Origin of the sequence: Hymenobacter frigidus, assembly GCF_014640435.1 — a bacterium.
Taxonomy (GTDB): Bacteria; Bacteroidota; Bacteroidia; order Cytophagales; family Hymenobacteraceae; genus Hymenobacter; species Hymenobacter frigidus.
In genome coordinates this window covers 1-57,671 of record NZ_BMGY01000022.1, presented here as the reverse complement: position 1 = coordinate 57,671, position 57,671 = coordinate 1, and the positions used below count along the sequence as shown (strand labels likewise).

Annotated in this window: 42 protein-coding genes, 2 tRNA genes and 1 pseudogene (1 of these 45 running past the window's edge); 23 read left to right on the top strand and 22 right to left on the bottom strand. The window is 61.0% G+C overall.

From position 1 onward, the window contains the following. Positions 1-149, bottom strand: partial view of a Pycsar system effector family protein gene (locus IEW17_RS12600; RefSeq protein ID WP_229748981.1) — the 5' end (the start) only. 1,177 nt of this gene lie to the left of the window's left edge; only the first 149 of its 1,326 coding nucleotides appear in the window; its start codon is at positions 147-149; the stop codon falls past the left edge of the window. A 252-nt stretch (positions 150-401) separates the two neighbouring features. Between IEW17_RS12600 and IEW17_RS12595 the strand changes: the two genes are divergently transcribed. From IEW17_RS12595 to ppk1, 5 genes are all read left to right on the top strand, one after another. Continuing rightward, positions 402-4,325 carry a metallophosphoesterase gene (locus tag IEW17_RS12595; RefSeq protein WP_229748980.1) on the top strand — a complete coding sequence of 1,308 codons (3,924 nt, stop codon included), beginning with the start codon at positions 402-404 and terminating at the stop codon, positions 4,323-4,325. 283 nt (positions 4,326-4,608) lie between these two features. Next, on the top strand, positions 4,609-5,901 hold the full coding sequence (locus IEW17_RS12590; RefSeq protein ID WP_188562400.1) for a M43 family zinc metalloprotease: 1,293 nt from the start codon (positions 4,609-4,611) through the stop codon (positions 5,899-5,901). A 452-nt stretch (positions 5,902-6,353) separates the two neighbouring features. Continuing rightward, positions 6,354-8,114, top strand: coding sequence for a GEVED domain-containing protein (locus IEW17_RS12585; protein WP_188562399.1), 1,761 nt, complete (start codon positions 6,354-6,356; stop codon positions 8,112-8,114). A gap of 245 nt (positions 8,115-8,359) precedes the next feature. Continuing rightward, a complete protein-coding gene (locus tag IEW17_RS12580) occupies positions 8,360-8,854 on the top strand; it encodes a SixA phosphatase family protein (RefSeq protein ID WP_188562398.1) in 495 nt (164 codons plus the stop codon). A gap of 66 nt (positions 8,855-8,920) precedes the next feature. Further along, positions 8,921-10,975, top strand: a complete 2,055-nt coding sequence (gene ppk1 / locus IEW17_RS12575; protein ID WP_229748979.1) for a polyphosphate kinase 1 — start codon at positions 8,921-8,923, stop codon at positions 10,973-10,975. Positions 10,976-11,078: 103 nt separating this feature from the next. Here the strand turns inward: ppk1 and IEW17_RS12570 are convergent, their stop codons facing one another. Then, the gene (locus IEW17_RS12570; protein WP_188562397.1) at positions 11,079-11,513 is read right to left on the bottom strand and encodes a CHRD domain-containing protein; all 435 of its coding nucleotides are present in this window, start codon (positions 11,511-11,513) and stop codon (positions 11,079-11,081) included. A 333-nt stretch (positions 11,514-11,846) separates the two neighbouring features. Between IEW17_RS12570 and IEW17_RS12565 the strand changes: the two genes are divergently transcribed. Next, on the top strand, positions 11,847-14,723 hold the full coding sequence (locus IEW17_RS12565; RefSeq protein ID WP_188562396.1) for a TonB-dependent receptor: 2,877 nt from the start codon (positions 11,847-11,849) through the stop codon (positions 14,721-14,723). A 101-nt stretch (positions 14,724-14,824) separates the two neighbouring features. On the opposite strand, the gene IEW17_RS12560 is transcribed toward IEW17_RS12565, so the two are convergent. From IEW17_RS12560 to IEW17_RS12550, 3 genes are all read right to left on the bottom strand, one after another. Beyond that, positions 14,825-15,961 (bottom strand): DUF6268 family outer membrane beta-barrel protein, encoded by a 1,137-nt coding sequence (locus tag IEW17_RS12560; RefSeq protein WP_188562395.1) that lies wholly within the window; start codon positions 15,959-15,961, stop codon positions 14,825-14,827. A gap of 172 nt (positions 15,962-16,133) precedes the next feature. Then, entirely contained in the window at positions 16,134-17,462 is a 1,329-nt protein-coding gene (gene hflX, locus IEW17_RS12555; protein WP_188562394.1) for a GTPase HflX, read from the bottom strand. A 64-nt stretch (positions 17,463-17,526) separates the two neighbouring features. Further along, positions 17,527-17,823 (bottom strand): c-type cytochrome, encoded by a 297-nt coding sequence (locus IEW17_RS12550; protein ID WP_188562393.1) that lies wholly within the window; start codon positions 17,821-17,823, stop codon positions 17,527-17,529. A gap of 163 nt (positions 17,824-17,986) precedes the next feature. On the opposite strand from IEW17_RS12550, the gene IEW17_RS12545 reads away from it, so the two are divergent. Both IEW17_RS12545 and rfbC read left to right on the top strand, forming a co-directional pair. Continuing rightward, the gene (locus IEW17_RS12545) at positions 17,987-19,096 is read left to right on the top strand and encodes a glycosyltransferase family 4 protein (protein ID WP_188562392.1); all 1,110 of its coding nucleotides are present in this window, start codon (positions 17,987-17,989) and stop codon (positions 19,094-19,096) included. A 197-nt stretch (positions 19,097-19,293) separates the two neighbouring features. Beyond that, positions 19,294-19,839 carry a dTDP-4-dehydrorhamnose 3,5-epimerase gene (gene rfbC, locus IEW17_RS12540; RefSeq protein WP_188562391.1) on the top strand — a complete coding sequence of 182 codons (546 nt, stop codon included), beginning with the start codon at positions 19,294-19,296 and terminating at the stop codon, positions 19,837-19,839. Between the two features lie 76 nt (positions 19,840-19,915). Here rfbC and IEW17_RS12535 read toward each other — a convergent pair whose 3' ends face one another. After that, complete coding sequence (locus tag IEW17_RS12535; protein WP_188562390.1) at positions 19,916-21,220, bottom strand: UDP-N-acetylmuramoyl-tripeptide--D-alanyl-D-alanine ligase; 1,305 nt, start codon at positions 21,218-21,220, stop codon at positions 19,916-19,918. 102 nt (positions 21,221-21,322) lie between these two features. Between IEW17_RS12535 and IEW17_RS12530 the strand changes: the two genes are divergently transcribed. Beyond that, complete coding sequence (locus IEW17_RS12530) at positions 21,323-23,617, top strand: T9SS type A sorting domain-containing protein (RefSeq protein WP_188562389.1); 2,295 nt, start codon at positions 21,323-21,325, stop codon at positions 23,615-23,617. Positions 23,618-23,663: 46 nt separating this feature from the next. Here IEW17_RS12530 and IEW17_RS12525 read toward each other — a convergent pair whose 3' ends face one another. The 4 genes from IEW17_RS12525 to msrA form a co-directional block, all read right to left on the bottom strand. Continuing rightward, a complete protein-coding gene (locus tag IEW17_RS12525; protein ID WP_188562388.1) occupies positions 23,664-24,446 on the bottom strand; it encodes an amidohydrolase in 783 nt (260 codons plus the stop codon). Between the two features lie 194 nt (positions 24,447-24,640). After that, the gene (locus tag IEW17_RS12520; protein WP_188562387.1) at positions 24,641-25,792 is read right to left on the bottom strand and encodes a methionine aminotransferase; all 1,152 of its coding nucleotides are present in this window, start codon (positions 25,790-25,792) and stop codon (positions 24,641-24,643) included. A gap of 162 nt (positions 25,793-25,954) precedes the next feature. Continuing rightward, positions 25,955-29,005, bottom strand: a complete 3,051-nt coding sequence (locus tag IEW17_RS12515) for a PAS domain S-box protein (RefSeq protein ID WP_188562386.1) — start codon at positions 29,003-29,005, stop codon at positions 25,955-25,957. A 173-nt stretch (positions 29,006-29,178) separates the two neighbouring features. Beyond that, on the bottom strand, positions 29,179-29,853 hold the full coding sequence (gene msrA / locus IEW17_RS12510) for a peptide-methionine (S)-S-oxide reductase MsrA (protein ID WP_188562385.1): 675 nt from the start codon (positions 29,851-29,853) through the stop codon (positions 29,179-29,181). A 372-nt stretch (positions 29,854-30,225) separates the two neighbouring features. On the opposite strand from msrA, the gene IEW17_RS12505 reads away from it, so the two are divergent. The 4 genes from IEW17_RS12505 (at position 30,226) to IEW17_RS12490 (ending at position 35,613) form a co-directional block, all read left to right on the top strand. Beyond that, positions 30,226-30,624, top strand: a complete 399-nt coding sequence (locus IEW17_RS12505; RefSeq protein WP_188562384.1) for a hypothetical protein — start codon at positions 30,226-30,228, stop codon at positions 30,622-30,624. Positions 30,625-30,717: 93 nt separating this feature from the next. Beyond that, positions 30,718-31,722 (top strand): fatty acid desaturase, encoded by a 1,005-nt coding sequence (locus IEW17_RS12500; RefSeq protein ID WP_188562383.1) that lies wholly within the window; start codon positions 30,718-30,720, stop codon positions 31,720-31,722. Positions 31,723-31,992: 270 nt separating this feature from the next. Beyond that, positions 31,993-34,875, top strand: coding sequence for a TolB-like translocation protein (locus IEW17_RS12495; RefSeq protein ID WP_188562382.1), 2,883 nt, complete (start codon positions 31,993-31,995; stop codon positions 34,873-34,875). Positions 34,876-35,208: 333 nt separating this feature from the next. Then, positions 35,209-35,613, top strand: coding sequence for a DUF4276 family protein (locus IEW17_RS12490; protein WP_188562381.1), 405 nt, complete (start codon positions 35,209-35,211; stop codon positions 35,611-35,613). A gap of 90 nt (positions 35,614-35,703) precedes the next feature. Here the strand turns inward: IEW17_RS12490 and IEW17_RS12485 are convergent, their stop codons facing one another. Further along, complete coding sequence (locus tag IEW17_RS12485) at positions 35,704-36,150, bottom strand: META domain-containing protein (RefSeq protein WP_188562380.1); 447 nt, start codon at positions 36,148-36,150, stop codon at positions 35,704-35,706. Positions 36,151-36,373: 223 nt separating this feature from the next. Here IEW17_RS12485 and IEW17_RS12480 point away from each other — a divergent pair, with 223 nt between their 5' ends. After that, a complete protein-coding gene (locus IEW17_RS12480; protein WP_188562379.1) occupies positions 36,374-36,823 on the top strand; it encodes a DUF2141 domain-containing protein in 450 nt (149 codons plus the stop codon). 140 nt (positions 36,824-36,963) lie between these two features. Here IEW17_RS12480 and IEW17_RS12475 read toward each other — a convergent pair whose 3' ends face one another. Together IEW17_RS12475 and IEW17_RS12470 are read right to left on the bottom strand one after the other, a co-directional pair. Further along, positions 36,964-37,452: a YdeI/OmpD-associated family protein gene (locus IEW17_RS12475; protein WP_188562378.1), complete on the bottom strand. Its 489-nt coding sequence runs from the start codon at positions 37,450-37,452 to the stop codon at positions 36,964-36,966. Between the two features lie 47 nt (positions 37,453-37,499). Next, a complete protein-coding gene (locus IEW17_RS12470) occupies positions 37,500-38,498 on the bottom strand; it encodes an aldo/keto reductase (protein ID WP_188562377.1) in 999 nt (332 codons plus the stop codon). Between the two features lie 189 nt (positions 38,499-38,687). Here IEW17_RS12470 and IEW17_RS12465 point away from each other — a divergent pair, with 189 nt between their 5' ends. Then, positions 38,688-39,389: a DsbA family oxidoreductase gene (locus IEW17_RS12465; protein WP_188562376.1), complete on the top strand. Its 702-nt coding sequence runs from the start codon at positions 38,688-38,690 to the stop codon at positions 39,387-39,389. A 77-nt stretch (positions 39,390-39,466) separates the two neighbouring features. Here the strand turns inward: IEW17_RS12465 and IEW17_RS12460 are convergent, their stop codons facing one another. From IEW17_RS12460 to mfd, 3 genes are read right to left on the bottom strand one after another with little or no spacing between them, the layout of a single operon-like run. Continuing rightward, the gene (locus tag IEW17_RS12460; protein WP_188562375.1) at positions 39,467-39,916 is read right to left on the bottom strand and encodes a GNAT family N-acetyltransferase; all 450 of its coding nucleotides are present in this window, start codon (positions 39,914-39,916) and stop codon (positions 39,467-39,469) included. A gap of 6 nt (positions 39,917-39,922) precedes the next feature. Further along, entirely contained in the window at positions 39,923-40,612 is a 690-nt protein-coding gene (locus IEW17_RS12455) for a DUF6624 domain-containing protein (RefSeq protein ID WP_188562374.1), read from the bottom strand. A gap of 9 nt (positions 40,613-40,621) precedes the next feature. Further along, the gene (mfd, locus tag IEW17_RS12450) at positions 40,622-44,038 is read right to left on the bottom strand and encodes a transcription-repair coupling factor (RefSeq protein WP_188562373.1); all 3,417 of its coding nucleotides are present in this window, start codon (positions 44,036-44,038) and stop codon (positions 40,622-40,624) included. A gap of 280 nt (positions 44,039-44,318) precedes the next feature. On the opposite strand from mfd, the gene IEW17_RS12445 reads away from it, so the two are divergent. Beyond that, the gene (locus tag IEW17_RS12445; RefSeq protein ID WP_188562372.1) at positions 44,319-45,056 is read left to right on the top strand and encodes a metal-dependent hydrolase; all 738 of its coding nucleotides are present in this window, start codon (positions 44,319-44,321) and stop codon (positions 45,054-45,056) included. 384 nt (positions 45,057-45,440) lie between these two features. After that, a complete protein-coding gene (locus IEW17_RS12440) occupies positions 45,441-46,460 on the top strand; it encodes an NYN domain-containing protein (protein ID WP_308420620.1) in 1,020 nt (339 codons plus the stop codon). 83 nt (positions 46,461-46,543) lie between these two features. On the opposite strand, the gene IEW17_RS12435 is transcribed toward IEW17_RS12440, so the two are convergent. Then, positions 46,544-47,038: a PaaI family thioesterase gene (locus IEW17_RS12435; RefSeq protein WP_188562370.1), complete on the bottom strand. Its 495-nt coding sequence runs from the start codon at positions 47,036-47,038 to the stop codon at positions 46,544-46,546. Between IEW17_RS12435 and IEW17_RS21475 the strand changes: the two are divergent. Then, positions 46,983-47,425 (top strand): annotated as a pseudogene (locus IEW17_RS21475) (Mpo1-like protein). The gene IEW17_RS12435 and the pseudogene IEW17_RS21475 overlap by 56 nt on opposite strands. Positions 47,426-47,488: 63 nt before the next feature. Here IEW17_RS21475 and IEW17_RS12425 read toward each other — a convergent pair. After that, positions 47,489-47,947 (bottom strand): GNAT family N-acetyltransferase, encoded by a 459-nt coding sequence (locus IEW17_RS12425; RefSeq protein ID WP_188562369.1) that lies wholly within the window; start codon positions 47,945-47,947, stop codon positions 47,489-47,491. 108 nt (positions 47,948-48,055) lie between these two features. On the opposite strand from IEW17_RS12425, the gene IEW17_RS12420 reads away from it, so the two are divergent. Beyond that, entirely contained in the window at positions 48,056-48,547 is a 492-nt protein-coding gene (locus IEW17_RS12420; protein ID WP_188562368.1) for a YajQ family cyclic di-GMP-binding protein, read from the top strand. 106 nt (positions 48,548-48,653) lie between these two features. Further along, positions 48,654-49,427, top strand: coding sequence for a TerC family protein (locus IEW17_RS12415; RefSeq protein ID WP_188562367.1), 774 nt, complete (start codon positions 48,654-48,656; stop codon positions 49,425-49,427). A gap of 353 nt (positions 49,428-49,780) precedes the next feature. Here IEW17_RS12415 and IEW17_RS12410 read toward each other — a convergent pair whose 3' ends face one another. The 3 genes from IEW17_RS12410 to IEW17_RS12400 form a co-directional block, all read right to left on the bottom strand. Continuing rightward, positions 49,781-50,203, bottom strand: coding sequence for a hypothetical protein (locus tag IEW17_RS12410; RefSeq protein WP_188562366.1), 423 nt, complete (start codon positions 50,201-50,203; stop codon positions 49,781-49,783). Between the two features lie 137 nt (positions 50,204-50,340). Continuing rightward, positions 50,341-53,163 carry a M36 family metallopeptidase gene (locus tag IEW17_RS12405; protein WP_188562365.1) on the bottom strand — a complete coding sequence of 941 codons (2,823 nt, stop codon included), beginning with the start codon at positions 53,161-53,163 and terminating at the stop codon, positions 50,341-50,343. Between the two features lie 152 nt (positions 53,164-53,315). Continuing rightward, positions 53,316-53,849 (bottom strand): RNA methyltransferase, encoded by a 534-nt coding sequence (locus IEW17_RS12400; RefSeq protein WP_188562364.1) that lies wholly within the window; start codon positions 53,847-53,849, stop codon positions 53,316-53,318. 249 nt (positions 53,850-54,098) lie between these two features. Here IEW17_RS12400 and mutS point away from each other — a divergent pair, with 249 nt between their 5' ends. From mutS to IEW17_RS12385, 3 genes are all read left to right on the top strand, one after another. Then, positions 54,099-56,789 (top strand): DNA mismatch repair protein MutS, encoded by a 2,691-nt coding sequence (mutS, locus tag IEW17_RS12395; protein ID WP_188562413.1) that lies wholly within the window; start codon positions 54,099-54,101, stop codon positions 56,787-56,789. 140 nt (positions 56,790-56,929) lie between these two features. Next, a tRNA-Gly gene (locus IEW17_RS12390) sits at positions 56,930-57,005 on the top strand. Between the two features lie 86 nt (positions 57,006-57,091). Then, positions 57,092-57,174 (top strand) — tRNA-Leu (locus IEW17_RS12385). Between the two features lie 278 nt (positions 57,175-57,452). Here the strand turns inward: IEW17_RS12385 and IEW17_RS12380 are convergent. Further along, positions 57,453-57,623, bottom strand: coding sequence for a hypothetical protein (locus tag IEW17_RS12380; RefSeq protein WP_188562363.1), 171 nt, complete (start codon positions 57,621-57,623; stop codon positions 57,453-57,455). Positions 57,624-57,671: the final 48 nt, after the last annotated feature.

The window sequence follows — 57,671 nt, the reverse complement described above, 5'->3', positions numbered from 1 at the left end:
TCCTTCACCAACGCCGACGCTTTGGCTTTGGCGGGCTTTTCGGCGCCGGCCGGGGCGGCGTCCGAGGGGGTTGGCGTAGTAGGAACCGGGGCGGGGGCTGGCGTGGGTGCAGCCGCTGCCGCGGCAGTTTCGGGGGTATTTTCTTCCATGACTTGCGAAGCTACGGCCGGTTCATCCGGCGCGCGCGCCGGCATTCAACGCGAAGCACCGGGCGGAAGTTAAAAAGGATTGACTAACCGCACTGCCGCGCTTTGCGTAACGGGCCTAACTTGGCTGGCCTTTCGCGGTTGTAAATTTGCTCCAGGTACCCTGCGGCGGGACTTTCAGGGTCTTATCCATTTTTATCGTATATGTCTCTACTTTTTAGATTTCGACCTGCGCTGTGGTTGCTCGGTGCGGTTTTGTTGTTTCCTTTCAGCAGCTTTGCTCAGAGCGAGTCTTCCCAAAATCCGCGCTTATCGCGGCCTAACTACCGCCGGGGCGGCCTCGGTTGGGAAGCCAAGCGCCCACCCGACAGCACCCGCATCCGCTATTCCGTATTTTTAATTGGCGACGTGGGCAAGCCCGCCGACGCTGCTACCGGCGGCGAGCCGTCGCTGAACTTTCTGCGCAAGCAAATAATGCAGGCCGGGGTCAAAAGCACCACCATCTACCTCGGGGATAACATCTACGAGTACGGCATGCCCGAAGAGGGGGCCTACGACCGCAAGGAGTCGGAGCGCCGCTTGCGCGACCAGATGGACGTGCTGAAGGGCTACAAGGGCGAGAAGTACATGATTCCGGGCAACCACGACTGGAAGCAGGGCCTGAAAGGCGGCCTGGCGCAGGTGCTGCGCGAGCAGCGCTTCGCCGAAAACTACATGGCCAACGACTCGGCCGCGTTTTCCTATACCGGTGACTTCATCACGCCCAGCAACGGCTGCCCCGGCCCCTACGAAATCCGCCTGCAGGACGACCTGGTGCTGATTACCATCAACTCGCAGTGGTTCCTCACCAACAAGAGTGAGCGGCCCTACGGCTCGAACGGCGGCTGCGGCGTGGAGGACGAAACCGAGTTTATGGCCCAGCTCGAAGACGTGATTGCCCGCAACAAAGACAAGAATATCATGGTGGTGGGCCACCACCCGCTGTTCTCGGATGGCATTCACGGTGGCTATTTCACCCTGGCCGACCATTTCTTTCCGCTCAGCATCGTGTACAAGTACGCGTTTCTGCCGCTGCCCATTATCGGGTCCATCTACCCGTTTGCCCGCAAGTATGGCGGGATTAGCCAGGACTTGGCCTACCCGGCCTATGCCGCCTACAAAAAGGGGCTGACGGATATTTTCGCCAAGTACCCCAACATTATTTATGCCTGCGGGCACGAGCACAACCTGCAGTATTTCAAGGAAGGCGCTACGCACTACATCGTGAGCGGCTCGGGCTGCAAAACCCAGCACGTGAAGCCCGGCGACGGTGGCGGGGCGCTGTTCTCGGACAAGGAGAAAGGCTTTGCCCGCGTGAACTACTACGACGACGGTCAGGTCTGGACCGAGTACTACGTGCCGCAGGGCACCGGCGAACAGGCCCGCGTGGTGTTCCGCACGCCGCTGTATGCCAAAACCACCGGCGGCGTTGCGTCTACCATGCCCGCCGCCCCGGTTACGCCCCTCGAAAAGAAGAAGAAAAAGGACAAGGATGCCGTGGTTGCCCAGGCCCTGCCCACTACCCGGCGCAGTTTCCGCGACAGCACCGTGGTAGTGGCTGTGAACCCGGACTATAACAAGCACGGCAAGTTTCACAACTGGCTGCTGGGTGAACATTACCGCCAGGAGTGGGCCACGCCCGTGAAGTTTCCGGTGCTGGACCTGGCCAACGAGCGGGGTGGCCTGGTGCCCTACAAAACCGGTGGCGGCAAGCAAACCGCGTCGCTAAAGGTGCGCAACGAAGCCGGCCACAACTACTCACTGCGCGGCATCGACAAGGACCCCGCCGCCGTGCTGCCCGAGGCCCTGCGCACGGGTTTCGCCAAAGACGTGCTGCAGGACCAGATTTCGGCCCAGCACCCCTACGCCTCGTTTGTGCTGCCGCCGCTGGGCACGGCGGCCGGCATCCTGCACACCAACCCCGTGCCGGTGTACATTCCGCAGGACCCCTTGCTGGGGCAGTACTACGGCGCGTTTAGCAACCTGCCCGCCGCGCTGGAGGAAGACGCCAAGGACGACCAGAGCAACGTGGCCAGCCTGGACTTCGCCAAGAACCTGGTGAGCACCGACAAAATGCTGGAACGCCTGCTCGATGACAACGACAACAAGATTGACCAGCAGGCCTTTGCCCGCACTCGCCTCTTCGATATGTGGATTGGCGACTGGGACCGGCACGAGGACCAGTGGCGCTGGGCCGAGGTGAAGAGCAAGGACGGCGACCGCACCTACACGGCGGTGCCCGAGGACCGCGACATTGCCTTCTTTAAGGGCGATGGCGTGCTGCCCTTCCTGATTTCGCGCAAGTTCGCGGTGCGCAACTTCCAGAACTTCGGCTCGGACTATGCCGACTACAAGGGCCTGAACCAAACGGCCATGAGCAACGACCGCACCTTTCTGGGAGCCGTGACGCGTGAGCAGTGGGTGGAGCAGGCCAACTACATGAAAACGCACCTGACCGACGCCATCATCGAAAAGGCGTTTCGCGACAAGTGGCCCAAGGAGATTTACGACCTGCACGGCCCCGAAATCATTGCCAAGCTAAAAAGCCGCCGCGACCTGCTGCCCGACCTGGCCGCCAAGTATGCCAATGTGGTGGCCAAAATTGTGGAAGTGCGCGGCACCCAGAAGAACGAGAAGTTCACGGTGGAGCGTTTGGCCAACGGCGGCACGCACCTCACGGTGCGCAAAATCACGAAGGAGGGTAAGGTGACCAAGGTGCTCTACGACCGGGTGATTGAGCAGGCCGTGACCGACGAGCTGCGCATATACGGCATCAGCGGGGAGGACGTGTACGAGCTGAAGGGCGCCGCCAAAAAAGGCGTTAAAATTCGCCTGATAGCCGGCACCGGCCGCGATAGCATCAACGACCAGAGCAACGTGGCCGGTATCCGCCACCGCCTGCAGGTGTACGACGCCGACACCGGCAACGTCATCGTGACCGGCAAGGACGCCCGTCTGCGCCTGGAGCCGGGCATCGAAGTGAGCCGCTACGACCACCCCAAGCGCTTCGACTTGAAAGACTACCGCCTCAACTACACCGGGCCGGCGCTGTTCTTCGGCTTCAACATCGACGATGGGATTCTGTTGGGCGGGGGTGTGACGCACCGCCGCTATGCCTTCCGCCGCGAGCCGTTTTCGTCGGAGCAGAGCATTGTGGCCAACTTCGCGCCGGCCCGTAACGGTGCCTACAACATCAAGTACACCGGGCAGTTTACGCGCGTTTTTGGCAAGTACGACCTGCGCGTGGCGGCCCAGTACTACGGCCCGCAGCTGCTCTATAACTTCTTCGGCCTGGGCAACAACACCGCCAACCAGGCCAACGAGGACGACCGTCGTGGCATCGTTACCAACCGCACGGTGAATTCGGCCTACCGCGTGCGCTTCGACAAGCTCACCATTGCCCCCACGCTGGAGCGCAACCTCTTCAGTTTCCTTAAAGCGGGCTTTGGGCCGCAGTACGAGCAGTTTCGGGTGGAACAGAGCCCCATTGGCTCGGTGATTAAGGACAGCATCGGCAGCGACTTTGAAAACCGCCGCTTCGGCATTCGGGCCAGTGATTTCCAGGTCAATCAATACCTCGGCGGCCTGTTTTACCTGAACCTCGACGCCAGCTCTTCGCCCAAGAATCCGCGCATTGGCATTCGCTGGTACAACGAGTTTCAGTACAACTACCAGCTCAACAGCGAGCAGCTGCAGTTTGGCCGCCTGACCTCGGAAATCCGGGCCTATCTCACGCCCAACCTGCCGTTTCAGATTACCTACGCCGGCCGCCTGGGCATCACGCGTAACATTGGCGACTACCGCTTCTACCAGGCCAACACCCTGGGCGGTACCACCAACCTGCGTGGCTACCGCCGCACCCGCTACGCGGGCCGCAGCAGCCTGTACGGCAACTTCGAGGCCCGTATCCAGCTGCTGTCTTTCAACGCCTACCTGTTTCCGGGTAAGCTGGGCATCCTGGGCTTGGCCGATGTGGGCCGCGTGTATTCCGATAACGACGTGCGGACCGGCTTCAGCGCCTTTCACAGCGGCTTCGGCGGCGGCGTGTACATCGATATTCTCAAGCAGGCCGTCATCAACACCACGTATTCGGTGGGGGAGGAGAAGCTGGTTTTTGTCGGCTTCGACTTCCTGTTTTAATGCCGGTTTGAGTTAGTCGAACGAGGGCCCCGGATTTCGATTCGGGGCCCTCGTGCTGTATATGCTTTTTGATTTCGCGGCAGGCAGTTGGGGAATTCGCTGTTCAAAGGCCTTGGCAACAATCTGATTCAGGAACTGCCGTATTCCGGCATAATTGCAGGTAAAAGTGAAATGCGGGTGTTTTTATTGCGGATTTCTCAATTAAAAATCTTGTTTTTACTTGTTTGTAATAATTTTTTGTCGAAATTGGGAGTGTGTTTCCACCCCTTATCTCTTGCAGTTTATGAAAAAAGTTTACATTTCGGCGCTAACCGCTCTTGGTTGTGCTGCCCCGTTTTTTGTGCAGGCGCAGGCCAGCCGCGCCCTGCCAAACCGTTTTGATGAGGTAACCATCGCGCGCCGCTCCTGCGGTACCATGGAGGCCCTGCAGGCCCAGCTCGATGCCGACCCCACCCAGGCCAAGCGCATGGCCGCCATCGAAACCCAAACTCAACAGTTGCTGGCCAACCCGGCCCTGCAGCGTACCACGGCCGGCACGGTTATCATCCCGGTGGTGGTGCACGTGCTCTACAACACGGCGGCCCAGAACATCTCCGACGCCCAGGTGCAGTCGCAGATTGACGTGCTGAACGAGGACTTCCGCAAGCTGAACGCTGACGCCGGCAACACGCCCGCCATCTACGCCGGCCTGGCTGCCGATGCGAACGTGCAGTTTGTGCTGGCCAAGCGCGACCCCAGCGGCGTAGCCACCAACGGCATCATTCACAAGCAAACCAAAGTCACGTCGTGGAGCACCAACGATGCGATGAAAAATTCCAAGCGCGGCGGCGACAATCCCTGGGATGCCACCAAATACCTCAACATGTGGGCCTGCAACCTGGGCCAGGGCCTGCTGGGCTACGCTCAGTTTCCCGGTGGCTCCGTTGCCACCGATGGCGTAGTGATGCTGTATTCGGCCTTTGGGAGCCGGGCCAAATTCGCGGCCGGCACCTACATCACCACCTACGACCTGGGCCGCACCGCCACGCACGAAGTAGGCCACTGGCTGAACCTACGCCACATTTGGGGCGATGACAGCGGTGCCTGCACCGGCTCGGACCAAGTAGCCGATACCCCCAACCAAGGGGCCGAAAACTACGGCTGCCCGGTGTTTCCGAAAGTGTCGTGCGCCAACTCCGGCGACATGAGCATGAACTACATGGACTACACCAACGACAAGTGCATGTACATGTTCTCGACCGGCCAGAGCACCCGCATGAACGCGCTGTTTGCCCCCGGCGGGGCTCGCGTGGCCATCACCACTTCGCTCGGCGGCACCGCCTTGCGCACGGCCCTGAGTTCGACCGTGACGCTCTACCCGAACCCCGCTGCCAGCACCCTGACCCTGACGCTGCCCGCCGGCACGGACGCGGCCTCCTACGCGGTGCGCGTGTATGACCTGCGCGGCCACGAAATGACCCAGGCCCGCTACGACGGCCGCGGCCAGCTCAATATCAGCGAGCTGCCCAAGGGCCTGTACTACCTCACCGCTGGCAACGGCCTCGAAACGTCGCGTCAGCGCTTCGAAAAAGAATAGACCGCCCGCCGCTTTCACGCTGCGTGCCCTGCAACGCCCTGCCTCATCGGCAGGGCGTTTTTGCGTTCTAGCAAACTGGTAATTTGGCAGTTAACGCATAGCCAAAATAGTTAGCGAATAAAGACAGGTTTAGTATGAATATTAACTGACAATTCTATTGATAATGCCAGCTTATTGGTTCTATGTTGCTAATATTAAAAAATATTGCCCCAAGTGCCGGAATTTTATTGCCAATATGGCAAAATAAAATAATAGCTTGCAGCTCTTTACTCATTCTTAACTAAGAAGCTGTTTAGGAATTCAAAAAAAACGAATTAACCGTCATGCCGAGCGTAGCCGAGGCATCTCGCCTGCCTCGTTGAACGGCCCGGACGGCCCGAGCGAGATGCCTCGGCTGCGCTCGGCATGACCGACTAAAAAATTACTAAATAGCTTCAATAACACCATTTTATATGAAGAAAAATGTTTACTCCCTGGCATTGGGCTTAGCTGGTCTGGCGCTTGTTTCCGCTCCGGCCAACGCGCAGGCTCCCGCTCATCGCAGTTGCGCCACCGACGCAGTGTTGCAGGCCCAGCTGGCGGCTGACCCCGGTTTGGCTCAGCGCATGAGCGCCATCAACAACGAGGCGTTGAAATTCGCGGCCCGGCAAGTGGGCACTGCCCAGCGCACCAGCGCCATCACCGTGACCATTCCGGTGGTGGTGCACGTGCTGTACAGCACGACTACTGAAAACATTTCCGATGCCCAGATTCAGTCGCAGATTGACGTGCTGAACGAGGACTTTCACAAACTGAACGCTGATGCGGGTAAGGTGCCCGCCGCATTTGCCGGCCTCGCCGCCGACGCAGGCATTCAGTTCGTGCTGGCCAAGCGCACGCCGGCCGGCACCGCTACCAACGGCATCGAGCGCAAGAGCAGCACCATTACCACGTGGGGCACGGCCGATAAAATCAAGAAAGCAAGCACGGGCGGCCTCGACGCCTGGAACGCCAGCCAGTACCTCAACCTGTGGGTGGGCACTATCGGCGGCGGCATCCTGGGCTATGCCCAGTTTCCCGGCGGCGCGGCGGCCACCGACGGCGTGGTGATTTCACCCGTGTACATTGGCCGCACCGGCTCCGTGACCGCACCCTTTAACCTGGGCCGCACCGGCAGCCACGAAGTAGGCCACTGGCTGAACCTGAGCCATATCTGGGGCGATGACGGAACGGCCTGCACTGGCACCGACAACGTAGCCGACACCCCTAACCAAGCCGATGAGAATTACGGCAAGCCCGTTTTCCCACAGGTCTCCTGCTCGAACGGCCCGAACGGCGACATGTTCATGGACTACATGGATTACACCGACGACGCGGCCATGTACATGTTCTCGACCGGCCAGAGCTCCCGCATGAATGCCTTGTTTAGCACCGGTGGCGCGCGCGCCAGCCTGCTCACCTCGGCGGGCGGCACGGTCCCCAGCGGCACCACGCCTCCCCCCACCGTTGCTTATTGCGCCAGCAAGGGCACCAGCGTGGCCTACGAGTTTATTGACTACGTGAAGCTGGGCACCATTGCCCGCACCTCGGGTGCTGATGCCGGCTACTACAACGGCACGGCCTTGAGCACCAGCGTAGCCGCGGGCTCGGCCCAGACCGTGAGCTTCTCGGCGGGTTTCGTGGGCACGGCCTACACCGAGTACGTGAAAGTATACATCGACTACAACCAGAACGGCGTGTTCACCGATGCCGGTGAGTTGGTGGTGAATGCCGCTGGCAGCACCAGCACCGCTATTCGCACGGGCAGCTTCACAGTGCCCGCCTTGGCCAAGAGCGGGGCTACCCGCCTGCGCGTAGTGCTGAGCGACAACTCGGCCACCACCAGCTGCGGCACCTACAGCTACGGCGAAACCGAAGACTACACCGTCAACATCACCGGTGGTACGGCCCGCACCAGCGGCGCTACGGCCCGCCTGGCCAACCCCAACGGCTCGGCTGAGCAGTACACCCTGTACCCTAACCCAGCCGCCAACGTGCTGAGCATTGCCCGCCCACTGAGCGCCGACGCCGAGCGGGCATTCTCGGTGCGCGTGCACGACTTGCGCGGTGCTGAAGTGCGCGGCCTGAGCTTCACCGACGGCCAGCTGGACGTGTCGATGCTGCGCGCCGGCGTTTACCTGCTGAGCGTGACCGATGCTGCCGGCACCACCCACCAGCGCTTCGTGAAGGAGTAGCCACAGGGCCACGCGCACGGCGTTGCACACCTGTTTCGAAAGGCCTCGGCTCAACAGCCGAGGCCTTTTCTATGACAACGGGTGGACGTTAAACACCAGGAATGTTAAGCATGGATGTCATGCTGCTCAGCGCTCAACCTGACTGGTTCCGATTGACCGCGCTCGATTGGCTGGTTTTCATTTTCCACCCGGCATAACCTTTTCCTAACACCCAGGGTAAGCAAAACGCCGTTAGCTTCGTCCCCATGAAAACTCTATATCTTCTTCGCCACGCTAAATCCAGCTGGAGCTTCGATGAGCTCAGTGACCAGGAACGTCCCCTCAACGACCGTGGCCGCGACGATGCGCCTCTGATGGGTCAGGCCCTGGCCAAGCGCCAGATTCACCCCGACATTATTGTGAGCTCGCCGGCCGTGCGTGCCATGAGCACCGCTTTGCTGGTGGCCCGCGAGATGCAGTTTCCACACGAAAAAATTAAGGTAGAGCCCGGCATCTACGGGGCTGAGGTTGATGACCTGCTCGCCATCATCAAGGACTTGCCCGATGCCGCTGGTTCGGTCCTGCTGGTGGGCCACAACCCCACCATTACCGGGGTGGCCAACGTGCTGTCGCCCTCCTCGCTGAATGAGATGCCCACCGCCGCCGTGGTGTGCCTGCGCTTTTCCTGCGACCATTGGGAGGAGGTGAGCCAGGTGAACGCCGAGTTTTATTTCTACGATTACCCGCGCAATGTGGAGTAAGCGCCGCTTGCTTGGAGCAGCGAAAAAAGGACGATGTCCTGTTAATCCTCAATCCATCCCCCCCAATTGAAAACCCTTTCCCGCGACCTGAGTTGGCTGCGTTTCAACGCCCGCGTGCTGCAAGAAGCTCAGAGCCCCACCGTGCCGCTGCTGGAGCGGCTGAAGTTTCTGGCTATTTTCAGCAGCAACCTCGATGAGTTTTTCAAGGTGCGGGTGGCCACGCTGCGCCGGCTGAGCAAGCTGAAGAAGAAAACCCGGGACAAGCTGGGCGAAAGCCCCAAACGGCAGCTGCGCGAGGTGCTGACCGAAGTGTCCCGGCAGCAGCAAGAGTTTGGGGCCACGTTCCGCGAGCAGTTGCTGCCCGCGCTCACGGCCCAGCACATTCACCTGCTGAGCGAGGCCGAACTCAGCGAGACGCAACGCGAGTGGACGGCCCGCTACTTTGAGGAAAACGTGCGCGACCTACTCTCGCCCGTGGTGCTCGACGACACGCTGCACCACTTGTTCCTCAAGGACCAGACCGTGTACCTCACGTTCTTCCTGAGCCAGCTCCTGGCGAAAAGCAAGAAAGCCGAAGCCGAGCGTGTGCTGATAATGGAGCTGCCCACCAAGCGCCACGGCGGTCGCTTCGTGCGCCTGCCCGACGAAGGCGAGGAACGGTACGTGCTGTTCCTCGACGACGTGGTGCGGGTGGGGGCGGCGGCCATGTTCCCGGCCTACGCGCGGGTGGAGGTCAACGCCATCAAGCTCTCGCGTGATGCCGAGCTGGACATCGAAGAAGAAGTGTCGGGCGACTTGATGGAGAAAATCCGCAGCAGCCTGGGCAAGCGCGAAACCGGCTTTCCGGCCCGCCTGCTGTTTGACCCCGCCATGCCCGCGGAAACCCTGCGGGCCATCAAGCAGAAAACCGGCATCGGCGACGAGGAACTGGTGGAGGGCAGCCGCTACCACAATTTCCGGGACTTTTTCGGCTTTCCCACGTTCGATGAGGCCCGGTTTCAGTACCCGCCCCGGCCGGCGCTGCCGCACCCCACGCTACCGCGCACGGGCAGCCTGCTCGATGCCGTTGGCCAGCGCGACCACCTGCTGCACCCGCCCTACCAGTCGTTCGACTACGTGACGCGGGTGCTGGCCGAAGCCGCCGCCGACCCGCGCGTGTCGGCCATCAGCATCACGCTCTACCGCGTGGCCAGCAAAAGCGCCGTGGTGAAAGCCCTGCTCAAAGCGGCCAAGCACGGCAAGCAGGTGACGGTGGTGGTGGAGCTCAAAGCCCGCTTCGATGAAGAGTCGAACCTGTTCTGGGCCGAGAAGCTGCAGCGGGCGGGCGCGCAGGTCATCTTCTCGCCGCCCGAGTTCAAGGTGCACAGCAAGCTGCTGCTCATTGCCCGCCGCGAAGCCGACGATACCGCCCGCCGCTACGCCTACTTCAGCACCGGCAATTTCAACGAGAGTACCAGTGAGGTGTATACCGACCACGGCCTGTTTACGGCCGATGAGCGGCTGACCCGCGAAGCCGCCGCCGTGTTCGGCTACCTGCTCGACCAAAGCGTGGTGCCCGCGCTGGAGCACCTGCTGGTGGCGCCCTTTGGCCTGCGCCCCGGCCTCACCGCCCTGATTGACTACGAAATCAAGCAGGCCAAAAAAGGTCACGAAGCCTACATTCTGCTCAAGCTGAACGCCGTGCAGGATGAAGGCATGATTGCCAAGCTTTATGCCGCCAGCCAGGCCGGCGTGCGGGTCGAGCTCATTGTGCGGGGCATTGGCTGCCTGGTGCCCGGCCAGCCGGGCCTGAGCGAAAATATTCAGCAGCGTGGCCTTGTGGACCGTTACCTGGAGCACAGCCGGGTGTACGTGTTTGCCCACGGCGGCGAGGAAAAGGTGTACGTGTCGTCGGCTGACTGGATGACCCGCAACCTTGACCGGCGCGTGGAAGTGGCCTTCCCCATCTTCGATGAAGCCCTGCGCGCCGAAGTGCGCCACCTGCTCGACTTGCAGCGGCACGACACCGTGAAGGCCCGCGACTTTGAGAACAACTTCATCCAGCCCGCTGCCGGTGCCAAACCGCTGCGGGCCCAGGAAGCAACGTATGCGTGGCTGAAAAGCTTGAAGAAACGGCGGTAGTTAGCCCAATTTGTCGTTCACAGAACAGGCCCGCTACGGAGGTAGCGGGCCTGTTCTGTGAACGGCTTGGCCGAAATATCCGCCAAGCTGCTACGTAATTATGTTACTTCTTGATATCGCCGCGAATTTCACCACCGCTGTAAGTACCGGCGGTGTGAATGTTCACATACATGCGGTTATTCAGCAGGTTGTCGGCTTGCTCGGGAGTGAGCGTAACCGTGCCCGTGATGGGTGAGGCCAGGTTGGCGAAGGGAATGGCGACCTGGCCGGTGGCCCCTGGTGCACCCGTGTGAATGTGCGCGACAGAAGGGGTAAGGCCCTGGTAAGTAACGGTGTATGTTAGCTGCTTGCTGGTGCTAACGTAGGTGCCGGTAAAGGTGCCCGTTGCGGTGGAGTTGTTGGCGGGTACTTGCTGCGCACCGTTGATGGTAGCCGAGAGCGTGGTGGTTGTTGGCGCAGGCGCAGCTTCTTCCTTTTTGCTGCACGATGCCAGCAGGCCAACGGTTGCGAGAGCCAAGTAGGCGTAGGAATTTTTCATTGGATAAAGAAGAAATAGATTGGTTGTCAGGATTGTCCAACTAGGCAAGCTCAAAAAAGTTGATGATTTTAAAGAAAAAGATTCCGATTATGGGGTTCGAAAACAGCTGATAGTAAAATACTTATTGACTGTCAGGCGAATAATTTTTTTAATGACGAGCCAATAAACTTTTGGGATTGGAAAATTGAGACAAACTGGGGTTTTCCGGGATATTTTCTCCGCAATCTATCACTGGAAAGTATTAAAATCAGTCCTAAGCTGACTGCCGATGCTAAACCTTTTGTATCATCATTGATTAAGGTTGCCACACGATTTAATACCAAACTATTTTACATGACGCATTTTACTCGCTGTCCCCGGTTGCTCGGCCTGTTGCTGAGCGCCGGACTACCTTTCTCGACTGCTTATGCCCAAGCGCCGGAAGGACCGGCCAACCCACCCACGGCGACCATTGCCCCAGTTGGTACCAGCCTAAGCGGCCAGGTGGTTTCGGCCAACGAGGCGGCCGCTGGCCCCTCATTGGCGGGGGCTCTTGTTACGGTATACTACTTGGCTACCGGCACCCGCCGCACCACCACCACCAACGAAACCGGCCGCTTTGCCGTGACTGGCTTAGTAGCTGGCGGACCCTACATCGTGCAGGTGCAGCAATCCGGATTCCGCGCTCAGAATATCACCAACGTATATTTGAAGGCAGATGAGACCACGTCGTTGGCCGTGGTGCTGAACCCGGAAACGGTGGCCGTAGGTACGCGCCGCGATGACCGGACCGCGCTGGAATCAGCGGTACCAGTTGACGTGGTGGACGTGGCCACGCTGGTGCGCAGCGTGCCCCAAACCGACCTGACGCAACTGCTTCAGTACACCGTGCCGGCCTTCAACTCGACCCGCCAGACGGGGGCCGGTGGCTCCGACCACGTGGACCCTTCCAACCTGCGGGGCCTGGGCTCCGACCAGATGCTGGTGCTGGTGAACGGCAAGCGCCGCCACACCACGGCCCTGGTGAACCTGCTCAGCGACCGTGGCCTGGGCAGCGTGGGTACCGACCTGAACACCCTGCCGAGCCTGGGCGTGGAGCGGGTGGAAGTGCTGCGCGACGGAGCCGCCGCTCAGTACGGCTCCGATGCCATTGCCGGCGTGATGAACATCAGCCTAAAAAGTGACAACCACGCCGGCAGCGTGCTCCTCAATACGGGCATTACGAGCGCGGGCGACGGCTTGTCGACGCTGCTGGGCGTGAACAAGGGCTTTCGGCTGGGCCAGAAAGGCTTTTTGAACCTGACGGCCGATGCCGACTACCGTGACCGCACCATCCGCGGCTACAACCGCAACCCGCTGGTGACGCCCGTATTTGTGGCCAATAACCCGGCCGCTGAGCAAGCCGCCCTGGCCGCCGCCGGCAAAACCTACAATGATTTTGTGCAGCGCAACGGTGACGCCCGCGTGCGCAACGTGCGCGGCCTGCTCAATGCCCGGGTAGTAGCCACCGACTGGCTGGCTTTCTACGGCTTTGGGGGGTATAACTTTCGCCGCGGGCAGGCGGCTACGCCGTGGGTGCTGAAAGCCCGGCAGCCCAATGAAGTAGTTGCCGAACTGTTTCCCAACGGCTACCAGCCCGAGGTGAACACCCGAATTAATGACGGGTCAGCCACGCTGGGCGTCGCGTTCGGCCGCAGCGGCCCCAACCACTGGACCCTGGACCTGAGCAACACCACCGGCTACAACCGGATGCAGTACGACCTGGCCAACACGGTGAATGCCTCGCTGGCGGCTACCTCGCCCACGGTGTTTGACAATGCCGGCGGCTTCCAGTTTTTGCAGAATGTGACCAACGCCACCGTCAACCGGTTCTTTGACAAGGTGCTGGCCGGTACCAACGTGGCCTTCGGCGGCGAGTTTCGGGCCGACCGCTACGAAATTATGCGCGGCGACGAGCGGGCCGAAGCGGAGTACGACAACAATTCCCGCGCCAAGCAGGGGGCCCAGGGCTTCAGCGGCTTCGGCGAGGCATCGGCCGTAGTGGGCAGCCGCACCAACGTGGGCGCATTCCTCGACGTGGAAGCCGACATTACCAAGCGGTGGGTGGTGAGCGGCGCGCTGCGCTTCGAGAACTATTCTTCCTTCGGCTCGGCCTTTATCTACAAGGCCGCCACGCGGGTGCAGGCCACCAAATTCCTGGCCTTGCGGGCCGCTTTCAACACGGGCTTCCGGGCGCCCTCGCTGCAGCAGGTGCTCTACCGCCAGGTTACGCAGCGGCCGGGAGTGAGCGGCGTAACCTACGACGGCATTTTTAACAACCAGGACCCGTTGCGCGTGGCCGTGGGAATCCCGGAACTGTTCGCCGAGAAATCAATCAACTACAGCGCCGGATTGGTGCTGACGCCTGCGTCCTCATTCTCGCTCACGGCCGACGTGTACCAGATTGAAATCAACGACCGCATCACCCTATCCGGCCTGTTGAATAAGGAATCTTTCGATTTCAACCCGAAGCTGAAGCAGGACTTCGCCACCGCCCGGGTGGACGCTGCCCGGTTCTTCACTAATGACCTAGACACCCGCACCCGCGGCCTCGACCTGGTGGCCAGCTACCGCCACGCCCTCAGCCGCGGCCAATTGGCGGTAACCACGGCTGCCAACTTCACCAGCACCCGCATCCTGCGGCAGAACATTCCGGCCAACTTCCGCAGCTTGCAGGAAGACGACAACCCGACTACCAACTACATCGACCCGCGCCAGCTTTCGCTTATCGAAACCGGTAGCCCGGCCAGCAAGATTCTGCTCGGTCTCAACTACACCCGTGGCAAGCTGGGCGTAGGCCTACGCAATACGCTTTTTGGTAAGGTGAGCTACTACGATGTGCCCCCCTCCGACCCAAAGCTGTATGATTTCGGCGGCTACCTGCTGGTGTTCAAGCCGCGCGTCGTCACCGACCTGCTCGTGAGCTTTCAGGCTACCACGGCCTTGGGCCTGACGCTGGGTGCCCAAAACCTGCTGAACGTGAAGCCGAATACCATCGACGAAGCGGCCTCCAACGGCGTGGCTCCCGGCGGATTTAAGAGTCGCGCCGCCTTTGAGCAGTATTTCCAGAACCGCTTTGGAGTGGCCTCACCTTTTCCCGCCAACCGCGACGTGTACGCCTACGCCCCCGTGCAAATGGGCTTCAACGGCGCTTTCGTGTACCTGAAGGCCGTGTACAACCTCGGGTTGTAAGGCAAGAAAACACCCCGAAAGCAAGCGCCCCGGTGGGCACCCAATGGGTGCCCACCGGGGCGCTTTGTTGTGATTGGGCTATCCGGTTGCTGGCGTGCGTATTAGCGACGTACGCCGGCTTTTTCCAGCAGCTTGCGCGGTGGCGTTATAAACAGCTCCAGGCTGGCATAAGGGGCACCGTTGAACTTCGAATCGATGATTTTCAGCCGGTCGGCGTTGGTGCGGTCAAAGGCATCAAAGGCGTAGTTGTAGCGGTAGCCGGCCTCGGCCCCCATCCAGAGAAAGCTGAAGACTTCATGTTCCCAGCGCAGGCGGAATTTTACTTCGGTTTCGCGTAGCTCCAGGGTGCGGAGCGGGGTGGTGTTGGCATCGGAGCTGCCGTCCGGGTTTTTGCGGGCCAGCGGGGTGCGCAGGTGCACGATGTAATTGTAGCCATCTACCGTGTAGCCGGCGTAGAAAATGGAGTTGGAATTCGCATTGTAGCGCAGCGTGAGGCGGGCCGGGGCCAGCGCCTCCACGCCCCAGCGGGCGTTAAAGGTGCGGTTGTAAATCACGGCCGGGTACAGGCTAAGCCGTCCAAACGTGTAGCCGTACTGAAAGCCCACGCCCCACGAGAAATTGGGGCTGCGCTTCCAGCCGTAGATGGCCTCGGCCGAGAAGCGGGAGTAGTCGGCCCTGGTGAGCTCGCGGGACGTGTAGTCGCCGGCCAGCTCGCCCTTCACCCGGACCAGGTACCAGTGCACGTCATTCACGGGCCGGATAACGGCAATTTGGGCTGCGGTGCTTTTCAGGCCCTTATTTTCAATGTTATCGAAGAGCTCGTAGTTGGTGGGCATCTTCTTAAACTGGAATTCTTCCCGCTCGTAGCTCAGGCCCACGATAACCTTGAGGTGCGGGTGGTTCCAGGCCGGAATGTAGCCTTTGATGGAAAGACGGGCATTTTTGCTGATTTCGCCGGCGTAGTTCTGAATGCCCACCACCTGCGCCGACGACGACACCCCGAAGGTGGGCATCCGCTCGTAGCGCACCACCAAGCCCTTACTCGGGCCCATCCCCAGCACTGAAGGGTTGGCAAACCGCTGCTTATCGCCAAGGCTGGCATTGTTGGCGGCCGTGTCGGGGGTGAGAGGTGCGGCGGGGGGGTAGGTGCGCGGCACGTCCTGGGCCCGGGTCCCACCGGCTGCCCCGGCCACAACGGCTCCCAGCAGCCCCACCCGAATAATCGACGAATAACGCATAGTAAAACGGTCCTGAATGGTCCAGCTTGCTCCCTTACGCGAAAGGACCCGCTGAGGCCGTCGCCAACGGCGATTGGATGAAAAATGGGTGGCAAGATAATGGGGCTGGGCCCAAAGCCAAGCGCCCAGCCGGGTTAGGACTGGGCGCTTGGTCTGGCAATTGGCCGGGCTATTACTCGCCGTAAGCCGCGGCCTGGTGCGGGTAGCGCTGCTGGTGCAGGGCCACCACGCGCTTGCCCAGCAGCTCGCGCAGCTCCTCCATGTTGGTGCGTTCCTGCGCTGAGATGAATACCACCGGGTCGTGCATCTTGGCCATGTAGGTGGCTTGCAGCTGGGCCAGCGGTGGGCGGGCGGCGGTGCCGTCATCCTCGGCGTCCAGCACTTCACCGAAGGGGTCCATCTCGGCGTCGTCCTGCTTGTACTGGTCAATTTTGTTGAACACCAGCAGCGTGGGCTTGTCGGCCGCACCAATTTCGTTCAGCGTGTCGTTCACCACCTGAATCTGCTCCTCGAAGTTGGGGTGCGAAATGTCTACAACGTGCAGCAGCATGTCGGCTTCGCGAATCTCATCGAGCGTGCTCTTGAAACTTTCGATAAGCTTGGTGGGCAGCTTGCGAATAAACCCAACCGTGTCGGACAGCAAGAACGGCGTGTTTTCGAGCACGACTTTGCGCGTGGTGGCATCCACGGTGGCAAACAGCTTGTTTTCGGCGAAGACATCGGCCTTGCCCAGCACGTTCATCAGGGTGCTTTTGCCCACGTTGGTGTAGCCCACCAGCGCCACCCGGATGGTACCGCCGCGGCTTTTGCGCTGGGTGTGGCTCTGCTTGTCGAGGTCTTCGAGCTTTTCCTTGAGAAAGGCAATCCGGTCGCGCACGATACGGCGGTCGGTTTCAATCTCGGTTTCGCCGGGGCCCTTCATGCCCACGCCGCCCCGCTGCTTGTCCAGGTGAGTCCAGAGGCCGGTGAGGCGGGGCAGCAGGTACTGATATTGCGCCAGCTCTACCTGCGTGCGCGAGGTGGCCGATTTCGCCCGCAGGGCAAAAATATCCAGAATCAGCAGCGAGCGGTCCACGATTTTCACCAGCAGCTCGGCTTCCAGGTTGCGTAGCTGGGAAGGGGAGAGGTCATCGTCGAAAACCACCATGCTGGTGCCCTCGTGCTGCACGTAGGCCTTTATTTCGGCCAGCTTGCCCTCGCCCACGTAGGTGCGGATGTCGGGCTTTTCGAGGCGCTGCACAAAGCGCTTGGTGGCCGTTGCGCCGGCCGTTTCGATGAGGAAAGCCAGCTCATCGAGGTATTCGGTGGTCTGGGCTTCGCTTTGGCGGCGCGGCGGCACCGATATCAGCACGGCGGTTTCGTGCTCCTTGGCGGTTTCGTAGGTGCCGTTGTCGGCCGCTTTCAGGAGGATGCGGCCCGCCCGGCCTTTCACGCCGTCGACGGCGCCGACGTGGCGGGTGCTGTTGCCGGGCTTGCGGCCGCCGGATTGGGTATTTGCCATGAGTAGTTGATTATGCTAGTAAAGTCCCTTACGCAGGGACGGGAAAAACAGGTGCCCAGCGAACTTAGCGCAGTGTGAGCGAGTACGCCACCACCTGCTGCACCTGGGCCGCCGTGAGCTTTTTGCCAAAAGCGGGCATTTTGCCCATGCCGTTCACGACGAGGTACGTGCGCCCAAAATCGTTAAGGTTGCTTTTGGTGAGGTCGTGCGCGCCGTTGAGGCCGCGCTTGCCGTTGGCCCCGTGGCAGCGCACGCAATTTTGTTGGAAGAGGAGTTGGCCGGGCGGCAGCGGCGGCTTGGCCGGGGCCTGGTGCGGCAGCAGCGGCAAAAGCAGCAAAAGCGCGGGTAGTCGGAGGTTCATGACATGAGTAACACACAAGCGGGCCACAAAGTACCGGCATGGCGAGCGAATGAGTGACGGAGCGACCGAGTGAATTTGGCAACCTGGCCGGCAAAGGCCCGTAGGCCCGACCTTTGTCCCTAATTACTCCCTCATTTCCTCACTCCTTCACTCAGTCATTCCCTTGCGCGTCGCCATTGTCATCAACACCAGCTGGAATATCTGGAATTTCCGCGCCAGCCTCGTGCGGGCCCTGCAGGCCGCCGGCCACGAAGTGCTAGCCATTGCTCCGCCCGATGATTACTCCGCGCGCCTCGAAACCGAGCTGGGCTGCCGGTTCGTGCCCATTCTGATGGAAAACAAGGGCACCAATCCGGTGAAAGACGCGGCTCTCACGCACCGCTTTTACCGGATTTATAAGCGTGAAAAGCCCGATGTGGTGCTGCACTACACCATCAAGCCCAACATCTACGGCAGCATCGCGGCCCGGCTGGCGGGCATCCCCAGCATCAACAACGTGAGCGGGCTGGGTACGGTGTTCATCGTCAAAAACTTCGTGAGCAAAATTGCGCTGGGCCTCTACCGCTTCGCGTTTCGCTTCCCGGCCAAGGTGTTTTTCCAGAACGGCGACGACCGGCAGCTGTTCCTCGACAACGGCCTGGTGCGCCGCGAAATAACCGGCCTGCTGCCCGGCTCCGGCGTCGATACCGGTAAGTTCCGGCCCGTCGCGCAGTTCACCCGCCAAACCCCGTTCGCGTTCCTGATGGTGGCGCGGGTGCTGTATGAAAAAGGCGTGGTGGAGTACTTCGAAGCCGCCAAAATCATCCGGGCGGCCGTGCCCGGCACGCGCGTTCAGCTGCTCGGCGGCCTCGACGAGGCCGGCGGCGTGGGCGTGCCCCGCGCCACGTTCGAAGAATGGCTGAAAACCGGTGACATCGAGTACCTGGGCCGTTCCGATGATGTGGCCGCCTACCTGCACCGCGCCGACTGCGTGGTGCTGCCCAGCTACCGCGAAGGCACTCCCAAAACCCTGCTCGAAGCGGCGGCCGTGGGCAAGCCCTTGGTAACTACCGACGTGCCCGGCTGCCGCGAAACTGTGGTCGACGGCCGCAACGGCTACCTCTGCCAGGTGCGCAGCGGCGAGGATTTGGCCGCCAAAATGCTCCAGGTACTGCGCCTGTCCGACGCCGATTTGCAGGGCATGGGCCAGAACAGCCGCTACCTCGCCGAAACCAAATTCGACGAAAAGCTGGTGCTGGAGCAGTACCTAGCGGCCGTGGCGGCCGTGCAGTAGGAATGGTTGAAAAAGCCCGTACTACTGAAAAGAACGTCCTGCCGAGCGCAGCCGAGGCATCTCGCGTGGGGCAGTGACTCAATCGTTGCATCGATGCGGGCGAGATGCCTCGGCTGCGCTCGGCAGGACGGGCTGAAGGTTTTGATTTTTGTGTGCCGGGCACAAACAGTGCATCTCACCTTTCTACCTTTGCCCCGATGGAAGTAAAGCAGCACCCCCTGGCCGGCCTGGTCGAGTTCACCCCCCGCGTATTTGCCGACGACCGGGGCGTGTTTTTTGAAACTTTCAGCGCCAAGCTCATGGCCCAGGCCGGGGCCGATGCCCAATGGGTGCAGGACAACCAGTCGAACTCCAAAAAAGGCGTGCTGCGCGGCCTGCATTTCCAGCGCCCGCCCCACGCTCAGGCCAAGCTGGTGCGCGTAGGTCAGGGCCGCGCCCTCGACGTGGCCGTGGACTTGCGCCCGGATTCGCCCACCTACGGTCGGCACCAGCTGGTGGAGCTATCGGCGGAGCGCGGCAATTTGCTCTACATTCCCATTGGCTTCGCCCACGGCTTCATGGCATTGGAGGACAACACCACCTTTCTCTATAAATGCTCGGACTACTACGCGCCCACCGTCGAAGGTGGCCTGCGCTGGGACGATGCCGATTTGAATATCAACTGGGGCACGGAGGTCCACCCGCTGGTGTCGGGGAAGGATGATGAGCTGCCGATGTTCAAGGATTTCGTGAGCCCGTTCTAGTGAGTGACTGAGGGAGGGAGTGGCTGAGTGACGTTTAAACGGTGCTCAGTCACTCCCTCCCTCCCTCACTCACTCGCTACAGCAGTTCCACCAGCGTTTCCAGGGCCATGCCGCGGCTGCCTTTTATCAGCACTTGCTGGCCGCGCATGGGGTTTGCCCGTAGCCAGTCAGCCGCTGCGGTTTTGGTAGTGAAGTGCTGGGCTCTCGGCGCTTCGGCGGCGGCCAAAGTCATTTCCGGGCCGATGAGCAGCACCTGGGGCAGCCGCAGCTCCGCGAGTAGCTGACCCAGCTGGCGGTGCTCGGCGGCGCTCTCGTCGCCCAGCTCAAACATGTCGCCGAGCAGCACGAGCTTGGTTTGGCTGGCTGCTGCCGGGCGCGCCGCGAAGCTGCGCAGGGCGGCAGCCATACTGCTGGGATTGGCGTTGTAGGCATCCAGCACCAGCTCATTGCCAGCAGCGGTGCGCACCAGCTGCGAGCGGTTGTTTTGCGGATTGTAGCGCGCCAGCGCGGTAGCCACTTTATCGGTTGAGATACCGAAATGCTGGCCCACGGCGGCGGCGGCGGCTAGATTGGGAAAATTATAGTCGCCGGTAAGCTGGGCGGCTACGTCGGTGCCATCGGCCAGGCGCAGGGCCACGGCGGGGTCGGCCGAGAGGAGTATAGCCGGGTAAATATCAGCCGGACTGGGGTAGGTGAGGCGCGTGGGCACGGCGGCGGCCAGGCCGGGCAGGCGGGCATCAAGCGTGTTTACGAAGGCGGTGCCGCCGGTACGGGCCAGGTAATCGAACAGCTCGCCCTTGCCCAGGGCTACGCCTTCGGCCCCGCCAAAGCCTTCGAGGTGGGCCTTGCCGATGTTGGTGATGAGGCCGTGGGTCGGTTCGGTGTAGGCGCAATAGCTTGCGATTTCGCCCCGGTGGTTGGCTCCCATCTCAATCACGGCAAAGTCATGCTCGCCGGTGCGCAGGCGCAACAGCGTGAGCGGCACCCCGATGTGGTTGTTCAGGTTGCCGATGGTGGCCAGCACCCGGAACTGCTGGGCCAGCACGGCCGTGAGCAGCTCCTTGGTGGTGGTTTTGCCGTTCGAGCCCGTGATGGCCAGCACCGGAATAGCGAACTGTTGGCGGTGCTCCCAGGCCAGTTCCTGCAGCGCCAGCAGCGGGTCGGGGGCGAAGGTGTAGCGGGCCGGGTCGGTGGCAGCCAGGGCGGCATCGTCGATAACGGCGTGGCGGGCCCCTTTCTCCAGGGCTTGTGCGGCGAAATCAGCCCCCCGAAAGCTGGGGCCATTGAGCGCGAAGAATAAGGTGCCGGGCTGGGGCTGGCGCGAATCGGTGCTGACCTGGCCACCGGTGGCTAAGTACTGGGAATAGAGCGGCGTGGGCATAAGCAAAAGTGACAAAGGGAATGTAACTTACCGCAAAGGTGGGCGTGATTTTTGTAGCAAGCGCGGCGCTTCTTTCCTGCTTTCCCCGGTAATTCTCTTCCTATGCCTCGTTCCTACACTTTGTTGCTGGCGCTGCTGGCTTTTTCGCTGGCCGCCCGGGCCCAATCGGGCGGGCGGTTTGGCTTTGAGTATCAGCCGGTGGCTAAAGTGGTGCACGGCACCGATACCCTTCGCAATGCCTGGGCCGGCGGCCTCAACACGCCCCAATTCAGTACCATCGACCTGAACAACGACGGTCAGCTTGACCTGTTTGCTTTCGACCACGAGAGCAGCCGCGCCCACACCTTTCTGAGCGTGGCTGCGCCGGGCACTCCGGCCGGCCGCCGCTGGCAGTACGCGCCGCAGTACGAAACCCTGTTTCCGGCCGACCTGGAAGGCTGGGCCTTGCTGCGCGACTACGATTGCGACAATCGCCCCGACCTGTTCACCTACGCCGGCAACGGTGGCATTCGCATCTTTCGCAACGTGCTGGCGGCTGGTCAGCCCTCTTTCCAGTTGACGGCCAATGAAATTCGGTTTTCCGGCAACTTCGCCGGCACGGCTAATCTGGTGGTGGGCGGTTACAACCTGCCCGCTATTCAGGACGTGAACGGCGACGGCAAGCTTGACATCATGACCTATGACTTCGCCGGCTCGTCGTTCATCGAGCAGTACCTCAACACCAGCCCCGGCACCTGCGGCAACGCCCTCACCTTCACCATCGCCACCGATAACTGGGGCGGTATTCAGGCCTGTGGGGGCTGCTCCGAGTACCAGTTCAACGGCCAGCCGTGCTTCACGGCCCGCCGGCCCAACCACACCGGTGGCCACAGCCTGCTGCTGGTGGACCTGGACGGCGACGGCGACCAGGACTTGCTCGACGGCCGCGACAATTGCCCCGAGCTCACCCGCCTGCTCAACCAGGGCACCACCGCGGCCCCGGTAGTCGCGCAGGCCGGTATCAGCTCGCAGTTTCCCTCGGCTGCTACGCCGGTGCGCGTGCCTGTATTCCCGGCGGGCTATTCCTTCGATGCCAACTTCGATGGCCGTCCCGACCTGGTGGTGGCCCCCAACATGGTCAGCAACCTCGCCGACCAGGTGAGCCTGAAAAACTCCGTGCAGCTCTTCGAAAACGGCCCGGGCGGCCCGCCCACGTTCACCTACCGCCCCGCTGGTTTCCTGCAAAGCGAGATGATTGACGTGAGTGAGGGAGCCGCGCCCACCTTCGGCGACCTCAACGGCGACGGCTTGCCGGACATGCTCATCGGTAACCACGCCGACCGCGTGAACAACGTGTACCGCGCCAGCCTCAGCTACTACCGCAACGCGGGCACCCGCACCCGGCCCGTGTTTCAGCTCGTGAGCAGCGACTACCTCGGCCTGGCTGCCCTGGGCATGCAGGGCCTCAAGCCGGTATTGGTCGACCTGAACCGCGACGGGGCGCTGGACCTGGCCTACGCGTCGTTTTACCAAGGCGTCAACCTTATCTATTTTGTGCTGAACACGGCCGCTGCCGGCCAGCCCGCAGCACTCAATATCGCCAACCGGGTGAGTTTCAAACCCCAGGGCCCGGCCACTACGGGCGTGCTGCCCTACACCAAGGGCGACATGCCCTGCTTCACCGACGTGGACGGCGATGGCTACGTCGACCTGCTCATCGGCACTAACGAGGTACGCGAGCCGGGCATGGCGCTGCGCTACTTCCGCAACCGGGGCCGCGGGGCTCTTGATAGTGCGTTTGTACTCGTTGATAACGACTTTGGGCGCATTCGCGAAGCCACCGGGGCCCGGCCCTTCAACCTGAGCGCCACCGTGGCCGATTTTGATGGCGACGGCTTGGCCGACTTAGTTACCGCCGATGCCACCGGCCTGCTGCGCCTGTTTTCGAACTACCGCGCCCAGAGCACCATCTTCTCGGAGCGCACCGATGTGGTGTATAACCCCGCCAATGGCCAGTTTGAGCTGGCCCGCCTCGGCAAGGGTACCTACGCGCACTACGGCCTGGCCGCGGCCGACCTGAACGGCGACGGAGCCCCCGAACTGCTGGTGGGCACCCAGGCCGGCGGCATCATCAGCTACGGTACCCGCAACCGTGTGCTCACCGCCACGCGCGCTGAGGCGGCCCGCGCCCTGGCGCTGAGCATTTACCCCAACCCGGCCACCGCCACGGCAACCGTCGAAACCGCCATGCCCACGCGCCTCACCGTCCTCGACCTGACCGGCCGCGTAGTGCAAAACGGTACTGCTTCGCTACGCCGCCACTCCCTGAACCTGGCAGGCCTCGCGGCCGGCGTGTACCTGGTGCGCGTGGTGGGTACCGACGGAGCCACCGCCGTGCAGCGCCTGGCCGTGCAGTAATCAGCAATAAAAAAGCCCCGTACAGGGCTTTTTTATTGTCGGGTTTTTAGGTACCTAATTCAAAGGCATCACCGTCATTTAGTGCGCCGAAATTGGCCCGGAATTCATCCAATTCGGCCCGCCGCAAGGTGTGGGTGAAGATGCCCGGTTGAGCGTGGGCCTCCGCCAAATAATTGCCTTTGGCATCGAGCAAAGCAGAGTCGCCGGCATATTCGTGGCCATTCGCATCTTGGCCAATACGATTCACGCCCAGGGCGCAGGCCACGTTTTCGATGGCGCGGGCGCGGAGCAGGGTCGTCCAGGCGGTGCGGCGCACGGCGGGCCAGTTGGCCACATACAGCAGCAGGTCGTAGGGCTGCACGGGCTGGTTGCGGCTCCAGACGGGGAAGCGCAGGTCGTAGCAGACCAGCGGGCAGATGCGCCAGCCGCGCCACTCTTCTACCAGCCGGGTGGTGCCGGGGGTGTAGGTGTGCTGCTCGCCAGCCAGCGTGAACAGGTGGCGCTTGTCGTAGGTGCTCAGGCTGCCATCGGGGCGCACCCAAAGCAGGCGGTTGTAGTAAGCACCGTTTTCTTCGATGATGATACTGCCGGTTACCACGGCGTGGTGGGCGGCGGCGTGGGCGCGCAGCCAGGCTACGGTGGGGCCGTCCATCGGTTCAGCCAGCGCCTCGGCCTCCATGCTGAAGCCGGTGGTGAACATCTCGGGCAGAACGATGAGGTCGGTGGGACTGCTGAGGCCAGCCAGGGCCACATCGAGAGTGGCCCGGTTGGCGGCGGCGTCCTGCCAGTGCAGCTTGGTTTGGACGAAGGAAACGGTGAGGTCGGGCATGGGAGGGTGCGGAGCTTCAATAAGCGTCAGGCGTCGCCCCAAAGAACGTCATGCCGGGCGTAGCCGAGGCATCTCGCCCGCATCGGTGAACGAAGGCCGGCGCAGCAAGCGACTGAATTAGTTCGGCACGCGAGATGCCTCGGCTACGCTCGGCATGACGTTTCGTCTTTTCTCTTATCACATCACGTCTCCGCTTACCGCAGGCATTTCGCCGCTGCTTCCAGCGTGGCTTCTTCTTTGGCGAAGCAGAATCGAATCAACCCATCGTCAAACCCATCGTGGTAGAAGGCGGAAACCGGCACCACGGCCACACCCTTCTCACGGGCCAGAAACTCGGCAAAAGCCAGGTCGCCCGTCGAGGCGAACGCGCTGTAGCGGGCTAGCTGGAAGTAGCCGCCGGGCACGGGCAGCAGCTCCCAGCCAGCATCCGCCAGCAGGGCGCGAAACTGGTCGCGCTTGGCCTGATAAAAGCTGGTCAGGCCGTGGGCGTGGGCATCGGTTGTGTCGGCCTCGAGTACGTCGGCCAGGGCGTGCTGCGTGGGCGTACTCACGGCAAAGGTGAGGAACTGGTGCACGCGCCGCACCTCGGCCGTAAGGGCGGGCGGGGCAATGCAGTAGCCCACTTTCCAGCCGGTGGCGTGGTAGGTTTTGCCAAAAGACGAGAGCACAAAGCTGCGCTCGCGCAGCTCGGGGTGCTGGCGGGCGCTCATGCGCGGCGCGCCGTCGAACACCAGGTGCTCATACACTTCGTCGCTGAGCACGAGGGCATCGGTGCCGGCCAGCAGACGGGCTAGCTCGTGCCAGTCGTCGGCCGTGAAAATGGCCCCGCTGGGGTTGTGCGGCGTGTTTATCAGCACCAGTCGGGTGCGGGGCGACACCACCCGGCGCACGGCGTCCCAGTCGGGCCGGAAGTGCGGGGCGGGCAGGCGCACGTAGCGCGGCACCCCGCCCTGCAGCCGGATGGCCGGCCCGTATAAATCATAGGCCGGCTCAAACACCACCACTTCGTCGCCGGGGCGCACCACGGCGGCCATCACAGCATACAGCGCCTCGGTGGCCCCGGCCGTGACGGTGATTTCGGTGGCCGGGTCGGGGGCGGGGGCATTGGCGTGCAGGCGGGCTACCTGGGTGGCAATGGCGGCGCGCAGCCGCGGCAGGCCCGGCATGGGCGCGTACTGATGGTGGCCGGGCGTGCGGGCGTGGCGGGCCAGCGCCTCCAGCAATTCCTGCGGCGGGTCGTAGTCCGGAAAGCCCTGGGCCAGGTTAATGGCCCCGGTTTCCTGGGCCAGCAGGGTCATTTGGGTGAAGATGCTGACGCCGACGTCGGGGAGTTTGGACTGGAGCAAAGAGGTAAGGTTTGGGGCGGTTAAACTAATAAAACGTCATGCTGAGCTTGTCGAAGCATCTCTACTGCGCAAGTAAACCAATTGAGTGGATTTGTTACGCGGCAGAGATGCTTCGACAAGCTCGGCATGACATTGTTCGACTCGCCAAGCGAACCGCCAACCTCACAAATAGATACGAAACGTGGTGCCCTCATTCACCACGCTGCTGACTTCCAGCCGGCCGCCCCGATTCTGCACCACGCGGTTGATGAGGTAGAGGCCCATGCCGGTGCCCTCGACGTGGGAGTGAAAACGGCGGAACAGTTGGAACAGCTGCGGCCCGAACCGCTCCAGGTCGATGCCCAGGCCATTGTCCTGCACCGTGATGATGGGGCGGCCGGTGAGCAGGTCGGGGGTGCTGCGGAGGCGGATGCAGGGTGGGCGGCCGGGCACAGCGTACTTGAGGGAGTTGCTGATGAGGTTGAAGAATACGCTTTGCAAGTGGAGGCGCACGAAATCAACCATCGGGCAGGTGGCAAAGTCCAGCTCGAAAGTGGCCCCGAGCTGCCGCACCTGGTCCTGCAGACTGCTGATGACTTCGTCGGCCAGCGGGGCCAGCTCCACGGCTTCGGCGGGCATTTCCTGCTGCTGGCGCTGCACCTGCACAATGGCGCTGAGGTCGTCGATGGTGCCATAAATCCGGGCCAGGGCGCGCTCAAAGTAACTGATGAGCTTGATGGCGTCGGGGTCGCGGAAGTAGGCCGTGCGGGTGAGCTCCTCAAAGATGCCGGCCATGTTGTTGATGGGCTGCTTGAGGTCGTGCGAAGCCGTGTAGATGAAGTTGTCGAGGTCCTCGTTGGTGCGCGTGAGGCGGGCGTTCTGGGCTTCGAGCTGCTGCCGCACCTGCTTAAATTCGTGGATATCGGTGTGGGCACCCACCCACACCGATATCGCGCCGTGCTTGTCCCGAATGGCTTCGCCCCGCACCAGAAACCAGCGATACTGGCCGTGCTGGTCGCGCCAGCGGCTTTCATCCTCAAAGGCCTCACCCGTGGCCAGGCTGTGGTTCCACTTGTTCAGGGTGCCAAACAGGTCGTCGGGGTGCACGAGCTGTTCCCAACCCCAGTTCTGGAGCTGTTCAAACGTGGCCCCGGTGAACTTGTACCAGCGCTGGCTGTAGTAGGTGGCGCTGCCGCTGGAGTTGGCCGTCCAGGTCATTTGGGGCAGGGTTTCGAGCAGCTGCTGGAAGCGGGACTGGCTGGCCAGCACCTGCTCCTGCAACTGGCGCTGCTGGTGCACGTCGGTGTTAGTGCCGTACCACTTCAGCACCTGCCCGCCGGGGTCGCGGCGGGCCTGGGCCTGGCCCAAAAACCAGCGGTACTGCCCATCGTAGCGCCGCAGCCGAAACTCGGCCTCGTAGTAGCGCTGGCTGGAAATGGCGGCCTGCCACCGCTCCTGCACCCGGAGGCGGTCGTCGGGGTGCACAAAGTTGAGCCAGTAAGCCGTTCCGTTTTTCTCCATCGACTCGCCCAGGTACGCGGTCGTGCGGTGGTTGTAGAAGTCCACCGCGCCGTCGGGGCTGGCCGTCCATACCTGCTGCGGCAGGCTTTCCGCCTGGATGCGCAGCTCCTCCTCGCTGTTGCTCAGCCGCTGCTGCAGCGCGCGCAATTCGGTCACGTCGGTGTTGGTGCCAAACCAGCGCACCACCGTGCCGCTGGCATCCCGAATGGGCCGCGCCCGGCTCAGAAACCAGCGGAACTGCCCGTCGTGCCGCCGTAGCGGGAAGGTGTCTTCCCAAGGCTGCCCCGCCTGAATTGCGGCCAGGTACCGGACGTTCACGCCAGCTACCAGCGCCGGGTCGTGCACCTGCATCCAGCCCCAGCCTTGCATTTCTTCTGGGGTCGCGCCCGTGAAGTCGTACCACTGCTGGTTGTACCAGAAAATGTGGCCGGTGGCATCGGCTATCCAGGCCAGCTGCGCAATATTGTCGGCCAGGGCGGCAAAATCGGCGCGGCTGCGGGTCAGCTCCTCGGTGCGTTCCTGCAGCTCGTGAATTTCTATTATGGCCGCGCTGAAGCCCGCCAGCTGGCCCTGGGCATCGGTGTAAGGCTGCACGTTGGTTTGGAACCAGCGCAGCGCGCCATCGTGGCGGCGGCACCGGAACGTGGCTTTCCCAGGCTGGCCAGTGGCCATGGTGGCAGCTTTCAGGCTACTCGCGACGGGGCGGTCGTCGTCGGGAATGGCCAGCCAGGCATCATCTAAGGGGGCGGTGGGGTCGGTGCCCGTGTATTCGTAAAAGTACGGGTTGATGTAGGTGATGGCCCCGTTGGGGTCGAAGTTGAGAATAAAGACGGGCACGGAAGCCGTGATGGCGCGCACCTGCTCGTCGCGGCGGGTCATTTCCGCCGTGAGGGTTTTGGCCTGCCGACGGGTTCGCACCTGGTCGGTCACATCCACGGCAAAACCCAGCACGCCGGTTACCTGACCGGTGTAGTCGCGCAAGCTCTGGTACGAAAAGTCGACGTAAAACTTGCGCCGCTCCCCGGTGTCGGGGTGCGTGAGCACCAGCGGCGTTTCCTGGCCCCCGAACGCCTCGCCGGTGCGGTACACCTGGTCGAGCACGGCCAGAAAACCCTGGCCCACGAGCTCGGGAAAGCACTCGGCCAGCGGGTGGCCAAGCAGGGCGCGGTGCTCCGTCATGGCATTGTAGCCCGGGTTGGTGAAGGCAAAGCGGTGCTCGGGACCCTCCACGGTTGCAATAAGGGCCGGCGACTGGGCCAGGATTTGCCGCAGCTGCTCGGTGCTTGTGGCGGCGGCCTGCAACTGCTCGGTCACATCCAGCAGGCGCACCAACAGGTAGCGCAGCTCGGCGGTGGCGGGGGCCCGCACGGGCTGCAGCGTGGCTTGCCAGTAAGCCTGCGCGGCGGGGTAGGGCTGCTCCTGCAGGTTCTTCCAGTTGGGCTCCAGAACCTGGGGTTCGCCGGTGCGAACAGCCAGCAGGCCCGCCGCCCAGGCATCGGCCGGGGGCAGGTGATGGCCCTGCGCCAGCAGGGCTGCGCACAAAGCCGTCAGGGGCTGGCCCGGCCAGTCGGTGGCCGCGCCGATGCCCGGTAATTTGGCCAGCGCGGCGTTCAGGGCCAGGACCTGGCCGTCCGGGTTCAGCACTACGAACGGCGCGGGCAATGCCGCAAACAGCAATTCAAAATCCAGCGCGGACGGGGCAGAGGTAGACATAAACGGCCTTACAGAAAAACGGAGCAGCTCGCGTAGCCCAGTAGCAACCAAAGATAGTACCCCGGAAGCGGCTGGGAATGCAATTTAGCCAGTTAAAAAAACAAAAACCCCGACCTGTTTGGTCGGGGTTTTCAGCACCCAGTCAGCACCCTGATGGGTAGCCGTTGAACTGATTATAGCGGGCTTTTCAGGTCTTTGGGAAACAGCTTCTGCACGTGCTCTACTTTGGGGGCTGACACATGGGCGAGGTAGCCGTTTTCGGGGTGCAGGCGGTAATAGCCCTGGTGGTAGTCTTCACCGGGCCAGAACTTCTGGAACGGCACCACCTGGGTCACGATTTTGCCGCCATATTGCTTCGAAGTGTTGACTTTGGCAATGGTGGCTTCCAGCACTTTCTTTTCCTCCGGCGTGCGGTAGAAGGCCGCCGACCGGTACTCGGGGCCGGCATCGGGGCCTTGACGGTTGAGTTGCGTGGGGTCGTGCGAGGCAGTGAAGAAAATGTCGGTCAGCTTCTGGTAGCTCACCACTTTGGGGTCGTAATAAATCTGGACCGTTTCGGTGTGGCCGGTGGTTTGCTCGGCCACCTGCTCGTAAGTGGGGTTGGCTTTGGAGCCGCCGGCGTAGCCACTGACTACCTGCTTCACGCCTTTTATTTGCTCAAAGGCCTCTTCCTGGGCCCAAAAACAGCCGCCGGCGAAGGTGGCCATGGCCAGCCCCGATAGGTTGGCCGGCGCAAAGCCGGCCGTGGAGCGCGGCGGGTTCTGGGCCTCGGCCGGCTGCTGCGAGCCGCAGGCAAACGTGAAGGCCAGCACACTCAGGCTGGCAAAAGATTTCAAGCGGTTTTTCATGGGTTAGAAACGAACGTGAATGGAGGCCATAACCAGCCGGTGCCCGCGGATAGACGCGCTACCGCCGCCACCCTTACAGCCCTTGCCGAACAGCAAAAAGACCATACGAATTCCGGCCTCACTTGGCTTGGCGGCAAGCCTGGTCATGAGCACAACCCGGGGCAGGCATCACCTGTTCGGGGCGTGCCGGTTTGGCCAAAACGGGAGGGGATTGGGGCCAGAACAAAGACGCATGTTTTTGAATGCGTATTTAACGCAGGTTGGTACCCCCCGCCAATGGTGCTAAATTGATAATTGCAGAAAGGAGAACCGAGCACGAATCTTTTTCTACGTATTGACCGTAGCGAAGAATCGTTTTGTTTTAAATGACCAATGGCCCTGCAAATCCTGCTTGAAGACCCTCACATTACCATTGCCTACGACCACCTGAACGAATGGCTTTACGCCGACTGGCACGGCGAGCAGGATTTGGCCAGCGTGCAGCACGGCGCGTTGGAGGTGCTGCGACTGATGCAGCTGCAACGCTGCCACAAGGTGCTCAACGACAATACCCGCGTAACCAGTATGTGGAGTGAGGCCGCCGAGTGGGGCGGCAAGGTGTGGTTTCCGATGATAACGGCCGTGGGCCTGCAATATCTTGCCTGGGTGTACTCGCCCAATTTGTACAGCCGTTTGTCTACAGACCTGACCCTGCAATTCACCACGGGCAGCTCGGTGGTAGCCACGTTCGACGACATTGACACCGCCAAGGCCTGGCTGGCGCAGATGTAGCGTGGGGCCGGCCCCGGACCTGAACCTAATTACCGTATTTTTGTCTGAAAGCCCAGACGCACTTCTTATTATCGCGCTTGCTTTCCGCTTCTTATGGCTTCAGCTCCTACTACTTTCACCGTTGCCACGGCCACTGAGCCGCACCGCGTACGCACCCGCCAAATCATCAAGGCCCACCCCGAGGTGAAGCAGCTGATGACGCGCAACCCCGCTACGTTTCTCATCGGGGCGGGCTGCGTGGTGGCCCAGGTGGGGCTGGCTTACCTGCTGCGCAACCAGGCCTGGTACTGGACTATCCCGGTGGCCTACCTGGTGGGCGCGTTTTTCTCGCACACGCTGTTTGTCGTGATTCACGAGGCGGCGCACAACCTGGTGTTCCGTAAGCTGTGGCAGAACGTGGCCACCGGCATTCTGGCCAACTTTCCGTCGATTTTCCCCACGGCCATCAGCTTCAAGAATTTCCACATCAAGCACCACGTGTTTCAGGGCGTGCACGAGCTGGACGCCGACCTGCCCGACTGGTACGAGGCCAAGCTGATTCGGAACTACAGCATCGGCAAGGCCATTTGGCTGTTTTTCTTTCCCGTGTTTCAGCTCATCCGCACCGTGCGCTGCCGCGAAGTGGCCACCGTAGACCGCTACGTAGTGGCCAACATCGTGGCCCAGGTGGCGTTTGATGCGGCCATCGTCTACTTCTTTGGGTGGACGGCCCTGCTTTATCTCTTTCTCAGCTTCTGGTTCTCGGTGGGTCTGCACCCGCTCGGGGCCCGCTGGATTCAGGAGCACTACCTCACCCTGAGCCCCGAGCAGGAAACGTATTCTTACTACGGCCGGCTCAACGGCATCAACCTCAACGTGGGCTTCCACAACGAGCACCACGACATGCCCAGCATTCCGTGGAACAACCTGCCCAAGCTCAAAACCGTGGCCCCCGAGTTCTACGAGCCGCTGCTGGCTCACACCAGCTACACCAAGCTGTTCTTTCAGTTTCTGTTCGACCAGGAAATCAGCCTCTACTCGCGCATCACGCGCAAGGAGCGCGGCACCGCCACCCTCAAGGACCAGAGCGTGCCGGATAAGGAGCTGCTGTCGGTCTAAACAGCCCGGTTATGAAGCGAAAAGAGGCCCTTGGATTTAGCTCCAGGGGCCTCTTCTTGCTTCCCGCTTGTTTCCCGCTCGGGGTACGGGTTTTATTCTGGCGTTTCGGCTTTCTTCTCCACCAGAGAGGGGGCGAAACGGGTACTCCGCCAATGGCGCCCCGCTGACGCGGATTGCCTCTTAATCTCAGGGCCTCAAAATCACGCCGCCGCATTTCGGAGAAGCCGCGAGTACCGTTCTTTAAGGCCCATTCCAGAAATACTTGCTCATATGCGTCGTTTGTTGTTGCCGGGCCTGCTTGGGCTGCTGATTGGCGGGCCGGCCCATTCCCAAAGCCTGCCGGTGCTGAGCCAAAACCCGCCCGCGCTGCGCTGGCAGGAAGTGCGCACCCCGCATTTCCGGGTGCTGTATACCGGGGGGCTCGACTCGGCGGCGCAACGCACGGCGGCGCGGCTGGAGCAGCTGCACGGCCCCAACGGCGCTACGCTGGGCGTGAGCCCCCGGCCTATTTCGGTAGTCATGCAGAATCAGACCACGGTCAGCAACGGTTTCGTGACGTTTTTGCCCCGGCACGCCGAGTTTTTTACCACGCCGCAGCAGGGCTTCGGGCTGGGTACCGTGGACTGGCTCGACGGCCTGGCCGTGCACGAGCTGCGCCACGTGGGGCAGTTTGAGAAAGCCCGGCAGGGCGTGGGCCGGGTGCTGGGGCCGCTGCTCGGCGATGGCGCGCTGGGCGTGGCCGCCGTGGGTGTGCCGCAGTGGTTTTTTGAGGGCGATGCCGTGGGCACCGAAACGGCCCTCACGCGCAGCGGGCGCGGGCGCATCCCCAGCTTTGGCGTAGGGCTGCGGGCCAACCTGCTGGCCGGCCGGCGCTACTCTTATCAAAAGGCCGTGAACGGCTCCTTGCGCGACCAGGTGCCCGATTGGTACGTGCTGGGCTACTTCATGACGACGTACCTGAAAGCCCACTACGGCCCCGATGTGTGGGCCAACGTGCTGGACAGTTACTACCGGTTTCCGTTCTATCCGTTCTCGTTTTCCAACGGCATCCGGCGCACCACGGGCCTCACGGTGGAGCAGCTCCACGGCCGCACCATGACGGAAATCGACTCGGTCTGGCGGGCGCAGCAGGCGGCACAGCCCGTCGCTACGCCGGTGCGGGAGCTGCGCGCCGCGGCTTCGGAGAAGGTGTTCACTCAGTATCAATACCCGCAATACGTGACCGACAGCACGGTGCTGGTCCTGAAAACCGGCCTCGACAATATCCCGCAGTTCGTGCTACTGAGCCGCCACGGGGTTGAGCAAAAAGTGTACGTGCCCGGCCAGCTCAATCTGCCCGAAATGCTGTCGGTGAACGGGGGCAAGGCCGTATGGCCCGAGTTCCAGCAGCACGCCCGCTGGGGCCAGCGCATTGCTTCGGAGCTGAAGGTGCTGGACTTGAAAACCGGCCGGCTCATCCGCATCGGACGCGGGGCGCGCTACGCCGCCGCCGCCCTCTCGCCCGATGGCCGCCGCCTGGTGGCCGTGCGTACCGATGAGGCCTACCACCACGCCCTGGTGGTGCTGGATGCCGAAACCGGGGCCGAAATCCAAACCCTGCCCAATCCCGCCAACGACTTTTATCAGCAGCCCCGCTGGCACCCCGATGGCCGCCGCGTGGTGGCCGTGGCGCTGAGCGCGGCCGGCAAAACCATTACGGTATTCGACCCGGCCGGGCAGGGACCCACTGGCGGCACTGCCAAAGCCCTGCTGCCGGTGGCCAACGTGAACCTGGCCAATCCCCAGCCCTGGGGCGACTACGTGCTCTACAACTCGTCGCAGTCGGGCGTGGATAATATTTACGCCGTGGACCTGACCGGCCGGACTTTCCGCGTGACCAGCCGGCCGCTGGGGGCCTACCACGCCGCCGTAGCGCCGGATGGCCGCCGCCTGGCCTTTCACGACTACCGCGCCACCGGGGCCCGCATCGTGGAAATGCCGCTGGACCCCGCCACTTGGGTGCCGCTGGTTCCCGTTACGACGGAGGCCCCGGCCATTTACGTTGCGCAGCTGGCGGCGCAGGAGCCCGGCGGGCGGCTGGTGCCGCGCCTGCTGGCCCGGCCCGATTCGGCCCGGCCGCGCTACGGGGTGCGGCGCTATTCGCCGCTGCGGCACGCCTTTAATGTGTTCAGCTACGGGGTGGTGCAGAGCCCGGCCGGCAATGCCGTGAGCCTGGGCCTGCGCTCCCAGGACTTGCTGAGCACGACCCAGGTATTTGCCGGGGTGGGCTACAACCAGGTGGAGCGCACGTTCAGCGCCACCGGGGCGCTTAGCTACCAGGGCCGCTACCCCGTGCTGGACGTGGACGTGACCTACGGCGGGCGCGACGCGGCCGTGCTCTTTCGGGGCCGCACCATCCGCGACCAGTGGCAGTACACCCGCCTCACGGCCGGCCTGCGGCTGCCGCTCAACCTCACGCATTCCAGGTATTTCCAGGGGCTGTCGGTGGGTACTTATTTCCTGCACGAACGGGTGTACGGCTACGACCTACCCGTGCGCAAGCTCTCCGAAGCCGGTTCCAACACGCCGCTCAATGCCATGCAAACCACGGTGAGCTTCGCCACCCAGCTCCGGCGGAGCGCCCGCGACGTGGCCCCGCGCGGGGGCGGCACGTTCTTGGGTACCTGGCGCACCACGCCGTTTGGCACCGGGCTGCGGGCGCGGCAGTGGGCCACGCAGGGTAGCGTGTTTTTGCCCGGTCTGCGCCGCCACGATGCCATCCGGTTGCGGGCCGGCTACCAGTGGCAGGACCAGCTGCAGTACCAGTTTGTACCCGCCGTGTCGTTTCCACGCGGCGAGCGCTACACCAGCTTCGACCGCTTCGCTGCCGCTAGTCTTGATTACAGCCTGCCGCTGGCCTTCACGCACTGGGAGTTGGGCCGGCTGCTCTACGTGCAGCGCCTGCGGGCCACCGTGTTTGGCGATGTAGCTCAAGGCAATGATTTTCGGGGGATAAGCGGCCAGTTGCGCTACCGCAACGTGGGGCTCGATGCCTTGGTGCTGTTCAATGTGCTGCGGCTGCGCACGCCCATTGAGGCCGGGGTGCGGGTGGTATACCGCGCTGCGCTGGGTACCTGGGTGGTGGAGCCGCTGGCGTTTGATATTCGGCTGTGAGTGGTGGCCGCTTGCCTCCTAGCCAACCTCACCCCCCGGCCCCCGCTCCAAAAAAGAGGGGGAGCCACAGGAGGTGGTTTAGCTGACTTCATAACGTTAGTGCCTGCAAAAAAATAAACGAGGTATTTAGGGCGTCATGCTTCGACAAGCTCCGCATGACGTTCTGATTACACAATTAGGCGGTGGTCTAAAAGAGGATGAAAACCAAAATCTAATGAATTAACCGAGAAGCAAAACACGCTTTTGAGTAACCGTATAAACGGCTTTTTCGAAGGCTGCTCTCGTCTCATTAAAATCAAAATGATTTCGTTTTAGACCACTACCATAATTTTAATGGATGCTGACCGGGATTGTCGAAAGGTGAAGATTCAATTGGAGGAAATAGTAGCCGAATCTGGATTGTTCAGTAAAATGACGGCACCAGCAGGCCAGTCATTTAAAGTATTAACCCGATTAGCCGTTTCAGAATTGGAAGCTTGGTTCTTGGGTGACCGGGACGCTATTTCGGCGGCATTTCCTCGGGTTCATTCGAACCATTTTAAGGGCACTTACCAGGATTGTGATGGCTTGCCGGATACTTGGGAAACCCTACATCGGATACTGCAAAAAGGCGGTTATTACCCTAACCGCTACCTCAAGGTTGAAGCAGCAGAATTAATCGCTGCTCAATTAGCTCCTGCTCGAAATGAGTCGGCTAGTTTCCGATATTTCTGCGAAGGGGTAGCTACGCTGCGGTAACGAACGCCGCTGCCCCAGCTTCTCCCGGTACTTCCGTCTCTTTCGCCGCCTCGATTAGGGCGGGGTGTGCTGCGTGCTCACAGTTCCTCCTTACCGTTCGGCGCGCCGAAACACCAGGCGCGGGGCGGCGGCGGCGGCATCGTAGAGGCGCAGCTCGGGGCCGCTGATTTCGTAGCGGGCGGTGAGGGCCAGGTTGTCGAGGTAGTGGGTTTCGAGGGCCTGCACGGGGCAGGTGGCGCGGGTCGGAATCTGGGGCGCGATGCTGAGCTGCTGTCCGCCGCCGAGGCTGAAGCGGCCGCTGAAGTTGTTGCACGGCCCCAGGCCCACGGTGCACTTGCCGAGGCCGACGAACTCGATGTAGGACCGGCTGGTGCCGGAGTAGCTGGAGAGGCTCACCGGGGCATTATCGACGCTCGCCAGCAGCCAGCGGGTTTCGAGCAGGGCCGATTGGGTGGGGGAGGCCCCGTTGTCTTTTTCGCAACTGGCCAGGGCGAAGGTGGCCAGGAGGGCCAGGGGCAGCAGGGGCCGAATGGTCATGGGGAGCAGCGGTTGGGCATGAGGCTGTAATGATAGAAAGAAAACAGAAGACCGGCTCAATTAAGCCCTGAACGTGCCTTGGCTCGGTCATAATGAAGGCCCTGCTCAATGCCTGCCAGTAGGTTTGGCAACGGGCCAAAACAACCCGCCGCCGAACTCTTTGCGTGAGCCCGGGCGTTGGAGCCATACTTTCCACCCTCGCTCACCTCAGCCAATTCCGCTTATGAACGTGTTGTCGCTTTGCTCGTTATTGATTGGTGCTACTTTATTGGGCGCCGCCACGCCAGCCGCTGCCCCATCGGCCGATACTGCCTCCGTGACGGTGAAGGTGTCGGCGCTGGTGTCTACTTCCTCCACCGTAAAGCTGTATTTCTATAATACCCGGGCGGGCTTTTTGAAGAGCGGCAAATGGGCGTTTTCCAAATCGGTAAAGCCCGAAGGCAAGCGCGAAATCACGCTGCCCGTTGATTTGCCCAAGGGCGAGTGGGCCGTGGCCATCACCCAGGACATGAACAACAACGACAAAGTCGACAAGAACTTTCTCTGCATTCCCACCGAGCCCTATGCTTTTTCGAACAACATCCGCCCCACGGTGGCCGCGCCCGATTTCAACGAGTGCAAGTTCCGCGTGGATGGTCCGGGGCAGGTGGTAAGTATCGTGCTGAAGGATTAAAACAGGCTGCGCAACCTTGAAAGAACGTCATGCTGAGCTTGTCGAAGCATCTCTACCGCGTAACTAATTAATTTTAGTGCTGCGGTAGAGATGCTTCGACAAGCTCAGCATGACGTTCTGTTTGTTTCTTGCCTACCCGCTCAGTCGCCCCGAAACGGGTGCCGGCCGTGAGCTAGCCGCTCCACCAGGGTCACGGCGCGGCGGGCGCGGGTTTCGGGCTGTTTGGCCTCGGCCACCAGGCGGGCCATGGCCCGGCGCTGCGCCCCACTGTAGCTGTTGAAAGCGGTTTCGGCCTCGGGCCAGGCAGTGAAGGCTTCGGCCAGCTCGTCGGGTAGGTCGATGTGGTCGGGGTTGGGGTCGGGTTCTAATTCAACTTCCAGCTCCTGGCCCAGCGCAATGCCCACCGCCCGGCACACGTCTTTGTTCAGCATCAGGTAGCGGCCGCCGCCTTCCAGCGGCAGGAGGCCCAGCCGCAGCGCCCGCCCCCGAATGGTGGCAATGACGCGTTTCAGGCCCTTGCCGCCCAGCGCCATCCATACTTTCGCTGGCACCACAATAATTTGGGTGGGCATGAAGCTGGGCCCACCGGACTCCAGCGTAGCGCGGAAAGAAAGCAAGGAAGACGACATGCCGGTAAATGTAGGAACCCGTTGTATCGCGCCCTGGCTGGCCCGCGCTACGCCGGGGCCGACTGCAGCGCCACCAGCTGCTTGTTGATGTAATCGAGCTCCTCAAAAGTCAGGTTCAGGTCGATGGCCCGCGCGTTTTGCACGGCTTGCTCGGGGTTGCGGGCCCCCACCAGCGCCCCGCTGATGCCGGGCTGGGCCAGCGTCCAGCGCAGCACCAGCTGGCCGAGGGTGGCGTTTTTGGTTTCGGCCAGCGGGCGAATTTTGTTGAGCGTGGCATTCACGCGGGTAATGCTTTCGGGCGTGAACAGGCGGTGGCCGTTGCGCAGGTCGCTGGCATCGAAGTGCTGGCCCGGCTTCATTTTGCCCGTGAGCAGGCCCAGCTGCAGCGGGCTGTAAACCAGCACGACTTTTTTATGCTCGATGCAATGCGGCACTACGTCGGCTTCAATATCGCGCCGCACCATGCTGTAGGGCACTTGGTTCGAGACGATGTTCAGCGTCTTTTCAGCTTCCTGCATTTGGGCCACCGAGTAGTTGCTCACGCCGGCAGCCCGCACTTTGCCCTGCTCGATGAGGCGGCTCACGGCCTCCATCGTTTCGTCAATCGGCGTGGTCACGTCGGGCCAGTGCTGCTGGTAGAGGTCGATGTAGTCGGTGCCGAGGCGGCGCAGGCTATCCTCACATTCCTTGATGATGCTGGCGCGCCCCGCGTACTTGTACACATCGAGGTCGTGGCCGTTGTTATCCTTGCTTTTCATGGCGAAGTCGCCCTTGGCCAAATCCCAGCGCATGCCAAATTTGGTGAGTATTTGCACCTTGTCGCGGGGCAGGGTCTTGATGGCTTCCCCCACGATTTCCTCGCTCAGGCCCTGCCCGTAAATGGGGGCCGTGTCGATGCTGGTCACGCCCAAATCGTAGCTGGCGTGGATGGCCCCTACGGCGTCGTTTTGCTCGGTGCCGCCCCACATCCAGCCCCCGGCCGCCCAGCTGCCAAAGGTGATGCGCGAAACGGTGACGCCGGAGTTGCCTAGTTCTTGGTATTCCATGAGGATTGAGTTGAGGTTGGATGGTGCCCGAATGCGGGCCGTGAAACGCCAGGGAAGCTAACTGCGATGCGTGGGCGAGGATTATGAACGTGTTAGGCATGACGTTCTTTTTGTCCTGCCTGCTTACCCGAAACTATTCCGCTCGTCCGTTCCTTATAGCTCCTTCCGTAGCTTTAAAAAATCAAGAATATGAAAGTTGAAATCTGGTCTGATGTGGTGTGCCCATTCTGCTACATCGGCAAGCGCAAGTTTGAAAATGCCCTCAAAGACTTCGCGCACCGCGACGAAGTAGAAGTCGTGTGGCACAGCTTCGAGCTGACGCCCGATTTCCAGCCCATTCCCGGCGAGAACATCCACGAGTCATTGGCCAAGAAAAAAGGCGTTTCGGCCGAAGAGGGCCGGAAAATGAACGACTACATGGCGGGCGTCGCCAAAGAAGTAGGTTTAGATTATGACTTCGACCGCGCTATTCCGGCCAATACCTTCCTGGCGCATCAGCTCATTCACCTCGGGGCCCACCACGGCCGGCAGGATGCCACCAAGGAGCGCCTCATGGCCGCCTACTACCTCGAAGGCCAGAACATCGGCGACCTCGACACCTTGGTAGCCCTCGGAGTTGAGCTGGGTTTTGACCCCACCGAAACCCGCACCGCCCTCGCGGCCGGCACCTACGCCGAAGCCGTGCGCCAGGACGAGTACCACGCCCAGCAAATCAACGTACGCGGCGTGCCCTTCTTCGTGTTTGAGGACAAATACGCCGTATCTGGCGCGCAGCCCACCGAGTTATTCACGGAGGTGCTGGACAAGGTCTGGGACGAGTTCAAGCCCGCCAAACCGGCCCTGACGATGCTGGCCGACGGCCCCGCCTGCGGCCCGGAAGGGTGTGACTAATTAGCTAAGAACTTAACAGCCAAACGTCATGCCGAGCGTAGCGAGGCATGACGTTCTTGTTTTCGTGGTGTCTCGTCTTACGCCCGTCGCATCGGGATATGCGGGATACCGTCTTCCACGTACATCGGTCCGCATTGCTCGTAGCCGAATTCGTTGTAAAAACCTTCCAAGTGCTGCTGCGCCCCAATCTTGTTGGCTTGCGGCCCGAACAATGCATCGGAGTGCGCCAAGGCCTGTCGCATTAGCTCGCGTCCCAGGCTGAAGCGGCGGAACGGCTGGGCCACGATGACGCGCCCGATGCTGGCTTCGGGGTAGCACTTGCCGGCATCGAAAAGGCGGGCGTAGGCCACCAGCTCGCCGCCTTCGTTGTAGCCCAGCAGGTGGTGGGCGTCGATGTCCTGGCGGTCGATGTCCTGGAATACGCAGTTTTGCTCCACCACAAACACCTCGGAGCGCAGGCGCAGCACGTCGTAGAGAATCAGGGCCGGGAAGGATTCAAAAGGGAGGCAGTGCCAGCGGATGGTCATAAATACTTATTGTTTGGGCATTTTCTCAACGTCTTTCAGCGTCACTACGCGGTAGGGGATGCCCAGCACGGCCGCGTTCTGCTCCACCGTGGTGCGGAAGCCGGCCTGCTGGCGTCGGGCATTCACCTTGCCCGCATCCTTGATGGGCCACACGAAGGGCGGCTGCACCTCGCGCCGGCCGGTGGCCGGGTTGGTCACATTGTAGCCCACGGCTTGGGTGCCGTAGCGCTGCTCCTTGCCGGTGCGCATGAGCTGGCGGTCCAGCATCTGGCCGTAAAGGTAGAAGGGTAATTCCCCTTTGTTAGCGGCTTTTTTGATGAGCGGCAGGTACTGCTTAATGTCGTCGGAATGCTGAATAACCAGCCACGCGGTTTCATTCGCGGGCTCGCTTACCAGCGACTTGCCGGGGTAGCCGTATTGCTTCACAAGGGCTTTGATGCGCCCTAGATTGGTCGAATCCGTGCGTGCCATCTGGCGGCCGATGTAGGGCCCCAGGTTCTCCCGCGCCACGCCCAGCGCGCGGGCCAACGAGTCGGGACGCCGCGAAATGCGCTGGTCAAACAGCATCATGCGCCACCGCTGGTCGGCGGTATAGATGCTGTCCAACTCCTGATTGAGGCGCAGGTAGGGCGTGGTCTGGGCCATTACGGGCTGCGCCAGCAACCCCAGCAACAAGCCGAAAAGTAGAAGCTTCATAAGCGAAAATTAAACGGCCACGGCTTCCTCGCTGCCCAGTTCGCTTAGCACGCGCTTGGCCTGCTGAATGGACCGGATTTCCTCAAACGTCACAATCAGCTGGTCCTTTTTCTCTTTCAGGCTGGCCGTGCGCGCGTGCGTCTGCACGTAGTTGAGAATGGTGCCGAACTGCTCGCCCTGGAAGTAAGCCTTGTGGTCGTCATCGGCGGGCAAAAAGCCCTTCAGCGTGTCGCGCTTCAGCGTGATTTTGGTGAAGCCCACCTTGCAGGCCTGCCAGCGCAGCCGCACAATGTCGGCGAGCTGCTCCACCTCGGGCGGCAGCGGGCCAAACCGGTCTACCATGCTGGCCAGCAGTTTGCGCAGCTCCTCCGGCTTCTGGGCGCGGTCGAGCTTGGCGTAGAGCTGCAACCGCTCCGATACGTTGCTCACGTACTTCTCGGGGATGAGGACTTGCTGGTCGGTTTCCACGTTGCATTCGTGGGCGCGGCTGGCCCCGGCGGCCATCTGCAGGCGCTGGTTGGAGTCGCCCATAAACAAGTCGCGGAATTCGGTTTCCTTCAGCTCCGTCACGGCCTCGTCCAGAATCTGGTGGTAGGTTTCGTAGCCCAGGTCGTTGATAAAGCCCGACTGCTCGCCGCCCAGCAGGTTGCCCGCACCGCGAATATCCAGGTCGCGCATGGCCACATTAAAGCCCGCGCCCAGGTCCGAAAATTCTTCCAGCGTGCTTAGGCGCTTGCGCGCATCGGCCGGCAATTGGGCCACCGGCGGCGTCAGCAAATAGCAGTAGGCTTTGCGGTTGGAGCGGCCCACGCGGCCCCGCATCTGGTGCAAATCCGAAAGGCCGGCCAGGTGAGCGCGGTTGATAATGATGGTGTTGGCGTTGGGAATGTCCAGTCCGCTTTCGATGATGTTCGTCGAAACCAGCACGTCGTATTCGCCCTCCACGAACTTCATCATGCGCTTTTCCAGCATCTCGCCGTCCATCTGCCCGTGGGCGTAGGTGATTTTGGCATCGGGCACGAGGCGCAGGATGGTGCCGGCCATTTCCTCGATGTCCTTCACGCGGTTGTGCACGAAAAAAACCTGCCCGCCGCGCTTCAATTCCCGCGCCACCGCGTCGCGAATCAGGATTTCATCATACACGTGCAGCTCCGTGCTGACGGGCTGGCGGTTGGGCGGCGGCGTGGCAATCACGCTCAAATCGCGGGCCCCCATCAGCGAGAAGTGCAGCGTGCGCGGAATGGGCGTGGCCGAGAGCGTAAGCGTGTCCACGTTTACCTTCAATTCCTTGAGCTTATCCTTGGTCTTGACGCCGAATTTCTGCTCCTCATCAATAATGAGGATGCCGAGGTCTTTGAATTTGATGTCCTTATTCGTCAGCCGGTGCGTGCCAATGAGAATGTCGGTTTTGCCCTCCGCCACGCGCTGCAACGTCTCTTTAATCTGCTTCGTCGACTTAAACCGGTTGATGTATTCCACCGTCACCGGCAGCGTGGCCAGTCGGTCGCGAAACGTCTTGTAGTGCTGCATCGCCAGAATGGTGGTGGGCACCAGCACGGCCGCCTGCTTGCCATCGGCCACCGCCTTAAACGCCGCCCGAATGGCTATCTCCGTCTTGCCAAAGCCCACATCGCCGCAAATCAGCCGGTCCATCGGGTGGGGCTGCTGCATGTCGTTTTTCACGTCCTCGGTGGCCTTGGCCTGGTCGGGCGTGTCCTCGTAAATGAAGCTGGATTCCAGCTCCGCCTGCAAAAAGCCATCAATGGAAAACGCGAAACCAGGCGCGGTCTTGCGCTTGGCATACAGCCGAATAAGGTCGGCCGCAATGTCCTTCACCTTCTTCTTCACCGACCGTTTCTTGTTCTCCCACTCCGGCGAGCCCAGCTTGCTCATCGTAGGCGGCGAGCCTTCCGCGCCGCTGTACTTCGCAATCTTGTGCAGCGAGTGAATGCTCACCGTCAGCAAGTCATCATCCCGGTAAACCAGCCGAATGGCCTCCTGAATCTGTCCGTTTATCTCCACCTGCGTGAGCCCCGCAAACCGCGCAATGCCGTAGTCCTGGTGCGTCACATAATCGCCGGGTTGCAGCGTTTTTAATTCGCGCAGCGTCAGCGCTTTTTTCTTCGAAAATTTCCGCGCTTCCTGCGCCCGGTAATACCGCTCAAATAATTGGTGGTCGGTGTACACGGCCAGCTCAAGCTGCTCATCCACAAAGCCTTCGCGCAGTGCCAGCAGCAAGTGCTGAAATTGTACGTTGTTATCTAATTCATCGAATATCGTCCGCAGCCGGTCGGCCTGCCGCACGGTGTCGGCCGTAATTATCGTGGTGAAATTGCGCAGCTGATTCTCCTTCAAATTTTTCACCATCCGCTCAAATTCCTTGTTGAAACTCGGTTGCGGCTTGGCGGTAAATTGAAAGGTGTCGGCGTTCTTGAAATGAAACCGTTTGCCGAATTCCACTACCGCGAATTCGTCGAGCAGCTTCTTAAAACTCTTGCCCGATTCGAATAAGTCGCCGGGCTTGCTCACGATTTGCATGCCGCCCGCCTCGCCCAGCATCTGCTGAAAATTGGCTTCGGCTTTCTCGTACAATTCCGTCACCACGTCCAGCGTCTGGCGCACGTCTTTGGCCCAAATACAGGCCGTGCGAGGCAGAAAATCAAAGAAAGCCTCCCGCGTTTCCGTCAGCATTTTGGTCTGCACGTTGGGAATAATACTGATGCTGGTTCGGGCTTCCACCGATAGTTGCGTCTCGGGATTAAACGTGCGAATGCTCTCTATTTCATTGCCAAATAATTCCAGCCGAAACGGCAATTCATTGGCGTAGCTGAACACGTCCACAATGCCGCCGCGCACCGCGTACTGGCCGGCTTCGTACACGAAATCCGTCTTTTCGAAATCGTATTCGCCCAGCAGTTCGCCCAGGAAATTCACGTCCAGTTTATCGCCCGCCTTCGCATTGAACGTATTCTTCACCAGGCTCTGCCGGTTAATTACCTTTTCCGTCAGCGCCTCCGGATACGTCACGACAAACACACTATTGGCGGTGCTGCTGGCGGCCCGGGTCGTGTTGATGCGGTTCAGGGCCTCGGCACGCATCAGCACGTTGGCGTTTTCGGTTTCGTCGAACTGGTAGGGCCGCTTGTAGGAACTCGGGAACAGCAGCACCTCGGGCCCCTCGGGCAGCAAGTGCTGCAAATCGGACAGAAAATACGAGGCCTCTTCCTTATCGTGCATGATGAACACGTGCGGGTGTTGGGCGTTCGCGGTGGCCGCCGCCACCACGGCATCCTGGCTGCCGACTAGGCCGCGCAGGTGCAGCCGCAGGCCGCTGGGGTCGGGTTTGGCGGCTTCGCGCAGGCGCGAAGCCAGCACTTGCAATTCGGGCGAAAGGCGGTATAAACGGAGAAAATCAGCTACTTGCACGAATAATCAGGCTAGGACGGGGCAAATGAAGTAGCCCGGCCGGATAATTCTCCGGTCGGGCAGCGGGGTAAATACACCGCAATGGTAGCGAAGGTTTCCGGGGTGGCCGTAGCTTCGCGGCCCAATTAGTTGCACTAGCCAGGAACGGCTGTCATCCTGAATCCGGCGTCCACTTGCGAAAGACCTTGCCACGGCAGAACAAGTCGTTTGGGAGTGATAAGGTCCTCCGCAAGCAGACAACAGGCTTTCGCCAGCAACGAGTAACCAGAAACCACCATACATGCGCGGCTCTTCTCACCTGGCCATCGGCCTCATTACCGGCGTGGCCGTAGCCGGACTAGTGCCGGGCATTCCGTTTTCACTGGCGGGCATTGCCCTGGCGGGTTTCTCCAGCCTCGCGCCCGACCTCGACCACCCCGACAGCCGCCTGAGCAAGCGCCTCGGCTTCACCCAAAATTACGTGCGTTGGGCCTTCGCCGCCGGGGCGCTGGCCCTGGCCGCCTATGCCTACCTGCAGCTGGGGCCCGGCTCCGAACAGCGCCTTTACTACACGGCTGCGCTGGCTTTCGGGCTCATCGGCGTGGGCCTGCAGGGCGGTTCGGCGCGCAAGCTGGCGCTGCTGTTTACCGGGCTGGGCACCGTGGTGGCCGGCCTCTACACCGAGCAGCTGTGGCTGAGCCTGCTGGGCACATTTATAGCTATGGCGCCCTTCACCACCCACCGCTCCCTCACGCACACCATCTGGGCCACGGCTCTCTGGACCTACATCGGCTACCTGGCCGACCAGCACCTGGGCTGGCGTGGCATCGCCCAGTACGCCGGTGCGGGCTACGTGTCGCACCTCGTGGCCGATACCTTGACCAAGGCCGGCGTGAGGTGGTTGTTGCCCTTGCCGTTCTGCTTCAAAATCCCGCTCATTAGCACTGGTTCCGCCACCGGCAACATGCTGGAAGTCGGTATTTGTGCCGGCTATGGGCTACTGGTTTTGGGCTTGGTGGTAGGCAATATGAGGTTTTAAACAACCTGCCGGGGCAGTTGCGCCGGAAGGGGGGCTTGGCGTGGGGCTTACTGTTGCATAAGTCAGCTAAGATTATTAGCTTCGCAGCAGATATGCCGGTTTATTAGGGTAGTGTTGGTATTGATTCGTGCTATTATTCTGCGTTATCAACCGACCCACCCGTCTGGTATTCGATAAATCTTAATTAACTGACCCCCACGCGGGATTTGCCGCGCACTTAGCGTAGCATCTGCTTACTGTTAACCCAGGTCTGTTTTTCGTTGGTACGGCTTGCGGCAAGAATACTTGCGCCGCCGGCTTTGCCCTGTTTCTACTTGTTCACGCCAGCTGCTTCCACCTGAAACACTTTTCTAAACTTTACTTAACCCGATTACCATGAACCAGATGAACAGCCCTTTAATTCGGGTTGGTGTCTTTTATGACGGCAACTATTTTTTAAAAATTAGCGACTATTATTATTTCCAGCACGAGCGCAAGGCACGCATTAGCCTTGAAGGACTGCACGAATATATTCGCCATCAGGTGGCCGAGGAAGAAGACGTAGACGTGCGCCTAGCGCAAATCACCGACGCGCATTTTTTTCGGGGCCGCCTCTCGGCCACCGAAGCCCGCGACAAGGACCGGCTGTTCCACGACCGCCTGCTCGACGATATTTTGATGAACCTGGGCGTGCAAACGCACTACATGGCCCTGAAAACCCGCGACGGCCGCCTCCAGGAAAAAGGCATCGACGTGTGGCTCTCTCTCGAAGCCCTGGAGTTGGCCCTGCACAAAACCCTCGACGTGGTGGTGCTCATCGCCGGCGACTCCGATTACGTGCCCCTCATCCGCAAGCTCAACACCGTGGGTACCCGCGTAATGCTGCTGAACTGGGACTTCAAATACGAAGACTTCAAGGGGGAAACCCGCGTCACGCGTGCCTCACAACAGTTGCTGGAGCAGGTGACCTACCCCGTGGCCATGCACGACGTGATTGACCGCGGCCTGCAGGCCCAGGACGAAGTGGTGGAGGGCCTGTTTGTGAACCAGATGGAGCCCGCCGCGTTTGCGCCCAGTTCGGCCGCTGCGCCCAAGCTGGCCCGGCCCACCGGCCCCACCGCCGCCGGCCCCGTGGGCACGCTGGGCATGAGCACCATCAAAAACCTGAAAAACGGCTTTGGCTTCGTGGTGATGCCGCCCAACAATCTATTTTTCAGCTACGCCGACCTCACCGAAGGCGACTTCAACGACCTGCGCGAAGGCGATTGGGTGGAGTTCACGGTGGGCCGCAACCACCGCGACGAAGATTGCGCCCGCAACGTGCGTAAAGTAGCCGCGCCTCAGTTGGGCGAAGGCGAGGACGAGTACGAAACCGCAAACGCGCATTCAGCTACGGCCGAATTTTCGGCTACAGCTGAATTGTAGCAGCGCAGGCACTCGCTGCGTACTGCCAGAAAAGTCCCGGTCCTATCCAGAGCCGGGACTTTTTTTGTGCGGTTAGGTACCGGCTACTGTATCATCAGCTTCGCGAAGTCGCGCTTGTTGGCCGGGTAGCGGTTGAACGTGCCTAAGCCGCGGGCTACGGCCATATCGGGCTGGCCTTCGCTAACGCGATAAACTACGCAGCTGCTTACCACCAGCGTGTTACCGGTGTGGTCGACTATGCCTTTGGCTACCAGCGCATCGTGCAGGTGCACGGCGTGGAGGAAGTTCATTTTGAACTCGACGGTAGAAACGAACTCCTGGTGTACGAAAGCCAGCGACAGGGCCGCGGCCCCGAGGGTGGCGTCCATCAGGCCGGCCAGTACGCCGCCGTGGCAGGTATTAGGGGAGGAGAGGTGCTCTTCGCGGATGCTCATGCGGTACTCGGCCTGGCCGGGCACAGGCACCGTGAGGAGCATGCCGTTGGTGCGGCCGTAGTGGTTCATGTTATTATAGGCAGCTACCATGGCGGCGAAGCCGGCCCCGGCGGAGGCGGCAGCAGCAGGAGAAATGTCAGACATGGGCGAAGTGGCGTTGAAGCGGAAAAAGAGTAATTGCGGGGCAAGTTTGAGGAAAATTCTGTTTCATTTGCCAAAGCAGGACGGGCGACTAGGCCGTGCTGTCCCGCTGTTCTGCCTGTTTCGTCGCTGTCATGTCTGCTTTGCCGCTCACGTTCGCGAATTTTACCCCCGCTACCTGCGCGAGCACAGCCGGCGCGGCACCCGAATCCTGCATTTTGTGGGCACTATGTTGTTTTGGTAAGCGTGGTGCTGGTGGCCATCACCGGGCGTTGGGGCTGGTTGGCGGCGGGCATAGTAGCGGCTTATGGCTTTGCCTGGGTGGGCCACTTTTTTGTGGAGCACAACTTTGTGGAGCACAACCGCCCGGCCACGTTTCAGCACCCCTGATTTTCGCTGCTCGGCGATTTTCGGCTGTACGCCGACTTGTGGCGGGGCCGCGAGAAGTTCTAGCTACAGCGGCTTGCGCATCAGAAAGTGTGGTAGCACGCCAAACAGCGTGTGCGATGGCTCCACCACCGCGTAGCCGTGCCGCTCATAGAACGGTACGGCCGTTGCGCGGGCGTGCAGCACTATTTCGACCAGGCCCGCGGCTTGGGCCTGCACCTCCAGGTACCGCAGCACCTGACTGCCCAATCCTTGCCCGGCCGCTGTCGGCGCCACGGCCATGAAGCGTACCTGTCCCTGCCGCGCATCCAGCCGCTGGAGCATGCCCACGGCCAGCGCGGCGGGCGCGGCCGGGCCAGCGGCCAGCAGCAGCGCGTGAACGGTGCCGGGCTCATCATCGGCGGGCGTGCGCTCCGAGCCGATGGGCTGCTGCCAGGGCTGGCGCAGCACGGCATGGCGCAGGGCGTAGTAGGCGGCCCACTCGGCGGGCGTGCGGGGAGCGGCGATGGAAGTAGGCGCGAGCATGGGCAGGAACAAAGCGGAATGATGAAGCAACTGCGGCCGGTTCGGGTTGTTACCTTTACGCTCCGGCTCCGGCCGAACCTTTTTTATCAAAATTACGCCCCATCCGCCATGGCATCCTTCGACATCGTGAGCAAAGTAGACCCGCAAACCCTGGAAAACGCGGTGAATACGGCCCAAAAAGAACTGCAAACCCGCTACGACCTGCGCGACACCAAGGGCGGCATCGAGCTCAACAAGAAGGAAAATACCATTTTGCTTTCGTCCGAAAACTCGATGCGCGTGAAGGCGCTGGAAGACATCTTACTGGGCCGCGTGGTGAAGCAGGGCATCGATGGCACCAGCCTCGATTTCTCGGCTGAAGAGCAGCCCAGCGGCAACCTGATTAAAAAAACCATCAAGGTGCGCGCCGGGGTAGACAAGGAGTTCGGCCGCAAAATCATCAAGGCCATCAAAGATGCCAAGGTGAAGGTGGAAGCCCAGATGCAGGACGACCAGGTGCGCGTGACGGCCAAAAAAATTGACGACCTGCAGGCCGCCATTGCCGTACTGCGCCAGTCCGATATCGGCCTGCCGTTGCAGTTCGTGAACATGAAAAGCTAGAAAATGTGAAAATGTAATGATGTGAAGGTGTGAAAATTAATCAGCACGCTTGATTTTTTCAATTTTCACATTTCCACATCTTTCATATCGCCACATCTAATAACTTATGTACGATTTTTCGGCCTTTACCCATCCGGCTACCTGGATAAGCCTGCTGACCCTCACGTTCATGGAAATCGTGCTGGGGATTGACAACATCATCTTCATTTCCATCATCGTCAACCGGCTGGCTAAGGAGAAGCAGGCGCGCGGCCGCACCATTGGGCTGCTGCTGGCTTTGCTGTTTCGCATTGGCCTGCTGCTGAGTATTTCCTGGATTGTGAGCTTGCGGACGCCGCTGTTTACCGTCAATATTCCCTCTTTCGTAAATAATTTCGGCGTGACCGGGCGCGACCTGATTCTGTTGGCGGGCGGCTTATTCCTGATGTACAAGAGCACCACCGAAATTCACACCAAGCTGCAGGGCGATGAGGAAGATGAGGGCGGCAGTGGTACCGGTGCCTCCATGATGAGCGTGATTCTGCAAATCATCGTCATCGACATTGTGTTCAGCTTCGACTCCATTCTGACGGCCGTGGGCCTCGTGGATAACGTGCTGGTGATGATTGCGGCCGTGATTGTGGCCATGGGCATCATGTTGGCGTTCAGCGGGGTGATAGCGAATTTTGTGAACAACAACCCCACCATCAAGATGCTGGCTCTGTCCTTCCTCATCATGATTGGCTTCATGCTGGTGATGGAAGCCGCCCACAAGGAAGTGGAAAAGGGCTACCTCTATTTCGCCATGGCCTTCTCGCTGACGGTGGAAATCCTGAACCTGCGCCTGCGCAAGAAGGCGAAGAGCAAGCCAGTGCATCTGCGCGACTCGCAGTACGACTAACCACTGAGTTAGTGCGCACGAGGCAACGCTCGGAAAAGCCTGGCTTTTTTTACAGCAGAAATCGTTTCAACAAGCAAGCCCCGTAAGGGAATTCCCATTGTAGTGGGGTTCCTTTACGGGGCTTGCTTGTTGAAACGATTTCTGCTGTTTAGTGATTTGTCAGTCAGTCATGCCGAGCGCAGCCGAGGCATCTCGCTCGCTTCGTTGAACGGCCCGGACGGCACACGCGAGATGCCTCGGTCCCTGGCTTGATGCGCCACATGCTCGGCATGACAGTTACTTAGTTTTTTTGAGTTCCTAAACAGCTTCACAGTAAATAACGGCTGATATTTCTACTCAGTGCTAATGAATTTTCAGCCTAATAACGCCACCACCTCGTTGGTCTGGTCGAGCACGCGGCGCAGGGCCAGCTCCAACAGGCGGCGGTTGAGCTCGGGACGGTGCTGGCGGTAGAAGGCGTACTCCTCGGACGTGAACTGGCCGGTTACCAGGCCGAGGACGGTATAGCGCAACTTGATATTGCGGCCTAGCAGCTCGGCCAGCTGGCGCTGTTGGTCGACGAGGCTGGCTTTGGTCAGTGGCATGTGGTGGTCGAGCACAAAATCGGCTACGGCAGTCAGCAGCAAAGCATTTTGCAGCTTCAGCACCGGGCGCAGCGTGGTGTGCAGAAAATCGCCCACGCTGGCTGTCATTTCGGTCGGCACGGGTTCTATCTGAACATGAGGGCGCAGGGCGAGCAGGGGTGCATCGGGGCGGGAAGCAGAGTCAGGAAGCATGAGAGCAACAGAAGGAAATGGAAGAGAGCGGCCAGCAGCACCGGCCCACAAAAGCTAACAAAAAAAGGGTGCCCAACGCTTAGTCGGGCACCCTTTTTTGTTGGCTGCGGCGTAGCGCAAGTCTGCCAGTCAGCCAGTTAGTGCTTCACCTGAACTTTGGTGGTGAAGGTGCCTTCGCTGGTGACAACCCGCACAATGTAGAGGCCTTCGGCCAGATTGCTGGTGTTCACCGTGAGGCCGCGCTGCAAGTCGCCTACGGGGGCGGTGGTCGTGGTTACTACCTGGCCAATCAGGTTCACGAGGCTCACCCGCACCGCCGATTTGCTGGCGAGTTGGGCCTGGATGGTCAGCACGTTCTGCGCCGGGTTGGGGTAGGCGTCCACCAGGCTGCCATTAATGGCGCTGGCGCTCTGCGTGCCGAGTGGCGTAGTGCGCGGGTCGAGCACGGGCGTGGGCAGCGTGCCGACAGGCATGTCGAAGGCGGCCGTAATACCGGTGGTGGTGGGTAAGCCATTGGTGCGAACACCACCTACGGCGCTGAAGCCCATGCCCCGACGGGCAAACATCGTCCAGATAACTGCGGAGTTGGCCGCGCCGTTGACCAGCGAGTCAGCCCGCAGAATGGCGTTGCGGCCATCGAGGAAGCTGGGGTTGCACACCTGCAGCTTGCAGCCTTCCAGCACCAGTCTCAGGAAGCGGTTGTTGCCGCCGGTCTGGGCCAGCAAGTCGCTATTGTAGCCGTAGCGGTAGATAAACTGCCAGTTCAAATCCCAAAGGGTCGCCGCCCATACTTCTCCGATGGCGTGGGTTTGGCGGTAGTTAGTGGTGCCAATCACGCCGTAGTTATGGTTGTTCACCGTCATGTCGTCGGAGTAGGGCTTGTTGCGGATGCCGCCGCCGGTAGTGGGTTGCCCCGATGCGTAAGTGCCAATGCCACGCGACGTACGGCCCACGTCGCCGGGACGGGTACTCATCCACAGACCGAAAAAGTCACCCCAGCCTTCGCCCATGCTTTGGGTGGCGGTGGTACCGTCGGAGGCAATGTTGCAGCTGGAGTTGCCGGGGCCGCCGGTGAGGCGGGTGTGAATGCCGTGACCAAATTCGTGTGCGATGATGCCGTTGTCCATCGAACCGTCGTAGTCCGGACTGGTGGTGGCGCAGCCCACTACCGGCGTGCCAGCCTGTAGGGCCTGGCGCAAGCGGGCTCCATCCACGCCATTCATGAAAACTGCGGGAATGCGAATGCCCACCGTGTCGGTGCCGCCCATGCTAACGTACGCGGTACCAGTGGCCAACGAATCGATGACAATAGCCATAATAGCGCCGTTTTGCTGGGCCTTGCGCACCTTTTCGGTGAAGTTTCCGGTGTTGCCGCCGGCGGGGAGCTGCGAGCAGCCGCGGCGCATAATCAGCGCAATTTTGCCGTTTACGGCGGCGGCGTTCACGTAGGGGGTCGCGCAGCCGTGCAGGCCGCCGTTGCCCGATACGCCGTCGTTCACCGCTACCACGGTGCCGCACAGGCCCTGCGGAAACTTCGACAGGCTCCGGCCAAATGCAGCGGGAACCACCGTGAGGGCCCCGGCCAGGCCGGACGGCGACGAGATGGTGAACGTGGGCCGCACGGGGTTGTCGAACAGGTACATCTGCATGCGGCCGGACTGGCCGTCCACTGGGGTCGACATGTTGGCGTTGTTGCGGCCGCTGCCATCCTGCGCCTCGGCGCGCACAAAGTCGCCGCCCAGGCCCTGGTTGGGGGCGTTGCGGTACTGGAAGTTGCCCGATACTTCATCAAACCCCTTGCTCATCATCACATCATGGAGCATGTTGTTCCAGTAGAACAGGTTGGTGATGGCGGCCGGGGCACCGGCTTTGGAACCCGCAGGCTGGCTGAAGGGAAAATCGAAATCGAGCGCGGCAGTACCGTCGGGCGAGTTGGTGTTTGACAGCAGGTTGCCGTTGCCGCTCGTGGTGCTGGGGCTGTCGTCGTAGGCCGCTACGTTGTTGCCACGGGTGAGGAAAAACCCCGAACTGATACGGCTATAGGCATCCGGGAAAGTGCCGGCAGGCGCCCGGGCATCGTTCACCTGCCAGCCGTAGGGCGAATAAGCGGTGTTGATGCTGCTGAAAGGTACGGCGACGCGGTTGCCAAAAGTAGGCCCCTCAACAGGTACCGGAAACACTGTCAGGCTGTTGGGCGTGGCCAGGGTGCCGCGGCTGGCCGTGGTGGTTGGCTTGGGCGCGGCGGCGGTGGCGGCGGCAACAGCAGTGCGGCTACCCAGGGCGCGAGCCGTAAGCTGTTGAAAAGAGACTTCCTCGCTGATTACGTAGTCTGCCTTGTCGAGCAGCAGGCCGGTGTGGGCATCCACGCGGGCTGTCCAGTGATGCTGCTGGTCGAGTTGGGCAATGGTGACGTCCCACACCAGGCGTAACTGGCCATTCACGGGCAGGTACATCAGGCGCACGGGAATGTCATATTCCGAAATGCCCCCGTTGTTGAACAGCAGGCCATCGGCCGGGCGCGCCTCCCGCACCAGGGTAACACCCACTGGGTGGGGCAATTTCAGGCCGGTAGCCGCTGCCGTGATGGCTTGCTCGGCCGTGAGGGTAGGCGTAGCTGAAGGAGCCAGCCGAGCGGCATTCACCACAAAACCCTGGTGCATGAGCACGGGCTTGCCGGTGCGGTCGGTGTGCACGTCGCCCACGGCCCCGTACACATCCAGCCCATTCACGCGCTGGCGCAGGTAGCTGTGGGTCAGGCCGGTAACCTGGTCAAAATACGAGCTGGTGACCGACGGATTGGCTGCATCGTTCTCGCGCAGGCCCTGCCGCTGGCTTTGGGTGGCGAAATACGTGAGGGCCTGTGTCGATGGCGTTCCCGACTGGGCCAGTGCCCCGAGTGGTCCTGCCAAGGCCAAGGCCAGCAACGCACCAGCCCGTGGTTGGGTAAAAGAAAACTTCATTCAGCTAGGTAAAAGAGTGGATATGAAAAAGCCGTAGGATTGGATGATAGTAGCAGCCAATAGGACGCACCACCAAATTTAATACAATCTTTTGGTCCCCACAGCCTGAAGACTCTCTTTCGTGCAAAAAAATGCCACAATCGATTGTTATTCTACACCACGCCCAGCTTCACCAAGGCATCCCAGAGCACCACACCGGCCGCCACGCCCACATTAAGGGAGTGCTTGGTGCCGAATTGCGGGATTTCCACGGCCAAATCGCACAGCTCCAGGACCGCATCATCCACCCCAAAAACTTCGTTGCCGAGCACCAGTGCCAGCGGCCGGCCCGTTGCCGGCCGAAACTGCGGCAGCGCGACGCTGCCCGTAGTCTGCTCCACGGCCACTACCTGGTAGCCGGCCTGCTTGAGGGCGACCACGGCGGCGGCGGTTTCGGCGGCGTATTCCCAGGCCATGGATTCTTCGCTGCCGAGGGCCGTTTTGGTGATTTCGCGGTGCGGCGGGCGCGGCGTGATGCCGCAGAGCCAGATTTTCTCCAGCGCAAAGGCATCGGCCGTGCGGAAGATGGCCCCCACGTTGTGCATGCTGCGCACGTTGTCGAGCACCAAAACCACGGGGCTTTTGGGCGTGCTCTTAAAATCGGCCACCGGCAGGCGGTTGAGTTCGGCCATGGTGAGTTTTCGCATGGAAATAGCGCGAACTTTGCGGTTCGCCTTGTCGGTTTAGATGGGTGAAAACTGGTCCTTCGGTTTTAGCCGGGCCGCACCGGGCGCTTCGAAAGTTGCCGCCGCCCTTCCTCGTTCATTTACCCTAACTGCGCGCCGCAAAGGTCGCGCTACGTCGCCTTGCCTGCACCCAAAAAAGAATTCGTCATCAAGTCCGTTGGCCCCGACCATTTCACCGTGCCCATTCCGGCCGTGACCGAAACGCCGCTGATGAAGCAGTACTACCAGCTCAAGCAGCAGCATCCGGGCGCGGTGCTGCTGTTCCGGGTCGGCGATTTTTACGAGACGTTTGGCGAGGATGCCGTCACGGCCAGCCGCATTCTCGACATCACGCTCACCAAGCGCGGGGCCGGCAGCAGCAGCGAAGTGGCCCTGGCCGGCTTCCCGCACCATTCCCTCGATAATTACCTGCCCAAACTGGTGCGCGCCGGTCAGCGCGTGGCCATCTGCGACCAGCTCGAAAATCCCAAGGAGGCCAAAGGCTTAGTTAAGCGCGGCATCACCGAACTCATCACGCCCGGCGTGAGCATGCACGACAACGTGCTCGAGCGCCGCTCGAATAACTACCTCGCCGCCATTCATTTCGGCAAATCCGAGGCCGGTATTTCCTTTCTGGATATTAGCACCGGCGAGTTTCTGGCCGCGCAGGGCACGCTCGATTATCTGGGTAAATTGCTCCAGAATTTCAGTCCCGCCGAAATCCTGTTCTGCAAGAAAAACCGGGGCGAGTTCGAGCAAACCTTCGGCCCCGATTATTGCACCTACGCGCTGGATGAGTGGGTTTTTGGGGCCGACTACGCCCACGATACCCTCACCCGCCACTTCCGCACTACTTCGCTCAAAGGCTTCGGTGTTGATAACCTAAATGAGGGCGTGATTGCGGCCGGCTGCATCCTGCACTACCTCGCCGAAACCAAGCACACCAACATCCAGCACATTGCCAGCCTCGGCCGTTTGGAGGAGGACAAATACGTCTGGCTCGACCGCTTCACGGTGCGTAATCTAGAGTTGGTGCACGCCCAACACCCCGGCGGCGTGCCCCTCATCGACGTGCTCGACCAGACCCTGACGCCGATGGGCGCGCGCCTGCTCCGCAAGTGGATAGTGCTGCCACTGAAGGAAGTAAGCCAGATTCAGCGCCGCCTCGATACGGTGGCCGCGCTGGTGGCCGATGAGGATTTATTAGCCGACCTCACCCAGCACTTGCGCCAGATTAATGATTTGGAGCGCCTGATTTCTAAAGTAGCCGTGCGCCGCGTGAACCCGCGCGAATTGCTGCAGCTGGCCCGCGCCCTAGAAGCCGTGGCGCCCATGCGCGAGCGACTGGCCGCTTCCGGCGTGAAGGCGTTGGTGAAACTGGCCGACCAGCTGAACCCCTGCGCCACGCTGCGCCAGGAAATCTTCGCCAAAATCAAGCCCGACGCGCCGCTGCTCACCAACCAGGGCGGCGTGCTGAACGCGGGCATCGACGCGGAGCTGGACGAGCTGCGCGCGCTGGCTTTTTCGGGCAAAGACTACCTGCTGCAGCTGCAAATGCGCGAGCAGCGCAATACCGGCATTTCGTCGCTGAAAGTGGCTTATAACAAGGTGTTCGGCTATTACCTCGAAGTCACCAATTCCCACAAGGATAAGGTACCCGCCGAGTGGATTCGTAAGCAAACGCTGGTAAACGCCGAGCGCTACGTGACCGAGGAGCTGAAAACCTACGAGGAAAAAATCCTCAACGCTGAGGAAAAACTGTTTGTGATTGAGCAGCGGATTTATAACGAGCTGGTGCTGGCCGCGCTCGATTTTGTGCCCCAGATTCAGCAAAATGCCCGGGCCATTGGCGTGATGGATTGCCTGGCCAGCTTTGCCCTCACGGCCCGGCAGCAGCGCTACGTGCAGCCCGTGGTGAACGACGGCACGGTGCTCGACATCCGCGCCGGCCGCCACCCCGTGATTGAGCGCCAGCTGCCGCCCGGCGAAAGCTACATTCCCAACGATATCTGCCTCGACCAAAACGACCAGCAAATCGTGGTGATAACCGGCCCCAACATGGCCGGTAAATCGGCCCTGTTGCGCCAGACGGCCCTCATTGTGCTACTGGCCCAAATCGGCTCCTTCGTGCCCGCTGATGCCGCCACCATTGGCATCATCGACAAGATTTTCACCCGTGTGGGCGCTTCCGACAACCTGAGCAAGGGCGAAAGCACCTTCATGGTGGAGATGACCGAAACGGCCTCCATTCTCAATAATCTCTCGGACCGCAGCCTGGTGCTGATGGACGAAATTGGGCGCGGCACCAGTACCTACGACGGCATCAGCATAGCCTGGGCCATTGTGGAGCACCTCCACAACAACCCCAAAGCCAAGGCCAAAACGCTCTTCGCCACTCACTACCACGAGCTCAACCAGCTGGCCGACGACTGCCCCCGGGTACGCAACTACAACGTGGCCGTGAAGGAGTCCGACGGCCGCATCCTGTTCCTGCGCAAGCTGCAGGCCGGCGGTTCTGAGCACAGCTTTGGCATTCACGTAGCCCGGCTGGCCGGCATGCCCACCAGCGTGGTGCTCCGCGCCAATGAAATCATGCACCACCTCGAAGTAGAGCGTGCCAGCGCGGGCCTTGAGAACGGCGCGCCTACTGAGTTCGACGACGTGCTGGCCGGCCTGGAAGCCAATGGCAGCCGGCCGGGCACGGTGCCGCCGCCCCGGCAGCCGGCCACGCCCCAGCCCCGCGCCACCTCCGCCGTGGCCACAGCCCCGCGCCCCAAGGTGCAGCTGAGCATGTTCGAGCCGTCCGACCCGGCCCTGGAACGCATCCGCGAGCTGCTGGAGCACCTCGATGTGAATACCCTCACGCCCATTGAAGCACTGATGAAACTGAACGAATTAAAGCTGACGCTGGGTAAGGTGTAAATTTTTCGGCCTGAAAATGAAGTGGAAAGGCCTCAGGAGTGAAAATTTCCACGCTTGGTACTTGCATCCCCAAAAAAGGCCCTTACCTTTGTCGAACCATTCAGCGCTACAGAATAACAAACAGTAGCAATGAACCTCCTGCGAGAGTAGCTCAGTTGGTAGAGCGCGACCTTGCCAAGGTCGAGGTCGCGAGTTCGAACCTCGTCTCCCGCTCCAAGTTAAAGAAAACGCTGTCTTCGGACAGCGTTTTTTGTTTAAGCAGAACCCGGATTTTTGGGTTAATTTTGACGAATACAACCCCTGCCGGAGTGGTGGAATGGTATACACGAGGGACTTAAAATCCCTTGCCTTCACGGGCTTACGGGTTCGAGTCCCGTCTCCGGTACTGATGCAAAAAGGGCCGACTGCTTACTAAGCAGTCGGCCCTTTTTGCATAAAGCTTCGTAACAAGCCATCGGCTTCGAGGCCAGAAAAGCCCAAAGGGGTAGAATGCTCATGATGACAGCATTTCTGTTTTTCTAAACAGCTTAAAAGTTAAAATACAAATCTTCAGTATTTTAACTTATTCTGAATAGGTGCATGAATCTAAGAGCCGCTCTATTTACTTGTAGCGCGCTACTGTGCTGCCAAGTGTCGGCCATGAAGCCAACCGCTTTGGGGGGACTATGTAGGGGAAGCCTTTGGGTCGAAGCCGGCCCGAAATAGGACGTAAAGCCCAGCTACAGGCAGCGGACTCACCACGAAGTCCAAAATTTGGCGGCTTAGCTGGTAAGCCCAGGTTACATCGCCGGCCAGCTTGGCAGCCAGCACAATGGCTATCCTATGTTCAGACACGACCTCTTAATTTAGGTCAATGAAGGAAAGGAGTGGAGTAAGATTCTA

What these genes read in the sequence shown, in the direction of transcription:
- IEW17_RS12590 (WP_188562400.1), top strand. Translation starts at nt 4,609, where the DNA reads ATGAAAAAAGTTTACATTTCGGCGCTAACCGCTCTTGGTTGTGCTGCC.
- IEW17_RS12585 (WP_188562399.1), top strand. Translation starts at nt 6,354, where the DNA reads ATGAAGAAAAATGTTTACTCCCTGGCATTGGGCTTAGCTGGTCTGGCG.
- IEW17_RS12580 (WP_188562398.1), top strand. Translation starts at nt 8,360, where the DNA reads ATGAAAACTCTATATCTTCTTCGCCACGCTAAATCCAGCTGGAGCTTC.
- IEW17_RS12570 (WP_188562397.1), bottom strand. Translation starts at nt 11,513, where the DNA reads ATGAAAAATTCCTACGCCTACTTGGCTCTCGCAACCGTTGGCCTGCTG.
- IEW17_RS12565 (WP_188562396.1), top strand. Translation starts at nt 11,847, where the DNA reads ATGACGCATTTTACTCGCTGTCCCCGGTTGCTCGGCCTGTTGCTGAGC.
- IEW17_RS12560 (WP_188562395.1), bottom strand. Translation starts at nt 15,961, where the DNA reads ATGCGTTATTCGTCGATTATTCGGGTGGGGCTGCTGGGAGCCGTTGTG.
- hflX (WP_188562394.1), bottom strand. Translation starts at nt 17,462, where the DNA reads ATGGCAAATACCCAATCCGGCGGCCGCAAGCCCGGCAACAGCACCCGC.
- IEW17_RS12550 (WP_188562393.1), bottom strand. Translation starts at nt 17,823, where the DNA reads ATGAACCTCCGACTACCCGCGCTTTTGCTGCTTTTGCCGCTGCTGCCG.
- rfbC (WP_188562391.1), top strand. Translation starts at nt 19,294, where the DNA reads ATGGAAGTAAAGCAGCACCCCCTGGCCGGCCTGGTCGAGTTCACCCCC.
- IEW17_RS12535 (WP_188562390.1), bottom strand. Translation starts at nt 21,220, where the DNA reads ATGCCCACGCCGCTCTATTCCCAGTACTTAGCCACCGGTGGCCAGGTC.
- IEW17_RS12530 (WP_188562389.1), top strand. Translation starts at nt 21,323, where the DNA reads ATGCCTCGTTCCTACACTTTGTTGCTGGCGCTGCTGGCTTTTTCGCTG.
- IEW17_RS12525 (WP_188562388.1), bottom strand. Translation starts at nt 24,446, where the DNA reads ATGCCCGACCTCACCGTTTCCTTCGTCCAAACCAAGCTGCACTGGCAG.
- IEW17_RS12515 (WP_188562386.1), bottom strand. Translation starts at nt 29,005, where the DNA reads ATGTCTACCTCTGCCCCGTCCGCGCTGGATTTTGAATTGCTGTTTGCG.
- msrA (WP_188562385.1), bottom strand. Translation starts at nt 29,853, where the DNA reads ATGAAAAACCGCTTGAAATCTTTTGCCAGCCTGAGTGTGCTGGCCTTC.
- IEW17_RS12505 (WP_188562384.1), top strand. Translation starts at nt 30,226, where the DNA reads ATGGCCCTGCAAATCCTGCTTGAAGACCCTCACATTACCATTGCCTAC.
- IEW17_RS12500 (WP_188562383.1), top strand. Translation starts at nt 30,718, where the DNA reads ATGGCTTCAGCTCCTACTACTTTCACCGTTGCCACGGCCACTGAGCCG.
- IEW17_RS12495 (WP_188562382.1), top strand. Translation starts at nt 31,993, where the DNA reads ATGCGTCGTTTGTTGTTGCCGGGCCTGCTTGGGCTGCTGATTGGCGGG.
- IEW17_RS12490 (WP_188562381.1), top strand. Translation starts at nt 35,209, where the DNA reads ATGGATGCTGACCGGGATTGTCGAAAGGTGAAGATTCAATTGGAGGAA.
- IEW17_RS12485 (WP_188562380.1), bottom strand. Translation starts at nt 36,150, where the DNA reads ATGACCATTCGGCCCCTGCTGCCCCTGGCCCTCCTGGCCACCTTCGCC.
- IEW17_RS12480 (WP_188562379.1), top strand. Translation starts at nt 36,374, where the DNA reads ATGAACGTGTTGTCGCTTTGCTCGTTATTGATTGGTGCTACTTTATTG.
- IEW17_RS12475 (WP_188562378.1), bottom strand. Translation starts at nt 37,452, where the DNA reads ATGTCGTCTTCCTTGCTTTCTTTCCGCGCTACGCTGGAGTCCGGTGGG.
- IEW17_RS12470 (WP_188562377.1), bottom strand. Translation starts at nt 38,498, where the DNA reads ATGGAATACCAAGAACTAGGCAACTCCGGCGTCACCGTTTCGCGCATC.
- IEW17_RS12465 (WP_188562376.1), top strand. Translation starts at nt 38,688, where the DNA reads ATGAAAGTTGAAATCTGGTCTGATGTGGTGTGCCCATTCTGCTACATC.
- IEW17_RS12460 (WP_188562375.1), bottom strand. Translation starts at nt 39,916, where the DNA reads ATGACCATCCGCTGGCACTGCCTCCCTTTTGAATCCTTCCCGGCCCTG.
- IEW17_RS12455 (WP_188562374.1), bottom strand. Translation starts at nt 40,612, where the DNA reads ATGAAGCTTCTACTTTTCGGCTTGTTGCTGGGGTTGCTGGCGCAGCCC.
- IEW17_RS12445 (WP_188562372.1), top strand. Translation starts at nt 44,319, where the DNA reads ATGCGCGGCTCTTCTCACCTGGCCATCGGCCTCATTACCGGCGTGGCC.
- IEW17_RS12440 (WP_308420620.1), top strand. Translation starts at nt 45,441, where the DNA reads ATGAACAGCCCTTTAATTCGGGTTGGTGTCTTTTATGACGGCAACTAT.
- IEW17_RS12435 (WP_188562370.1), bottom strand. Translation starts at nt 47,038, where the DNA reads ATGTCTGACATTTCTCCTGCTGCTGCCGCCTCCGCCGGGGCCGGCTTC.
- IEW17_RS12425 (WP_188562369.1), bottom strand. Translation starts at nt 47,947, where the DNA reads ATGCTCGCGCCTACTTCCATCGCCGCTCCCCGCACGCCCGCCGAGTGG.
- IEW17_RS12420 (WP_188562368.1), top strand. Translation starts at nt 48,056, where the DNA reads ATGGCATCCTTCGACATCGTGAGCAAAGTAGACCCGCAAACCCTGGAA.
- IEW17_RS12415 (WP_188562367.1), top strand. Translation starts at nt 48,654, where the DNA reads ATGTACGATTTTTCGGCCTTTACCCATCCGGCTACCTGGATAAGCCTG.
- IEW17_RS12410 (WP_188562366.1), bottom strand. Translation starts at nt 50,203, where the DNA reads ATGCTTCCTGACTCTGCTTCCCGCCCCGATGCACCCCTGCTCGCCCTG.
- IEW17_RS12405 (WP_188562365.1), bottom strand. Translation starts at nt 53,163, where the DNA reads ATGAAGTTTTCTTTTACCCAACCACGGGCTGGTGCGTTGCTGGCCTTG.
- IEW17_RS12400 (WP_188562364.1), bottom strand. Translation starts at nt 53,849, where the DNA reads ATGCGAAAACTCACCATGGCCGAACTCAACCGCCTGCCGGTGGCCGAT.
- mutS (WP_188562413.1), top strand. Translation starts at nt 54,099, where the DNA reads ATGAAGCAGTACTACCAGCTCAAGCAGCAGCATCCGGGCGCGGTGCTG.